Source organism: Sediminibacterium sp. FW305-C-49 (assembly GCF_058231085.1).
In genome coordinates this window covers 1,507,038-1,564,708 of record NZ_JBIQXS010000001.1, presented here as the reverse complement: position 1 = coordinate 1,564,708, position 57,671 = coordinate 1,507,038, and the positions used below count along the sequence as shown (strand labels likewise).

The following is a 57,671-nucleotide window of genomic DNA, read 5'->3' as shown; positions in this document are numbered from 1 at the left end:
CGTGATTATTTTTCTCTCAAAGCACTGCTCAAAAGAATACCTCTTACTGAAAGAAAAGGTATCATGACTGAACCCTATTTTCCCATTGACTTTGGCAGGATAGATTTTAACCGGCAAAACAGAATGTCTGCTAAATTTTTGAAGGAAAGGAAGATACAGGACAGTGTAAAAAATATCTGGGCCTTTTACAGCAGAATCGCTGCAGCGCAACCACCACCTACCAAAAAATCAATCGATTCCATCTTCACCGTTATTCAACAGGATGTACAAAAAATTACAGCCAGGGGTGGTAAAGTGCTATTTGTAAGAACACCCTCCAGTGGAACTTTTCTTCAGATAGAACAACAGGTATTTCCCAGAGAACAATTCTGGAACAGGATACTTCAAATGACTGGTGCACCAGGCATTCATTTCATGGACTATAAAGAGCAACAATTAATCTGTCCTGAAGATTCGCACCTGTCACCTGAAGATGCCATCATCTATACCAGGAACCTGGTGAAAGTGCTCGAAACAGAAAAAGGCTGGAGCTTCCCGTATAAAAACAGGAACAGCCCGCTCAACTAAATTATAACCCCTTAACAAAAACTGTATGGTTTTCAACTCATATACATTTATCGTATTCTTTCTGGTGATGATGGGTCTTTACAATCTGCCCGTTTCCTGGAAATCGAGAAAAGTTATTTTATTGCTGGGCAGTTATCTTTTTTATGCTGCCTGGAACCCGCCATTTATTTTATTACTCTGGTTATCAACCGTCGTTGATTTTTTTGTTGGACGCGCTTTATACACACAGGAAAATAAAGCCAAAAAGAAATTACTGCTGGTAGTAAGCCTGATCGGAAATCTGGGCATGCTTTGCTTCTTCAAGTATGGAGGATTTCTGTTGGATAATTTTGTACTGGCTGTAAATGCATTAGGCTTTGAGTATCATCCCGCCAAACCTAATATCATTCTTCCCGCAGGTATTTCTTTTTATACGTTTACCACACTTTGTTATACCATCGACATGTATAAGAAAGAAAGTAAACCCGTGAAATCGCTGTTGGATTTCTCTCTGTTTGTTACTTTTTTTCCGCACCTGGTTGCGGGACCCATTGTAAGACCACCGCAACTTGTTCCACAATTCGAATCTCCTAAAAAAGCAACGACTCTTCAGATTTACCAGGGACTCTTTCTGTTATCGCTGGGACTATTCATGAAAGTGGTACTGGCAGATGGCATGCTGGCATCACCGGCTGACAGGGTTTTCGGTGCACAGCAATCATTGCAGACCATTGATGCATGGCTCGGCGTTCTTGCATTTTCCGGACAGATATTTTTCGATTTTGCGGGATACTCTACTTGCGCCATTGGTGTAGCCGCCTGTATGGGTTTTAGCCTGCCCGAAAATTTTAAATACCCATATGCAGCTACCGGCTTTTCTGATTTCTGGCGAAGATGGCATATTACCCTATCGGCCTGGCTCAGAGACTATCTCTATATTCCGCTGGGAGGAAACAGAAAAGGCCCGGTACGTACTTATATCAACCTCATGATCACCATGTTACTGGGAGGACTGTGGCACGGCGCCAACTGGACGTTTGTAGTTTGGGGTGCCCTTCATGGTTTATACTTATGTATCGAGAAACTGATACAGGATATGGCGAAAAAAAGACATCCTGAAATGGTAGCTGCTCCCATAGTAAACAGCCAGACAATGATGCCGCTTGGGTTTGTAAAAGCCATGTTGGTATTTTTTCTCATCAATGTAACATGGGTGTTCTTCAGAGCACCGGATTTTACAGGAGCATGGCGCATGCTGGTATCCATGTTCTCTACCGTAAAAGACAGTATGGTTGTATTGTCTTCTCTTGATATGATTGCCGTAAGCAGCGTGATTATGCTTATGGTATTATTTCATTGGCGGATGCGAAATACAAGCGTTTTACAGGCTATTGCCAAAATGCCCGCCTGGTTACTGGGCATCATATGGTCGGGTATGCTGATCCTGTTGATATTGAGCCAGGAAAGCAGCGGATCATTTATTTATTTCCAGTTCTGAGCGGCCTAAATGATTGATTTACCATGCATCCCGATCCGGAAAATAAAACGGATCGGGATGCTGTTGTAAAAGGCATTGCAAATACCAATTATTCTTCCGAAATTTATAGAACAACAGGTCTTATCATCGCCAGGCTTTTTCCGATCGCATGAGGTATTACCGTTTTTACAACATTAAAACCTTTCGATATGGAAACCGGAACTTCCCCTTACCAGTACAGTATGGCCACACGTGGCATATTGGGTGGATTATTTGTGGGCATCGGCACCACAGTAATTAACCTTGCTTTTGATCTTGTATACCGAAAGATCACCGGATATGAATTTGCCGAATGGGTAAATATCAATTCCATTATTTATTTCACCATTCCTACATTAATTGCGGCAGGTATTGTATATGCCGCCATGGTGGAGTACCTCAAAAAAGGAGCGATACTCTATACCTTGCTTTGTTTATGTCTTATCACCATTGTAGCATTTATTCCCCTCGGTCCTAATATGATGCCCACAGGCGATCCTATGCCGGCCAGCGCCAGAGGACTCACCCTGGGCATCGAAATCATCACCGGCATTTCCGGATGTTTTGCACTCCCCTATTTTGCAAAGCATCCGGATGTCTGGGGATAGGAGGAGAGGAAATAAGAAATAAGGAATATGAAATAAGAAATCAGGAAGTAAAGGAGTATTCCACTTCCTGATTTCTTATTTCATATTCCTTATTTCTTATTCCTACAGTTCCACTCTTCGCATTTCTTCTGTAGCGGATTTCTGGCGGGTTGTTTTGCTGTTTTTGCCGAAGCGATAGGAGAAGGATAATGTGAACACACGGCTGTCTCGTCTTACAATAAAGTATTCTTCTGCATCTTTAAAATCAGTCAGCCCTTCCATCCAGTTTGTTTTAAAAATATCGCGGGCAGAAAAGCGCAGTGTGCCATTGTTTTTCATTACCGGCATCGATAAGCCGGCATTTAATTGACCAAATGGGTATAACAGTTCCTGTAAATCGTTACGTGATCGACCTGTATATGAACCCGAGATTTCACCAGTTATTTTTTTACTGATGCGAAACTGGTTGTTCATGTTCAGTGTAAGTTGTGAAACATTGGAGCGATAATTATTCCACACATAACCAATCAGTTTTTTATAGGTATAAATAGCTTCTGTATTCAACGACCACCATTTGGCGGGTTTAATGGTAAGCATGGTTGAAAAAGTATAGTTGTGCATACGCCCTACATTACCCTGTGTGTATACCAGCGTACCATCAGGATCGGTCAGGAACAACTGCGAGAAATAGTCTTTGATAAGTGAATAAGAGAACGTTGTATGCAGCAACTGTTTATACTGGTGCGATAATTCAAAGTTCCAGGTAAACTGTGGTCTGAAAAAAGGATTGCCTCTTTCGAGTGTGTATTTATTGATAATGTTTACAAATGGATTGAGTCGCTGAAAATTGGGACGGTCAATACGGCGGCTTACAGAGAATGAAAATGTATGTATTGAGTCTGTTTCCCAGGTAACAAAACCCGATGGAAAGAACCCATCATAATTTCTGCTGAACGAAGAATCCTTTACCACAATATTACCCAGTTGCTGTGCGTCGTAATGTGTGTATTCATAACGTAGGCCTGCCTGTAATGTGAGCCTCTTAAACTTTTGTTCATACATGCCAAATGCAGCATGTATTTTTTCACCATACACAAAATGGTTACTCTTCGCATAGTCTGGTCGCCATAAACCGTTGTTAATGCTCACTGCATAACCGGCATCATTGTCGGTATCGATCTTCGAAGTTTTAACACCTGCTTCCAGCTTCCCGTTTTTTCCCATATCCTGTGTATAATTACTGTTCACAGAAAATATTTTGATGAAGGAAGGAATATTACCCAATGTGCCAATGGTATAACCCTGTGCACCGGGCCGGTCGCTCTGGAAATATTGTTCGTTGTTTAAATCGTATCGTGCCGCATCGGCATCGATGGTCAGTTGTTGTGTTTTGGAAAGTTTATGTCGCGAGCCGATACTAATGGCACCGGTCGTAAACCTGTTCTCCGAATTAGAAGACGTATATATAGAAGAATCGATGGTTCTGGATGGCGATAACCAGTCAGCAGTAGCTGTATTACGGGCTTTACGGTTGATGAGTGAACCTGAGAAGGAGAATACAAAACTGAGTTTATCGGTTGCCGCAAATTCAGTTCCGTATTTAATGGTATTATTCAGGTTCGAGTTATTGAAAAAAGTAGGCTGTTCAAGAATGGCGACAGGTGATCTCGCTGCATCAAAATAAGTGCGCAGTGCATAGATGGGCATTCTTGTTTTGGCATAGTTGATACCATAGGAGAAATAATGACTCCATTTATTTTTTCTGTAGTTGAGTAAAAGAGAATTATTGGTACGCGGATGCATCCCCATTGCCGCAGCCATGGTAAGGTTACCATTAAACCCGATCTGTTTTATCTTCTTTGTTTTGATATTGATGATACCTGAATTACCGGCTGCATCGTATTTGGCAGACGGACTTGTGATCAATTCTATTTTTTCAACCTGCGAAGTATTCATGGAACTGAGCAGACTGATTAAATCGGCTCCCTGCAGGTAAGTAGGCTTATCATCAATCAATACCAGCACTCCCGATTTATTTCTTAAACTGATACCATTGTTACGGTCTATCATTACACCCGGCGATTTTTCCAGCAGTTCCACCACAGTAGTTCCGTTATTGGTGGGTGATGCATCCGGATTTACAATCAGCTTACCCTGTTCACGCTGAATAAAGGGTTTGGAAGACTGTACGGTAACCTGTGCGAGTTCTGTAACAACAGCTTTTAGTTTAACATCAAGGTAAGTATCTGCATTGTTCACCACTACATTTTTAATTCGTTGTGGTTCATACCCGGTAAAGGAAGTGGCAATTTCGTAGGTACCCGCTTTTACATTGCCAATAACAGCTTCCCCATTTTTCTTACTCACAGCCGTACCGTTTTTCTTATCTTTTTCAAACAGTTCCACCACAGCGCCTTCAATGGGCAACTGTTTTTCGTCGGATACTTTTACGATGATATTGTATTGCTGCGCCAGCAAAGAGGTGGAAGCCATTAGAAGACCAACCAGTAAAACGATCGTTTTTTTCCTTGTAACCTGCATGTAGATTTTCTCTTTTATTAAACGGTAAAGTAGTAAAACAAATATCCTTCAATAAAAAAGTTACAGGAGCAGAAGATAGATTACAGTACCTAATCCATGATATATGGTAGATGACAGGTTGACGGGGGCTTTTGAGTCTCTACGACTTGACGGTTTTTTACATTGTAATACGGAAAACGACTATTTAATAAGGAACATGAAATAAGAAATCAGGAAGTGGAATACTCCTTTACTTTCTTATTTCATGTTTCTTATTCCTTATTTCTTATTCCCACAGGTATTCAACCCCACCAGGGTGTACAGTGGACAAAAACCAATAACAGAAGTGGCCATAAACACACCTCCCAGCACCACTAAAACTGTTCCCCAGGTACCTGTTACTGTTCCGGTAAAATAAAGGGTGGCAAATACAAGTGCCAGTATCACCCTGATTACCCTGTCGGCATTTCCCATGTTTGTTTTCATATAGAAAGATTTAAATTATAGGTACAAGGTATGATTGCCCGGGCATTATTAATATGACTTTTGTCACGTGGTATTTTTTAACCACAGAGTTACTCGGAGTCAGACACGGAGTTACACAGAGGTATAACTACAAACCAATAGCCTAATTTATTTTAAACCCTCCGTGTAACTCTGTGGTAAAACATCACCTTTTCACCTTTCTGCTCAGCCAAACACCTATTTTTTGCACATAATTCAGCGCTTACTTTTATATTCGACCTTATTCATCACACCAATTATCTGCTTATTATGAAAAAACTCATGCTTGGCTGTGTTGCGCTTTGTATAGCAACAGGGCTCTTTGCTCAACGCCCCACTGGTGGAAACCCTGGCGGTGGAGCTCCTCCTACTACAGCTTCCTCTTCCGGTTCCAGTGATCCGAAATTAGCTTCCTTCAATATTCCATTCAATCCCGATGCCACCGTTGTAACGGAACATGAAGCTACCATTAAAGGGGTGCGTGTTCCCTATAAAGCCACAGTAGGCACCATGCCCGTTTGGGATAAGGATGGCAAAATTGAAGCCGGTGTATTTTTTACCTATTATGAACGCACCGATGTAAAAGACAAAACCACACGTCCACTGCTCATCTCTTTCAATGGTGGACCCGGTACGGCCGCTTTATGGATGCAGATTGGTTATACAGGACCACGTATACTCAATGTTGATGATGAAGGTTATCCAGTGCAGCCTTATGGCATGAAAGACAACCCGCATTCTATTTTAGATATTGCCGATGTAGTGTATGTAGACCCCGTTAACACCGGTTTCTCGCGCCCCATCAGCAAAGACATTCCCACCACCCGCTTCTTTGGTGTACGTGCCGATGTGCAGTACCTCGCAGAATGGATCAACACTTTTGTTACCCGTATGAACCGCTGGGCATCTCCCAAATACCTCATTGGTGAAAGCTATGGTACCACACGTGTGTCAGGTCTGGCACTCGAACTGCAGAACGCACACTGGATGTTCCTCAACGGTGTAATTCTTGTTTCACCCACCACACTGGGTATTGAAAGAAGTCCGAGAGAAGCCGCTGCACTGCGTTTACCATATTATGCAGCAACAGCCTGGTACCATAAGAAATTACCAGCCGATCTGCAGAAAAAAGACCTGACCGATATGTTACCCGAAGTGGAAGCATTTACCATGAATGAACTGGTACCTGCCATCAACAAAGGATGGTTGCTCGATGATGCCAAACGCAAAGAGATTGCTGCTAAGATGGCCCGTTACTCAGGCATCAGTGAAAAAGTGATCCTGCAGAATAACCTTGATGTGGCTACCAATTTATTCTGGAAAGAATTATTACGTGAACAGGGTTTCACAGTTGGACGTTTGGATTCACGTTACAAAGGCATCGATAAAAAAGATGCAGGTGAATCGCCCGATTATAATTCAGAGTTACTCTCATGGGAACATTCCTTCACTCCCGCCATCAATATGTATTTACGTGAAGAACTGAAATACAAAACCGATAACCGCTATTATGTATTCGGACCGGTAAACCCCTGGGATCGTACCAACGACAGAACAGGTGATAACCTGCGCACCGCTATGGCAGAAAATCCATTTCTGCATGTACTGGTACAGTCTGGTTATTACGATGGTGCCTGCGATTATTTCAATGCACAATACAATTTATGGCAGATGGACCCCAGTGGTCGCCTCAAAGACCGCATGAGCTGGGAAGGTTACCGCAGCGGACACATGATGTACCTGCGTAAAGAAGACCTGGAGAAAAGCAATGATAATTTGAGGAAGTTTATCAAGAAGAGCATTCCTAAGCCTGGTACACCGGCGAAATACTAGGAGGATTTTTTGATGTTAGATGTCAGATCGCAGATTTGATATCTGATATTATATATGAAGAGGAGTTATAGCTATGAATTATGGGCTATAGCTCCTCTTCTCTTTTCAATACTATCAATCAAGAGGCTTTCTTGTGGAGCATCTGCAGTACAATGCATCGCCAAACATCAACAAATGCTGTTGATGCTAAAAAAATTCTCGCTCAGACAACTATACTTAAAGAACTCCCGTATATAGGTTGTAAACCGAATCAATCACCATAACAACCTTGAAAATGAAAAAGATAATTGTATCTGGCTGTTTTGCTATTGCATTACTTGCCGTTTCCTGTAAAAAAGACAACCAGGCGCCTGCGCCTACCATGGTAAAAGAAATTACGGTAGCATTGTCTGCTGCCAATGAAAATCCACAGCCTGCAGGCAGAACAGAAACCGGTTCTGCATCGGTGAAAATTTTTAGTGATAATTCTGTCACTGTTGATGTAACTGTTAATAGTCTTGCATCAGGAGACAATATAACTGCAGGCCACTTTCACGTAGGTGATCCTGTAACCAATGGTGGTGTAGTGGTTGATCTTAATCCAACCATTACCGGAAGTACCATTAAATCAAAGCTCACCAATTTACGTACGAGTTTCCTGGATACACTGATGAATGGTACTGCTGATATTTACCTGAACTTTCACTCATCACAGGCACCATCAGGTATTATTCGCGGACAGGTTTTCAATGGCGTAACTTTTGCATCGAGTGTAACATTAACGGGTGCAAATGAAGTTCCTGCTGTAACCACTACTGCTACAGGTACTGCCTTACTCAGAATTACAGCTGACAATAAATTATACAGCAAAATCACTGTAACCAATGTAGAAGCTGGTGATGCATTAACGGCTGGTCATATTCACACAGGCGCTGCAGGTACCAATGGTGGTGTATTAATTGGTTTGTGTGCCAGTTCAGCAGATTTTGGTGTAACGAAAATATTTACACCTGCTACGGCTATTTTAACGGCTATTAAAACAGATGCATTGTATGTAAATGTGCATTCAACTAACAGACCCAATGGTATTGTAAGAGGACAAATCAGATAGCATTTATCTTATTCAATAAAAAAGTCCATCAGTAAAAATTGCTGATGGACTTTTTATTTGACAAGGAAACAAAAGATTTATTTTTTTCTTTCCATATACACCACACCCGGAAGCGGGTTCTCATAATACGCATTGATTACTTCAAAACCATACTGTTCATATAAACGGATGGCGGGTTGCAGGCGGTCGAGTGTATCGAGTCGCATACTGGTATAACCCAGGCTCTCAGAAGCTTCCAGTAAATGTTCAACCAGTGCACGGCCGATACCATATTTTCTGAATGCAGGTTTTACATAGAGTCTTTTCATTTCACACACCCCTTCTCCCGATAAAGGTTGTAATGCAATACAACCGGCTGGTTCATCATTCCAGTAAGCCAGAAAAATAACACCGGCAGGTGGACCATATTTTTTGAGCGGGTCTTTAACTTCTGCTTCAAAACTCTGGAAGCAAAGGTCTTCCTGCAGTTCTGCTGCATACTCCAAAAAAAGTTGCCGCACGGTTTCCAGTGCGGCAGACCCAGGTAGTATTTTCATGATGCGTAGCATGCGATACATTTTTTGATGTCAGATGGCAGATGTCTGATGTAGCATTGTGCCAAATCTGACATCTGCCATCTGACATCCTACATTCTACCTATCCCGGCACGCGTGAAATATATTTCTCCACTTCCTTAATCTGGTCAACCACCTGTTTAGTGGTGGGTTTGCAGGCTTTGGCTTTGCGGAAGAAATCTTTGGCGGCGCGGAACTCTCTTTTGTTCATGAAAATCTGGCACATGGTAAGATAGGCCACGGCTTCACTTTCTTTATCGGGAATACCGGCACGAATGGCGGCACGTATATAGCTTTCGCCCTGTTTCAGATCGCCCTTCTGCATGGCCATCATACCCAGTTGTAATTTATTGGCGCCTTCTGCTTCGGGCATGGGTGAGCCGAGGTCGGTACTTTTCTTCAGGTGTTTTTCGGCCGAGTCGAAATCCTGTTTCATCATGGCCAGGTTTCCCTTGATGGTATAATAGGTTGAACGTACCGGTTTATACAACAGACCGGGAAACCAGATACCATTGAGAATTCTTTCTACTTCTTCTATATTACCCGACTCCATGGGCTCCTGTATCAGGCGCAGCGGACCAATAAAAAAATGACTGAGTAAACCGATGAGTGCAATAAAATAAATGGGAAATGTGGGCCAGAAACCGGTACCCGTCATATTCAGTGCCACCCCACCCCCAATCAATACCAGGCTGAGCCAGAAACGGTATTTGATGATAATATTGTAAAATTTCATAGACGGCAAATATAGGAAGAGTGAATGGTGAATGGTGAATCGTGAATGAAGAAATTCCCCATTCACGATTCACCATTCACCATTGCCGATTCACTACTCCCTCGCATCATTCACCTCAATCCAATACCCATCCGGATCGCGGAACCAGATCTGGTGAACGCCGTCAACCCGGGTGGTGATGGCGCCGGTTTTGCCATTTACATCTTCGTATACGATGCCCCTCTGGGTGAGTTTGCCGATAAACTGATCGATACTGGAAACACTGAAACAGATATGGTTATTCTTATAATATTCTTTTTTCTCCGGTGCCCCTGCAATCACATGCAGGGCCATGGCCGGACCAATTTTAAACCAGGCATGTTTACCCAGTTTAAAAGGTTCGGGCAGGGTGTCGAGTCCCATCACATCCCGGTAGAAACTGGCCGACTGCTGTAAGTTGGTAACATAGAGGGCAATATGGTTGAGCTGAATCCGGGGTGTATTGTCTTGTGCCATGGTACAGAGGCTGATGCCCAGCAGGATGGTTGATAAAAGGGTTTTACGCATGTAGCTTTCTTGATTTACTAAAATAGTCCATTTCCTGCCTCCAAAAATCCCGAATCCCCTATTTTTGCCGTCCCGTGGGGGGAGCTGTTAGCTATTAGCCATTAGCTTTGAATACCCGGGAATATTGAACCCGAATTTTGGACATTGGATATTTCTCTGTTCCTCTGTTCATCATTCCCTCCGGTCCCGTAGTTCAATGGATAGAATATCCCAACAGTACTGTTGGGACTAAACTTTGATAACAAGTTCTTATACATAAACAGGTATATTAAATACCATAAAGAAACCTGGACATTGGATATTCGATATTCCTCTGTTCATCATTTCTCCCGGTCCCGTAGTTCAATGGATAGAATAGAAGTTTCCTAAACTTTAGATACAGGTTCGATTCCTGTCGGGACTACAAAGCCTGCTTCTTAATGAGGCGGGCTTTTTTATGTGATAAACTGGTGGAGTAAGTAAACGGTACCTGTTGGATGTGTAACGCCCAGAGTCCCTTCGTTCCTCAGGAGACATATGCAACAAAGTTCTTTTGATTAAATACACGCTGCGTAGAAAAAAAGCCTCTGGTTATATGCCATTTCTCTTTCGTTTTGCAACTTCAGAAAAGATGTAAAAACTTTTAGAATTTGTTTTAATGGCAATCTTTTCATACAGCCGAATTGCCTCGTCATAGTTTTTACCAATCTCATTTAGCCATGCTTTGAGATATAAATACATAGGGTTTACTTCATCTGTTTTTGTTATCCGTTCAATATCGGGCAAAGCAGCAGAATAATTCTTTAATTTAAAATTTAAATCAGCTCTGAGGAAATAAAAATTGTCATCTCTTTTCGATTCATCTTGTGTATTCAATTTTACTAATTCATATTTTAAAGAATCCATATTGAGATTTTTGTAGTCCTGATACCTCAATGAATCCATCATGTGAAAATATGGTTTACAATCTTTGACCATTTTAATAGTCATCTTTTCGATAAATTCTTTTCCGAATTTGTATCCCATTGCTTCACTTGTATCACCATATAAGCGCTTGCATTCATCAATAAATAACGCGCTGTCTTTTTCCATAGACTGCATTATACAATTGCCGAATACATCCTCACTTACTAAGAAGGCATTCTGACTATCTAGGCATTCACATACCTGTTTTGAGAAAATGGAGTCGAGTTTGGACTGTCCAGATGAACATAACGGAAGTAAAAAAGTACCAGGAAATATTGTTTCATAAAATGGTATATAACGGTTGGCGGCTTGGCGTTGTACCGCTTTTAATAATTTATCGTCTAGCAGCATAACGCCAAACCGCTGTTATGAGTAGTTTATTTTCTTCTCCGCAGGGTCTACTTTATTTGCACGTTCCCCGCAGATTCTGTGATAAACTTCTTTTGATTAACTACACGTTGTGTAAAAAAAAATGTGTCTGCTAGGGATGCCCTGCGCTATTGCAAACCCCATTTAGCGGCTATCATTCTTATCCCACGCTTCATATATTGTTTGTTTAAATAGTTCGTCAAGACTTGTTGTGTCTGGTTGTACGATTTGTCCTAAAGCTTTAACGTAGTCGTTATAAAACTCGATTTTTTGTTCAAGGAAGTTGTTAAGAATTTGAATTTTCGGTTCTTCCTTAAGTTCTTCGCCTGCCATTTTTCTTGTCAGTAAGTTTTGAATTTCTGTCTTAACACTTTGTTCTGTCACTTGGCTGTCAAGTAGTTTAAGAAATTCCATTGGAGCCATTGTGTTTGTCTGTCTAATCCAGTCGCAAGCAAGTATTGGTCGCAATACATAGAAGTACTTTTTAACTCTTACATTGTCATTTTGCAAATACGCTTTGTAATTACCTTCTGCCATATGAAGATAATGATGAATACAAGATTTAGGATTGAAAAACTCCGTTGCTAAGTCACGTAATTTGTCTGCAGTAGAAAATTGTTGTAAGTAAATGATAGGACTTCTTAACCACTCCAACATAGGTGGGTTTGACTTTCTAAAAAGTCGTAACGCTTTTTTTAACTCCCAACCAGCAAGGTCAATGTCGTTAGGCAAAATCTCTTCTTGATTGTCTTTCTTTTCGTCAATTTTTAAATACCAGTCAAGTCTATGAATGTAGATATATCTTACGTCCCAGTCACTGTCAGTCGAAGCAAAGCCCCAAGCACGACTACCACTTTCAACTGCATATAAAATTTTGATGTCGTGTTGAAGTTCAAGTCTTAATAGTTCCTTTTTTATTTTGTCAGTCATTGTTTATGGTGTGTCTTCTTAAGGTTGCCGATAACTAATAAATTTACAAAAAATTGCCCCGCTAATCTAATTACCTCCGTTTTTATAAATACTTAACAAGTAAAAAGATAAAATAATCCCTAAAGGCCGTTTTCATTTCGATAAGCCATAGATAACCATTTTCCTTCTTAAAAAGTGTTCTTTATTTATTCTCCGCACGATTTTCTTTTCTTGAACTTTCCTCGCAGATATCTCAAGCAGAGAACTTAGCACCATTCACGCATAAATAAGTTATTCATTCATTATTCCACTTAAAATTTCTTTTCCGAATTGCTAAACCTATAGCAAATGGTACACGCTGTGTAAAACAAAGCTATAGTTCCACCAGCTCCATAACATATAGTGCAATCAACAAAGTTTACCAGTACTATAACCCAGATATAAACCGGATATAAGCCGGTTATAAGCCCGATACAAGCCCGCCCTTTAAAGGAGGGGCTTATATATGTTTTTTATTTAATTAAAATATTTTTTATATATATTTATAGTACGAATCTCCCCCCAACCAGTCCTTAAGCAATCATTTTAGTAACCTATAAATGTTTTACTATGGCTGTACTTAAAAACCTTACGGAGTTTCAGGGAAGCATTGGTAATATGAGTGCCTACAAACGTTGCGACAGCGACAAAACTTTTCTTCGCACTAAAGGCGGGGCTTCTAAGGATAAGATTAAAAAACACAAAAACTTTCAACGTACCAGAGAGCTCAATACCGAATGGAGCGGATGTGCCAAAGCCGGTGCTTTGATACGTAACCTGCTGGTAATGCAACAACTGGTGGCCGATTTTAATACCTCTGCCGCCCTTGTTGCCATCGTTAAAAACATACAGGTACGCGACAGTGAACATGAACACGGAAAAAGGTCTGTGCTGTTTTCCCGTCATGCACATTTACTCGATGGGTTTCAGCTCAACCGTAAAAACACGTTTGAATCTGTTATCAGAGCAAATGTAGATGTACAGTTTATGCGGTCAGCTGCCAAAGCCATTATTCACCTGCCCGAACTGGTACCAGCGATCAGTTTTATTCAGCCGGTTAACCTACCCGCTTTTCGTATCTGCATCAGCATGGGCACCCTGCCCGATATGCACTGCTTTCCTTCCGGTTATGACGTTTCCGATAAGGGTTTTGATGAACATCATTTTCAACAGGGTAATAATTTTGAAACTCCCTGGTATTATACCGGCACCCATGTGCCTGCGCAAACCATTGAACTCGCTATGCAACATACAGCAGCTATTCAGCCGCATGATGCATTCATGGTGGCCATCTCCGTAAATTTCGGCACACCCATTACCAATGAATTAGTGAAAACGAATAAACATACGGGGGCGGGGAAAATATTGAAAGTACACCTGAACTGGGATAGGGAGGGATAAAAGGATGGGCTGGGATGAAGGATTTGATTTTCATTTTCCAACCCATACTTATTATTTTGCCACTAAGGTATTATGAAAGCCCCTCAGTTTCCATTGCCCACCTGTTTGTACCAGCACCATACTGATGGTTGAAACTGATGTACCCGCCAGCGGACCCACAGGTGCTTCGAGTGTTGCTTTCAGGTTTACCAGCAGGGTATGATCGTTGAGAGATACAGTTTGCAAGAGCTCATACACTATTTTACTGTCTTTGTAAATACTCTTCCATAAGCCGTTATGTGCCGCGGCTACATATTCACGTGTTGACTGGCTGTGTAAGGTACCCCTGATGTCTACAAACTCAATGGTATCGGCAAAGGGTTTTACAAATTCATTTCCGTCTGCATGGTTCCAGCCATTTTGCAGGCTGGTAATCATCGACTCAACTGCTTTTTTTGTTTCCATAAGATCTTTTTTTAGTGTTGTGAAAGGATTGGGCTGGCTGTAAGCTGTTACACTGAACAGGATGAGGGCCAGCATGGTTACTGTAATTGTTTTCATTGTTTATTTTTTTCTGCAGCAAAACTACCCGCACGTATTTCCATGTGTTGTGACTTAAATCAAAAAGCATACTACACACAAAATTTTATTTCATCGTATTTAATGATACCTGTCTTTTGCTGTAATACCCTGTAAAGAATCAAATCGCACATCACTCATCTGTATCAGGGGTTTGATGTTGGTATAATGCTGCATATCATTCTCCAGTGTTTCGCGGTGCGGAAGAAAAGCTGCGAAAAAATCGTCGGGTGTTTCATAATAAAAATGACAGATGGCCACATACAATGGTTTTACTTCTTCCGGTGCATGCGCTAATGCGGTTTCTACCTGCACGGCTTTAAGATAAGTACCCTGTAATTGCACCGACAAGGGTATATGCACTTCCAGGTAATAACTGTCGTTAAAATATTTGGCAGCATCGTTGCTGTAAAGTATACTTACTTTGATCATACGGTTTGTTTTACGGTTGTGTAAATATTATTGTACTACGGTACAGCCGTGTGTGGTATTGGTGAGTGCGGTTTGTAGCGCTTCCCCATCGAGCAGGGCCCAGTGCTCCACTATCTTTCCGTCTTTCATCCTGAAATGACGAAACCCTTTTACCTCGGCTTCTTTACCCGATGGTTCTACATTTCTCCACCTGCCTACCTGTTTTACCCTGAATAAAATATGCGCTGCCACCATATCATTCTCTGCCACGAGCGATTCTATAACAGTCTGGTGATCGAAAGAAGCCGATACCGCGCCAATCCATTGCACCAGCCCTTCTTTATTACCGGGTACCGTCGGAATAAAAGAATGATCCTGGTAATCGGCATGAATAAAACGGTCAAGCAATTCCAGTTTTCTTTCGTTCCATACCTGTCTGATAAATTCACTGACCAATGTTTTGTTTGCTTTAATTGTCATATGTGTACTATTTAATGGATGATGTTGATACAATGGCAAAACTATTCCAGCCCTCCCTCCTGCTTTTTGATTTAAGTCACAAAAAGAAAAGCTGGGTCGTTTCAATTTTGTCATCTTATTCAATTATTGCATCAAACACAATTATTTAAAACATGAAAGAGCAGCATTTTAGTAATCATCAACGTTTTCATCCCCTGTTCCATTTTTTTGTGGCGCCATTGTCGTTGTTATTATCTATCCTTTGTTTGTTGTTGTTAACCCAAACATTTACCTGGTCTGGTTTACTGCTGTGTATGGCATTTGTATGCCTGTACCTGACTTTATTCATCACCAGAACCTATGCAAAACAAAACCAGGACAGGATCATACGATCTGAAATAAGGTTGCGCTATTTTATGCTTACCGGTAAAGATTTCAGCACCATAGAAGAACAGCTTTCGCTGGCGCAGCTTGTGTCCTTAAGGTTTGCACATGATGAAGATTTTCTTCAGCTCACGGCAAGGACCGATCTGCCCGGTCTTTCCCCCGTCCAGATCAAAAAAAGTTTAAAAAGCTGGAAGGCCGATCACCTGAGGGTTTAAGAGCAGGTTATACGCATCAAGGGGCTATCATTCCGATAGCCCTTTTTGTTTATCTTTCCTGTACAAAACTTTTTCCTGAAAGAGCATTTCGATGATATCGCCATATTTGCAGCCTTCAGAGCGCATATACAAAGTATGACGCCTGTGGCCGATCATTTATGGTTACTCATGACCAATGCCATGCAGATCACTTCATCACGCAAAGGTGAATTATTACTGGAAGAAGGAGCCGTTTGCAGGCATATCTATTTTATTTACAAAGGCTCATTCCGTTTTCTGTACCTCAAAGAAAATGAAGAAGTAACTACCGGTTTGTTTACAGAAGGCATTTGTATGACCAACATGAAAAGCCTTACTACCCTGCAGCCTTCCACCGTTTTTATACAGACACTCGAAGACGCCATCGTGGTGAAAATGAATAAAGAAGCTTTAATAGCGCTTTATAAACAGGCACCTGAAATTGAAGGCATCGGAAGGGTTATACTGGAACATATGCTGGCCGACGATGCCGACTGGAAAGAAATCTATACCATTTACAGCCCGGAAGAACGTTACCATTTTCTGCTGAAAAAAGCACCACAAATCATACAGCAAATACCCTTACAATACATTGCCTCTTATTTAGGCATGAGAAGAGAAACACTCAGCAGAATCAGAAGCCGCTCGGCTAAATCAACTTTGTGATTTAAGTCAAAACCCATCCCATACCCCTCTGGTAGTTTTGTTTCATAAAATTATTTACCATGAAACAAACATTAACCAAAGAACAAGTGTACCAGTCTGCCGAACAAAGTTTTGGCATCGTTCCACCTATGATCAAAGAGATCGCCGAATACAGTGTACCCGTTGCGGCATTATATACCGAAGGGGTAATTACCATGGACGCTGCCGGTTTTACGGCCACTGAAATCAATGCCATTGAGTTACTCATCTCTTCACTGAATGCCTGCGAATCCTGTGTAAAAGGGCATTCCTATCTTTTAAAAAAAGCAGGTTTGCAGGAAGAAGATATCAGGGCTATTATAGAAAGAAAGGCTACTTCAGATGCTGCACTGAACAGACTACTCAAAGGAACAGAAGCCCTTTTTTATGCCAATCGTGAAGGATATGCCGGCTATGTACAGGCACTCGAACTAAACGGATTTTCAAAAAAGGAGATTTTCGAACTCATCGGACTGCTCTCACTCAAAACCATTTCAAATAATATCAATAACTACCAGCGCAGTTTAAAAATAATGCAGGCTGCTCTTGTATAAAATTATTACCGCTCAAGATCATGAATGCTTTACTAGCCTTAGGATTCAGATGAACAATACACTATAATAAACTTATATCAGACATCTGTGATACCGGCCGGGCTCCATTAGTAATCCCCATGCTATTTATTTTCCGCAAGGTCTCCATATGAAACAGGAAACCTTGCGGATTTTTTTTACAGCTTGTCTGGAAACAAATAATCATAACGTAGTGAACAGCACATTATATGTCTTCACCACTCCCTTATAATCACATTTCACCACTGCTTTTCCAGTTAAGGATTCGGGTTGGGTGATGGTGATTTTTACGGCGGGGTTGCTGGCACTGGCGCTTACTTTCGGAATACCTGTTGTACCTGCAGGCAATGTATAGCTGGTTTCATACTGATCGTAGGTAACCAGTCCATTGGTATTGTTGGAACGCACGGGTATTTCCGGCAGAGCTACTGCAATACCGTTTACGTTGATGCTTACAACAGGTGGAACGGGCCGTACAATCTTCTTCTTTACAGAACTGAAACCCAGTCCCTGCAAATCAAAAAGCAATTCGCCTTCTGCACCTTCTGCTACCAGGTATATCGCATGTTTTTTACCGAGTCCGTCTACCATAGCTGAAACATCGGCAGTGAACTGCGTGGCTTCCTGTCTGGCATTTGCAGGAACAACAATCTCACCGATCTTTTTTCCTTTCCATGCTTCCGTATCATAAGGACCATCTAACCATACCTGCACCTTAAACGACTTTGTTGTTTTGGGCGTAAGGAAAAGATTAAATGCGGTTTTGTTTCCCTTCTTCGTTCCTTCAAAAGCAGGTAAGCCTTTCTCCGTTTTGGCATGACCACCAAAACCAAAATATTTATAGCCGATGACATGTCCGTTTTTCACTTTGGTAATGGGCATATGGTTGTCCCATATATCCCATGAGTCCTGCTGTATACTGTTATCAGACAGATAGCAGGCATAACCGGCAGAATAATAACGATAGGGATCTAATCCATAAAAATGAAAGCCTTCAGAAGTTACTTCTGCGCCTTTGTATTCTTTACCCTGGCTGTCTTTTACCACATGTATTTTATCTTTCGCATACGGATCAAATGCGCGCATGTATACCATACCTCCTTCCGCTACTGGCTTTGCATCCCATGTAACAGTAATGGGTGCAACCATTGCCTGACGGGCAAAACCGAAACCACGTGGAGGTCTGTGATAGAATACATACCATTGACCATTGATTTCCTGTATACTGCCATGTGTGTTATGTCCGGCATTGGTTGTTTGAATAGCAGAACCATCTTTGTTTAATACCGGAGCGCGGGAATCTACCAGTACCCCGCCACTCTTCCATGGCCCCAATGGAGAATCGCCCACCACATAACGCAGGGTTGAGTTAGAACTACCTATACCATATTCCGGTCCGGAATAACCACTATAGATGGATACAAATTTATTACCCACTTTACGGATGGAAGAAGCTTCAAAAAAGTTGAAAGTACCCAGATCTTCACCCGGATAAATCTGCGGATACACGGTACCCTGCGGATCACGAAGCATTCCATACCTTGAACTGGCGGGTAAAAAACGATCGATGATTTTGGTGCCGGGTCTGAGTGAGTACATCGTGTTCTGGTCTAACTGCGCTGCGAGTGATCGCTGAAAGCCCCAGTAAGCATAAGCACGGAACCCAATTTCGAAATCAGGATCTTTGGGATCGGTTACATATTCAATATAGATGGCAGGATCGAATCCTAAAATACTGCCGGGTACGGTACGTTTACCATCTTCTGTAAGATTGATGGGTGTGAATGGTCCGTCAGGGCGATTCGATTTTGCCACCAATGGTTCGCGGTTGGGGCCACGGCTATGCGGATAGAGATAATATTCTTTCTTCCCGTTTTTCCTTTTTACTTCTACGAGATCGGGTGCATACATCACATCCCATTTGTCTTCAGACTGGTAGGTGAATACAGCACCTTCATCGCGCCAGCTAGATAAATCTTCTACCGGTGCCGACCATATACGAATATCTGGACCACAATAACTGGTAAACCGTAAATCGTGAGAGCCAATAATATAAGCGCGGTATTTACCGGGCTTATCAGGGTCTTCAAACACCCTGGGTTCGCCATCGGGTAAATGTTCCCATAAGGGCAGGTAGGGATTGCCCATGCCCCTGTGAACAAAGCGCTGGTTTACTTTACTGTTTGATGTTTCATTTTTCTGCGCCTGTATTCCGCTTTGGGCCAGCAGGAGCATCGCCATACATGACAAAATCAGCTTGCTGATTTTCATGACTGGTTTTTTTTCTTTCATGATGGTTCATTGTTTGTGGCGTTTAGTGAATGGAATAGTTGTGGTTGATGATAAAAATAAGGTTTATCGGCAAATAATTGTCATTATTACGTTTATCGTTTGACAATAAAGTATAGAGGGTAATTAATTGAAAAATGGCGTAGTATAATATTTCTGTTAGTAATGTGGGGTTCCAGTAGAAATTCACAGTCAACTTCTGAAATATCCTTCGTCGCAGATAATAACCTTTGGTTATTAATGCTTCTCAGGATGACGATTCATTGTAGGCTATTAGAGAGGGATTGATTGGCTTTGCCAATCAATCCCTCCGCTTTACTTGTCGTTTTCCCGTCATCCTGAGGAACATTCCGGTCGCAGATCGGAAATTGTGACGAAGGATATTTGAACCATCATTGCAGCCTTAACTGCACATACCTGATAACGGCCCTCTTTGCCGTGTACACCACATGTATATTGTCAGCATCATCTACAATGATAGCAGGGTAACTGTATTCGCCTTCCTGATGGTCCTCCAGTGTGTACACATCTTTCCAGTGAATACCATCGGTGGATGAAGCAATTTTCAATACACTTCTTCCCTCCCACCAGTTGGCACCAGCTTTCAGCGGATTGTACACCAGCAACTGTGTTCCGTTACGCATACTCACTGCGTCGATACCCGAATTAGGGTTGGGTAAATTGGTAGCTGTTGGTACACTCCAGTGTTCTCCTTCATCGGTTGACCAGCTCTGTACAATAACATGCTGCCTGCTGCGAAAAAGTGCCTGTATGCGTTTGTCTGTGTATTGCAGTAATGTGGGTTGAATGATACCAAAATCGGTTGGCGGTACTGCAAGAGTTTTCCAGTTCAACAAATCGGCTGTTGATTTCTCCATATGTGCCGTCCAGCTTTTTTCATCTTCGCTTTCGCGGCTGGAGGGATAGAGGATATCTCCATTTGATAATTGTAATGGCTTGTTTCTGATGGGGCCCAATAAACTATCTGGTAATTGTATAGCATCAGACCAATTACGGCCAACATCTGTTGAGATTTTATAAAATGCTTTCCACTGACGCGGATTGGGACCTGCTTTATAATGCAGGTAGAGTATCCCTTTTTTATCTGTAAAGAGAACGGGATTCCAGCAGGCATAGGTTTTCCCATTGAGGGTGCCTGTTGCTATTTTTTGGGGAGGCGTCCATCCATCTTTATTACGGATAGCAGCCCAGATAGCCACCGATGTATCACCTTCATAATTACCACCAAACCATGCTGTCATGAGTGTTCCATTATTCAGGGTACAAATGGTTGCTGCATGACAAGATTTGAAGGGAGCATTGGTAAAAATATCTTCTTCGGTTACCAGACGTAGTTCTTCCTGTGCATATAATAAAGCAGTATTGCTCAATAACAACAAGAGACAGATGAACTTCCTGAGAGGTAAACACATAGGATAAAAATAAGTATTTGCTTTGTGTTGTAAACAGCATTGATGAAAAGTGCATATACATCATGAGCCGGGTAGTGCCGGCTCATGATGTATAAAAAAGAATCAGGGGGTATTAGTATCAGTTGAATAATTCTGCTCTATCCTCTGGTTGTTTTGAAAGTAGCCTGTCTGCCATCGGAAATAAATGGTTATTCTCCAAATGAACATGCTTGTGCAAATTGGCTTCAAAATCTTTTAACATAGTAAGTGTTAAATGAAAAGTGGTGCAGGTGTTTTCGGGGGGGCTGTAATCAAGCGTGAGTACCCTGATCTGGTCCATCAGATCACCTGCTTCATGGTGCTCTGCCAGCATTTGTTCAATCACAGGTTTAAATGAAATCAGCGCCGCCTGTTTTTTTTCAAGTGCAATGATGGCAGGAAACAATATCTGCTCCTCTTTCTCCATATGCGACAACAGTTCAAACGACAATTCCCTGAACAGGTTTAATACCCTTACCATTTGCGGAAACCTGTCGCCATGTTTAGTATTGATTTTTTCGAGGTAACCTAAAATCTGTGGTGCTGTTTGTTTGATAAAGAAATGATGGTGAATCAGGATATATTGAATCAGTTGTTCTGCTTTCATATCCGCAAAAGGAATATTTTTCTGTTGTTCACCATTCACCACTTCTTCCAGTTCCTGTACTACAGTATTCAAATCCAGTCCTTTTTGTTCGCAGGCCGATGCAAGAGTTTGTTGTCCTTTGCAGCAAAAATCGAGGTGAAATTTTTCAAATAAAGCCGCTGTCTGGTAATGATCGCTTACTATAGAAGCGAGTGTTTGAGATGTATAATTCATATCAAAAGGTTTGATACAAATGTCCAGCATCGCTCATACACTAATTATGCGTCTACGCATAAACAGGTTTTCGATAGCCAAAAAAAATCATCGCAGCTCCGGCAACCAACCCCAGAGCAACAAGTACTAATAATTCCTGTATGCCTGGCACAGATATATAAGCCATGGCACAAACACCTTGCATCATCAGTATTATTTCATTCAGTAAAATACTGCTCACAAAAACAGTGATCCCTTTTCGCATCAATGGTAATGGATGCTGCTTTGTAAATACCAGTAATACAGTTAGTAAAAACAAACTGATGATGCCCAGTAATACCAGGTGCAGGTAACCAATGACAATGGGTCTGAAACCAAAAGCCAGATCGCTAAGCGATGGAATGGTTGAAAAAAGTTGCAACAATAGTTTTATCGCCAGTGCCAAAAACGCTAATAAACCTGTTCGTTGTGCCATCCGGGGCCATTCTCTTTTAAAATATTGTTTTTGCGCAACAATCATTTTCCACAAATAAAAACAACCAGCCACTTGGGCTATGGCAGCTATTGCAATAAATATATACACCCATAATGATAACGAAAGCCAAAGCACAGATAAACAATAAGCTGGTATACAGGATAATACAAAAAATCTGAAAATTCTTTGTTGGTATTTCAATGTTGGAAAATGCTGGCTCAGCATGGTAAACAATAACCCCATACAGGCAAAAAAGAACCAGCCATTATATTGAAAATGAAGAAAGAAATATACAGCTGCCAGGTACCATTGCTGGTTGATCCATTGATTGGCCATCATGACCGATAATCCAAATGCACCAAATGATGAGATTACCAGGAAAAATAATGCCGCTTTAAACCAGTTGGCCGCGGGCAGCAACTGCCGGTTGATATCCTTCCAAAACATCCACGCAAACCAATATGATACAAAAATAGAGGCTGTAGAGAAACTGATGGAAATCCATCCATACCCCTGAAACGGAAAACTCAGCAACATACCATAAGCTGTTACCAGATTGGCTTTCAGTATCGGCTTATATCGACGTAATGCTCCATCCTTTTCCTGTAAAGATGATATGAGGAATACCATGAGCAATTGTGTGATCCATCCGGAAAAAGCAAAATGAGAATGTGCATGTAATACATGTTTCTGATCTATCCATGATAAAGGAAACACAATTTTGTAACGCATCACAAAACCCAGTAATGCTACCAGCAAAAGATTAAAAATGGCGATCCGCACCCATTTGTGGTAAGCATTTTTCATGCGCCTGATTTTGGGTGCAAATTAACAGGGCAATAAAAGGTTTCTTATGATTCAGATCATATTAACAGTATACTTTGCCTTTGTCGATCATCAACTGTCCCTTTTTGTGCAGGTTACGGATGGTTCTTATGACAGTCTCTACCCGCATGCCCGTCATATCTGCTATTTGTTGTCGTGTGAGTTTGATACGGTTACAGTCGGGACAAATATTTTTCTTACGCTGTTTCATGTAGGCAAAAAGCTTCGATATACAGTTCTCTGGATCATGTTGTGCCAGTTCTTTAATTACATAAAATTTGAACCGAACACGTTCTATCATCAGTTTAGTAAAAGCAATATGCGCATCAGAGTTTTCTTTCAGCAATGAAAGAAATACTTCTTTTTGTAATCGTATCACTATACTGTCTTCGTTGGCTATAGCGCTTGCTGCATAAGGCTGACCATCGAACAGTGGCAGTTCACCAAATGATTCGCCTGGTTCAATCATTACCTGTAAAAATTCTCTCCCTTCATCGTTAATATTCACCCAGCGAACGCTTCCACTCACCAATTGGTGATAAAAAACGGCTGAACTGCCTTCCTGAAAAATGAAATCACCGGCATTTACTTTTTTATACACTGCGCCCCAGGCCAGCAGTGTATTGATATCTATAACCATAAACATTCATTTCAGTAAAACTATACAGCTAAAACAGTTCAGGGTATGATTTTGCACAGGGTGAAATATGATATATATCATGTTTCAATTTTAAGCAAGCTGTAAATGAACGAGTTACACTTTTCGGTTCAATGGCTTTACGGGCAATATGATTGAACGCATAAAAATTGGAACGATTCACAGGTAATCTTGTACTCAATTATTGACTTACTCCTTAAAACATCAACTATGAAAAAAATCATCTTCATGCTGGCCATTGCTTCCATTGTTGGAGCTTGCGGCGGCGGTAATTCGCACGCACCAGCAACAACTGCAGCAAGTACGGAAAGCAACTCTGCTGCCAGTGGAAATCCTTCTTATGATCCTAACAGAGGGGAAGGTAAATTCAAAGACGTACAGATAAATCCCAAACTCGATATGGCACTTGCTGGTGAAGGAGAGAAAGTGTACAATGTAAAATGTGGCAGTTGCCATAAACTCTCTGAGGAGAAACTGGTTGGGCCCGGATGGAAAGGTGTTACCTCCCGCAATCAGGCTGCCTGGATACTCAACTTCATTACCAATACCGATGCCATGCTGAATATAGATCCAAAAGCACAGGCGCAACTGGAAATATGTCTGGTTAGAATGCCGAACCAGAGTCTTACCGATAAAGAAGCGCTTTCACTCTATGAGTTCATGCGTAAGAATGATGGCGTTAAATAATAATTGATCTCTCACAAACTAAACTGATAATAATGACACAGTTTTCATGTAAACAATGGGCATTACTGATAGGTTGTTTAAGCCTCAGTATGTTCGCCTGTAAACCCAAAAATACAGGCAGTGCCGTGGGTGCAGATGCCGCTGCTAAAGCGTATGTTGCACCCGGACAATTTGACCAATTCTATAATTTTGTATCTGGTGGATTCAGCGGTCAGATGAGTGTTTATGGATTACCTTCCGGGCGTTTGCTCCGTGTAATTCCTGTTTTCTCTGTTGATCCGGAGAAAGGATGGGGTTACAGTGAAGAAACCAAAGCCATGCTAAATACCTCACATGGTATGGTACCATGGGATGACCTGCACCACACCGAACTCTCTCAAACCAATGGAGAAATTGATGGTCGCTGGGTATTCGGTAACGCTAATAATACACCAAGGGTAGCTCGTATTGATCTCACCACTTTCCGTACTGCGGAAATTATTGAGCTCCCCAACAGTGCAGGGAATCACAGCTCACCTTTCATCACCGAGAATACTGAATATGTAGTGGCCGGTACCCGCTTTAGCGTACCCCCCGATGATGCCAATGGTGATGTAGCCATCGATACTTATAAAGATAATTTCAAAGGCACCATCAGTTTTATCAGTGTAGATAAAACCGACGGTAAAATGGATATTGCCTTTCAGTTACAGTGTCCAGGTGTAAACTTCGATCTGAGTCATGCCGGGAAAGGAAAATCGAATGGCTGGTTCTTCTTCTCCTGTTATAACACAGAAAAAGCCAGTACCCTGCTTGAAGTAAATGCTTCACAGCGCGATAAAGATTTTATCATGGCTGTTAACTGGAAAAAAGCAGAAGAATACATTAAAGCAGGTAAAGGCAGAAAACAGTCTGTTAAATATGCCAGCAACCGCTACGACGAAAAAACTCATACCGCTACTTCACAGATAAAAACAGAAGTATTGGTATTGGATGTGAAAGACTTTAAAGACATCTGTTATTTTATACCCTGTCCAAAATCACCGCATGGCTGCGATGTAGATCCTACAGGTGAATACATTGTAGGTAGTGGTAAACTGGCTGCGCTGGTTCCCGTATTCAGTTTCGATAAAATACAGAAAGCCATTGCTGCCAAAGATTTTATCGGCGATTATGATGGTATTCCTGTTATCAAATACGAATCTGCTTTACATGGTGAGTTGCAAAAACCAGGTTTGGGACCATTACACACTGAATTCGATGGCAAGGGCAATGCCTATACTTCTTTCTTTGTTTCTTCTGAAGTAGTAAAATGGAATATCAAGGACCTGAAAGTATTGGATCGTGCCGCTACTTATTATTCTATTGGTCACCTCACCATTCCCGGTGGCGACAGCAAAAAACCCGATCCAAAATACCTGATTGCCTATAACAAAATTACTAAAGACAGGTACCTGCCTACCGGTCCGGAATTATCGCAGAGTGCTCAGCTATTTGATATCAGTGGTGATAAGATGCAGCTTATTCTAGACTTCCCTACCATTGGCGAACCTCACTATGCTCAGGCTGTTAGAGCCGATCTTATCAAAGATAAGTCATTGAAGATTTTTAAAATTGATGAGAACCAGCATCCATATGTCGCCAAGGGTGAAAGTGCTACCAAAGTGGTGAGAGAAGGCGGAAAAGTGCATGTGTATATGACCACCATTCGCTCTCACCTGGCTCCTGATAATATAGAAGGTATTCAACAGGGTGATGAAGTGTATTTCCACATCACCAATCTTGAGCAGGACTGGGATGTACCACATGGCTTTGCCATTAAAGGGGCCAATAACGCAGAGTTGCTGATTATGCCTGGTGAAACACAGACATTAAAATGGGTGGCCGACAGGGTTGGTATTTATCCTTTCTATTGTACCGATTTCTGTAGTGCCCTGCACCAGGAAATGTCTGGATACCTGCGTGTATCTCCAAAGGGATCAAGTGTCCCCTTACGTTTCAGCACTGGTAAGACTGCTCCGGTTACTAAGTGAGTTGTATGAGTTGGTTTTTTATAGTTGGGGGAGCAGGATTGCAGCCTGCTCCCTTTTTACTTCTCAGTAAAGCAATGATCCATGAACAATATGTTATTAAAGCCGGTTTCGAAGATCCTTCTAATCATGTGTGGACTTTCACTGATTGCCGTTCTGTTTCTTCCCTTATGGAGGATCGATCTTGTTGCCCCACAGTACCCCGAAGGTTTGCGGCTGTTGATTTATACCCATCAACTGGCTGGTGATGTTGACATCATCAATGGCCTTAACCATTATATAGGCATGAAGACACTTCATACAAAAGATTTTGTGGAGTTCAGTGTACTACCCTATCTGGTTGGGTTCTTCGCACTTGCATTTGTTGTGACGGCTTTACTGGGTCAGCGAAAATACCTGTACCTGCTCTTCCTTTTGTTCATTTGTTTTGGTATTTTATCGATGTACGATTTCTGGAGATGGGAATACAATTATGGTCACGATCTGCAACCTGATGCTGCTATTGTTGTGCCGGGCATGTCGTACCAGCCCCCATTAATCGGGTTCAAACAGCTACTTAACTTCGGTGCCTATTCATTTCCCGATATAGGTGGATGGATATTTATACTGGCAGGTCTTATCACTTTCGCCCTGGTGATTATTGAGTGGAGAAAAAAAACAAACCCTGTATTAAAAAGCATCATGCTAGTATGTTTTCTGTCGGGTATGGTATCCTGTAACAGTGGTCCGGAGCAAATTGTGATTGGTGCCGATCATTGTAGCGCCTGTAAAATGCGCGTTACCGATCCGCATTTCGGAGCAGAACTGGTTACAGCCAAAGGAAAGGTTTACAAATTCGATGATGTCATCTGCCTGAAAAATTACTTAGCACAGGAAAAAAATATTCCCGTAAAAAAACTGTACCTGACCCAGTTCAGTGGCAATAACCATTTGATTGAAGTAAACAGTGCCGTTATGGTAGAAAGTAAGCTGATCAGGGGACCGATGGGTGGTAATATTGCAGCTTTCCCTCACAAAGACAGCATTGACGCAGCATTAAAAAACAATGGCAGAATCATCAGTTGGAATGAATTTATCCGGCCATGAAAAAAATATTACTCAGCATACTTGTATTGCTGCTTTCTAAGCATGTGCTGTCCAACACCATTATAGTGGGCAGACAGTCTGCTGTGAAGACTATACAAACAGCATTGGAACTTGCAAAAGATGGCGATACAATAAAAGTAACAGAAGGCTTGTACCGGGAAAAGGGACTGCTGATAAGAAAAAGAGTGGTACTGCAAGGCATTCAGTATCCCGTGATTGATGGCGAACACAAATATGAAATTATTGCTGTTAAAGCTGACGCAGTAGTAATAGAAGGTTTTAAAGTTGTGAATTCAGGTGTATCAAGTATGGACGACTTTGCGGGTATCAAGATTTATAACAGCAGAAAAGTAATTATCCGAAACAATATTCTGCTGAACACTTTCTTTGGCATCTATGCACAGTTAGGATCGAACTGCATCATTGAAAATAATGTACTGTTGGGTACTGCTAAGAATGAGCAGCAAAGCGGTAACGGTATTCATTGCTGGAAAAGTGACAGTATGCAGATAAAGAATAACCGTATCAGCGGACACAGAGATGGAATTTATTTTGAGTTTGTAACCCATTCCACCATCACCCAGAACAAATCTGAAAAAAATCTGCGCTATGGTTTACACTTTATGTTTTCGAACCACGACAGTTATCTGCATAACCAGTTTCGCAATAATGGTTCAGGTGTTGCTGTTATGTTCTCACATCATGTAACCATGCTGAACAACCTGTTTACACAAAACTGGGGAGATGCTGCTTATGGCATACTACTAAAAGAAATCAGCGACAGCAGGATTGAAAAAAATCAGTTCCTTGAAAATACCGTTGCCATATTCCTTGAAGGAGCCAACAGGATTGATGTGCAGAAAAACAGTTTTAAAAGTAATGGCTGGGCTATGAAGATTCAGGCCAGTTGTATGGATATAACTGTTACTGGCAATAATTTCCAGTCGAACACATTCGATGTAGGCACCAATGGAAGTCTGATGCTCAATAAGTTCAGCCAAAATTATTGGGATAAATATGAAGGCTATGATCTCGACAAAAACAACAAAGGTGATATTCCCTACCGGCCCGTAAGTATGTATGCCGTTATTGTAGAGAGAAATCCCACCGCCATGATCCTGTTCCGCAGTTTTATGACCGCACTGTTTGATAAAACAGAGAAACTGATACCATCGTTAACACCGGAAAATTTGAAAGATGATTTTCCCCTAATGAAACCTTTGAAATTATGATCATCGCTACCAATGTATCCAAACAATTTGGCAAATTAAAAGTACTCGACAATCTTTCTGTTACCTGTAATAAAGGAGAATGTATTGCCCTGATTGGTCCAAATGGAAGTGGCAAAACTACTTTCATCAAAGCAATTCTGGGTATGGTCATCTGCGACAGCGGTTTCATTACATTCAATGGTCATAACATAAAAAACAACTGGCTTTACCGGAATGAAGTGGGCTATATGCCTCAGATTGGCAGGTATCCAGACAATATGAGCATTGGTCAGTTGTTAACCATGATGAAAGATATACGGGTAGACAAGAAAGCAGGTATTGATGAAGAACTGCTATATGCCTTTGGTTTAGACAAATTACTTGACAAAAGAATGCGCACGCTTTCGGGTGGAACCCGGCAAAAAGTAAGTGCCGTTCTCGCTTTTCTTTTTAACCCTCAGGTAATCATTCTTGATGAACCCACTGCCGGCCTTGATCCCGTTTCAGCAGAAGTACTGAAAGAAAAAATTATACGGGAAAAAGAAAAGGGTAAACTTATTCTAATTACATCACATATTCTCAGCGAATTGGATGATATGGTTACACAGATCATCTATATACAAGACGGAAAACTTTGTTTCCAGCAATCAGTGGGTGAGTTGCAGAAAACAACCGGACAGACCCGGTTAAGTAAAGTAATTGCCAGCATCATGACCCAAAACAAGTTAGTACCATGAGAAAGATTATTAAATACGTTATCATAGATATTTTGCGGAATAAAATCATGCTGGCCTATACATTGTTCCTGCTCTTGCTTTCCTTGATGTTATTTGGTCTGGAAGACAATACCACAAAAGGATTATTGGGTTTACTGAATGTATTACTCATCATCGTTCCTATGGTGAGCATCGTCTTTTCTACCATTTATATCTATAACAGTACCGAATTCATCGAACTCCTGGTAAGCCAACCGCTTAAACGCATCAGCATATGGTTTAGTCTGTTTACAGGCATTGCTTTTTCTCTTTCACTTGCTTTTATGATCGGCATAGGCATCCCGGTATTATTATTTGTACCCAGCAGTACTGGTTTGATGATGGTCATCATTGGTTTTCTGCTTTCGGTAATTTTTGTTGCTATTGCCATGCTGGCTTCGGTTAAAACACGCGACAAAGCAAGAGGCATAGGCGTTGCCATATTGCTATGGTTGTATTTTTCGCTGTTGTTTGATGGTATTGTACTCTTTCTTTTATTCCAGTTTGCAGATTATCCGATGGAGAAACCCATGATATTGATCAGTGCACTGAACCCTATTGATCTTGGCCGGATCATGATTCTTTTAAAAATGGATATCTCTGCATTAATGGGTTATACCGGTGCAGTATTTCAGCAGTTTTTTGGAACCGTATGGGGGCAGTTGATTTCTCTTTCTGTTTTACTGCTCTGGATATTTGTACCTGTCTGGCTTTCCATTCGCAGGTTTAACCATAAAGACCTTTAACCATGAAAAGACATATTGCATTACAACCACTTTCACGGGAACATCATGACGCTTTGCTGCTGGCCCAGTTACTTCGTAATGATGTACCGGATTATGCAGGATTACCTTCAGGCAACCGGGAGAAGGCTATTTACGCCACAAAAATTTTCCAGGAAACATTAGTGAGGCATTTTGAAAAAGAAGAAACCATTTTTAACCAGAGTAAAGGCCTCCTGCAGGATATAGATATCCTCATAGAGGAAATCATCGCAGAACATACAACACTAATCCGTTTATTCCATGAATTAGTACCAGCCACTGTTAGCAGCGAACAGTTGCACTCACTCGGTCAACTATTAAATACACATATCCGCAAAGAAGAAAGGGTTCTGTTCCCGTTATTAGAACAATATTGTCCTGCTCCATTATTGGAACAGTTCAGGTTGCTGCTTTAAATTCTTCTATATGAAAAAAGATATTGCTACAAGAGCCGACATAGAGAAAATGGTAATACTCTTTTATAAGAAAGTAGTTGCCGATCCTTTATTGGGGCCAATATTCGACGGACCTAAAAAGATCAACTGGGACAGGCATATTCCAACCATGTGCGATTTTTGGGAGAATGCTTTGTTTTTCAGTGGAAGTTATAGTGGCAACCCGGTAAACCTTCATCAACACCTTCACAAAATAATGCCATTAAATCAGTTGCATTTTCAGCAGTGGAATATGCTATTTATTGAAGTTGTAGATGAACTTTTCAGCGGAAAAAATGCTTTACTTGCCAAACAGAGGGCATTGAATATCTCCTTAATTATACAGGGAAATTTATTTTCCTGATAGGCAGAATCACTCACTGATCTCCACCACTTTCTTATTCCTCAACTGCTGCATGGCTTTGGGTACCATTTGTAATACTTCCTCTTTTAATGTCTGGATAAGTTTGGTTTTGATATGATCGCGGTGGGTAACCAGGCTCACTTCTCTGGCCGGACTCGGATCTTTTAAACGCTTCACAAGTTTCATTTGTGTCTTATTAAATTCCATCACCGCCAGTTCGGGGAGAATGGTGAGGCCATTGCTTTTATCTACCATTCTTTTTAATGTTTCAATATTACCGGTGGCATATTTGAAATGCAGATCGCCGCTTTTACGCAGTTCACATAAATTCAATACCTGCGAACGAAAGCAATGCCCTTCTTCGAGCAACCAGAGTTCATTGGGGTCTATATCATCGGCCAGCACATATTTTTTGTCGTACAAAGCATTCTTTCTCGACACATACACAAATAACTCTTCATAAAACAATACATCTTCCCTGATAGACGCGTCTTTTAAAGGAGTAACCACCAAACCACAATCAAGACGGTTGTTTTTTAATTCGTGTATCACTTCTTCTGTAATCGTTTCCCTGATCACCAGTTCCAGTTGAGGGTATTTTTCACGCACCTGCTTAAAGAGTGTCGGCAAAAGATAAGGTGCCAGTGTAGGAATGATGCCAATGCGCAATTCACCCGTCATCACATCTTTTTCATCGTGAATCAATTGTTTGATCATGCCCGATTCACGCAATACCACCCTTGCCTGTGCAATGATTCTTGCACCTATTTCGGTTGGTATCACAGGCTGTTTGGTACGATCGAAAATCTTCACACCCAACTCATCTTCCAGTTTCTGTAATTGCATACTCAGGGTAGGCTGGGTTACAAAACATTTTTCTGCTGCCAGTACAAAGTGGCGGTAAGTATCTACCGCTACCATATATTCTAATTGTGTTAGTGTCATAGATTAAATCTATATTATCATAAAGATAATCAATTTGAACTATCGGTTAATTAAGTGTAATCTTGTCGCTCGAACAACATCTGCTTTTATCCAATCAACTTTTAAAAAACATCAACATGGAAAATAATACCAATGGCGACATCAGTAAATGTCCCTTTCACAATGGCAGCCTGAAACAGGTTGCCGGCGGTGGTACACGCAACCGCGACTGGTGGCCCAACCAGTTAAACCTGAATGTACTGAGACAACATTCCAGTCTGTCTGACCCGATGGATCCTGATTTTGATTATGCAGCAGCATTTCAGTCACTGGATTATGACGCACTGAAAAAAGACCTGACTGCTTTGATGACCGACTCTCAGGACTGGTGGCCGGCAGATTATGGGCATTATGGTCCATTCTTTATTCGTATGGCCTGGCACAGTGCAGGTACTTACCGTACCTATGATGGTCGTGGCGGTGCAGGTGCAGGTATGCAACGTTTTGCACCATTGAACAGCTGGCCCGATAATACCAATCTCGATAAAGCCCGTTTATTATTATGGCCCATCAAACAGAAATATGGCAATAAAATTTCCTGGGCCGATCTAATGATCCTCGCGGGTAATGTGGCACTGGAATCGATGGGCTTCAAAACATTCGGTTTTGCCGGTGGTCGTGCCGATGTATGGGAACCCGATGAAGATGTATACTGGGGCAGTGAAAAAGAATGGGTAGCTCAACACAGAAATCCTGAAAGCCTCGAAGCAGCTCTCGGCGCCACAGAAATGGGATTGATTTATGTAAACCCTGAAGGACCTAATAAAAATCCTGATCCGATTCTCGCCGCAAAAGCCATCCGCGAAACTTTTGGTCGCATGGCGATGAATGATGAAGAAACCGTTGCATTGATTGCAGGTGGACATAGTTTTGGTAAAACACATGGTGCTGCAGATCCGGGTAAATATGTGGGCAAAGAACCCGCTGCTGCCGGTATTGAAGAACAGGGCATGGGCTGGACAAATAGTTACGGATCTGGTAAAGGTGCCGATACCATTACCAGCGGACTGGAAGGTGCATGGACCACTACCCCTACTCAATGGAGCAATAACTTTTTTGAAAACCTGTTTGGGTATGAGTGGGAGCTCACCAAGAGCCCTGCAGGTGCTCACCAGTGGCAACCCAAAAATGGCGCAGGTGCTGGACTGGTTCCGGATGCACACGATGGCAGCAAACGTCATGCTCCATTTATGCTGACCACAGACTTGTCTTTACGTTTTGATCCGGCTTATGAAAAAATATCCAGACGTTTTCTCGAACATCCTGATCAGTTTGCAGATGCATTTGCACGTGCCTGGTTTAAACTTACACACCGCGATATGGGACCACGTGCCCGTTACCTTGGTAAAGAAGTGCCCAAAGAAGAACTGATCTGGCAGGATCCTATTCCGGCTGTTACACATGAACTGATTGATGCATCAGATATAGCAACATTAAAAAACAAGATACTGTCTGCCGGCTTATCTGTATCGGAACTGGTTTCTACTGCATGGGCTTCTGCATCTACTTTCCGTGGATCAGATAAACGTGGTGGTGCCAATGGGGCACGTATTCGTCTGGCTCCGCAGAAATTCTGGGAAGTAAACAATCCATCACAATTGTCAAAAGTGCTGGATGCTTTGGAAAGTATCCAAAAAGCATTCAATGCCAGCGCAGGTAAGAAGCAGGTATCATTGGCCGACCTGATTGTACTGGGTGGATGTACCGCTATTGAAAAAGCTGCTAAAGATGCAGGACATAATATCACTGTTCCTTTCACACCCGGTCGTACCGATGCTTCGCAGGAGCAGACAGATGTTGAATCATTTGCTGTACTTGAACCCAATGCCGATGGTTTCCGCAATTACCTGAAACCAAAACAAATGGCCACTGCAGAAGCATTGTTAATTGACAAAGCGCAACTGCTCACATTAACTGCACCGGAGATGACAGCATTGGTTGGTGGTATGCGTGTGTTGAATACTAATTACAACCAGTCTAAACACGGTATTCTTACTGATAAGCCTGGTGTGCTTACCAACGACTTCTTTGTAAACCTGCTCGATTTTAGTACTACCTGGTCTGCCACTGCAGACAGTCATCAGCAGGAATTTGAAGGCCGCAATCGTAAGAATGGCGAAGTTAGATGGACCGCTACACGTGCTGATCTGGTTTTTGGTTCTAATTCAGAACTCCGCGCCATTGCCGAAGTATATGCCTGTGCAGATGGTAAAGAGAAGTTCGTTAAAGACTTTGTGGCAGCATGGAATAAAGTGATGAACCTCGATCGTTTTTAAACTGATCTGATCTTATAACGGATACAAAAAAGAGTGACACTGTTTATGTGTCACTCTTTTTTTGTGCTGAATGTCTGCCTTATTCTGCTGTAGTCTTTATAATAAAGCCGCCATATGGCTGCATGAGAATATTATATACACCTGTTATATCAACCTGTTCCTGAATAAGATCTTTTGCTGTTGAATCATCACTAATAAGTAGCCCTTTTTTATATCTTGTTCCAAGAAATGAAAGGTTGAGCTGGAAACTGCTTTCTTTATTTTCGCCATTAATGCCTGTAATATACCAGTGCTTACCTGCCCGCCTCGCCAATATTACATACTTACCCGGGTAACCATCAATAAATTTCACATCATCCCAACTGTCGGGTAGGTTGCGCATATATTCCTGCACAAAATCTTTTTGTTTTATCATCCCGCTATCCGATTCGCCATAGTGCTGAATACCTGATAAAAACAACACTGATAATGACAGCTCAAAAGCTTTGGTGGTTTTTCTTTTGATACCCGGAATACCCGATAAATTCACGGGTGTAAAATCCATGGGATCAAAAAGGTTTCTGGTAAAAGGTATGGTGGTACAATGAACAGGTTGCATGTTCGCATCCTGCTGGTTGAATGTAATGAATTCCTGTCCTTTAATGGCTTCCATGGTTACCAGATTGGGATAGGTACGAGACCAGCCCCGCGGATAAGTGGAACCGTGAAAATTTACCGCGATGCCATATGCTGCAGCATCTTTCAGAATATCGATATAGTATTTCATGGCTGACTGTCCATCGCCGGGAAAGAAATCTACTTTGATACCCGCAATACCCATTTCTTTCAGCTTTGCGAATTCTGCTGTTCGGGACACATGTGTAAGCAATTTATTTCGTGGCGTATAAAAGTTCACCGTGTTCCAGTCGCCTGCTGAGTTATACCAAAGTATCAGCTTTACATTTTTTGTTGCCGCGTATTTGGCCAATGTATCCATGCGTTCGTAGCCAATACGCCGGTCCCAGTTCACATCAATTAAACAATATTGCCATTTCATGGATGCCGCAAAATCAATATATCGTTTCTGTACGGCATAATTGATGGATCCATCTTTATACATGATCCAACTCCAGGAAGCCTTACCTGGTTTGAGCCAGGCAGATACATCGTATTTAGCGGGTAGGGCAAGATCAGTTCCGAGTGTTGATTCTGCCAGTACACTTAACTGATCAGACAATGTAATAACACGCCATGGTGTGTACCAGGGTAATGTTGACTGTGGATATACAGCATCGGTTCCAATGCCTTCTGTGTCTTGTGGGAAAGCAATGCTATAGTTACCATCAGGCGAATACTGATCCAGTCTTGATGCGCAATAATTGGTATCAACTGCTGCTTCTGTAATATTGATCCAATAGGATCCCGATCTGAATAATGCAGGCAATACCCATCCTGCTTTTTCGGGTGCAGCAGTACCAACAGCTATGCCGTTCTGGTATTGTTCTTCATAAGAAGGCTGGGTTTTGTTCCATCCCGATTTCGAGTTCATATTCGGTTGCAGGAAAGCAATGCTGTTTGGCTTGAAATGAAAAGCCGTTAATTCTTTGGTGATGCGATATTGTCTATCCCTGTCTTTTTTATCATCGAATACATACCGGAAAGCAAGGCCATTGTTCGATACCCTGAAAACGACTTCCATTGATTTTGCTGATGCCGATGAAAAAGAAAATTTTTGCTGTTGAGCCCGGTAGTTTACCTGTTTTTTCTTGCCATGCAGAAGGCTGTATGTTTCTGCGATGGTGGTAACCGGAGACACTGATACCATTTTTAATGCAGTAGTAAAATCAGCATCTGTTCTTTGAATACCCAAGCGTGAATCTTTTATGACTAATGAGTCTTTATGGTACACGTCATAAAATAACTCGCCCTTTGTATTCAGGAATACAGATACTTTCAATTTGCGGTCTGGACTATACAATTGCGTGTTTTTTTGCGCATGCACTTCCGAATAGACACTGAGTAAGAGTAATACAATCAGGTAGTTTTTCATATTTCATCGGTGTTTAAAATTGAAAAAGCCACCTGAAGGTGACTTTTTCTTTCTTGCTAAAATCAACGCCTGCTAAAGAAACTATCTTTTGGCGGCAAAACCAATACGATTGGTAATTACCCAGGTGCCTGATACCGATGTTACGCCATCTGTCGGAAACAATCGGAATGCAAACTCGGGGTTAATATTCTGGTTAAGTGTGTTTGCTGCTGCAGGTATTCTGTAAGAACTCAGGTAGGCATTATTTAACAGGTACAATGGGAAAGTGGGTACTTTCTCAGGATACTGATAAATGAATGCGGTGTCATTGATGACTTCCGGAAAATAAGGTGCATACTGTTTAAATACAAACCTGGGTGCTGCAACAGTTCCTACCCTTGGTAATACCTGACCTTGTTTTGGATTAAATGCCACTCCATTCTGATCAAGAAAGCGGATGATGATCTGGTTAGGGCCTGCACGTCTTTCCAGTGTGGTGCTGAAATTTGACTGTGTAGTAAATACAGATTCCTGATTGACTGCAGAACTATTCGCAAACTGTCTGATGAGTTGAGAAGGTACAGCGGGGGTAATTTGCACTTTCGCTACACTATTGATCTGTTTCGATCCACGGATATTACTCACTTCAATATCAAAATCATACAAACCTGTATCAACCATAGCGCTGGCTGGGGTTAATTCCAGTCGACCACCAATAGAGTTGATGTTAAAAGGTTTATACATTGCTGTACCGAGTTTTGCAGCCAGCAATTGTGGGGTTGAGTCCTGTGGTGTTACTTCTCCTTTATAAATAGGAATTTCATACTCTTTGGTCAATGCGTCTGTTACCTGTCCTGCACGGGTACGAACCTGCAGTAGTTTTACATATAAAGGATTGGTGGACCCATCTGCCTGTATCGGTACAGATGTTGTTATCCTTCCTTTAATACCAACAAATGGATTAGACAAATAATAAAATTTATTTCCCAAAAAACCTTCTGATGGTTTTTTAGAGCATGCATAACCTACAACCATAATGGTTAGTAGTGCACAAATAGATTTATAAACAGGTTTCATAGTCTTTTTTTTTGAGGGATCAGAATCTTACAAATGTGTGTGTGTTAGCCAGCACGTGCATGGTAGTGGTTCCGTTCGATGTTTTTATGCCTGTTGTCTGGCACTGCACTGTGATGTCGTTTTGGTTTGCCGGTGGTGTTACTCCCGGTTGATCTAAGGCTCCTCTTACTTTTACATAAAAAAGCAGATAAGTGGGTGCCTGCGTTCTTTCCAGGTAGGCTGCACCGGTTTGCAGTTGCTTCAATACACCCATTGTTGTATTACCTGCACTGGTATAAGTAGCAGGAATGAGTTCGGGGGCAGTTTTTAATTCAATGGTTTCATTTAGAATATATTGTCTTACTGAATCTTCATTGATATCTCTTACGAGGCTGTCGAGTGTATACACTGCCAGTGGATTTACCTGTTGCCTTTGTTGTAGTTTGAGGTTAATCATATTCAGAATAGAATAATCGGTAAAGGCAAAAAAGGTTTTGGCGTTGTTTACCTGAGCCGTCATTCCAAGTCTTTCAATGAGTACAACAGCCGTATCAAACAATTGAAAAGAGTTGGCCTTCATATAATCCACGTTATTCAGTGGTGTGATAGCCTGGTGCAGGCTTCCACCAGTGAGGTAATCCTTTTTACAGGAACCAAACACGCAGATCACGATGAATGCAGCAATAATTGATTTATAAGACATCATAAATTGTTTTGTGTTCATGGCTTACATTTTATCCGCCCAGAATGGCGTTTGGGTCAGTAATGGGTTCAGCGAAATCAGGATAGGATCAATGGGCCAGTAATATTTACCCAGATTGAAATCGGTTATTGTCATGCGTGATATGGTGCCTGTTCCATTGAATCGGATAATGCCTGTTTTACGAGCCAGGCGAACAAGGTCGTAAAAACGATGGCCTTCAATAAAGAGTTCACGTCCTCTTTCCTGGATGACTTCTTCAAACATATTGGCATCTGTTGCTGAAGTGGCACCAAGTCCGGCCAGTGCCCGGATTTCATTTACGATGGTTCTTGCGCCTGATGGATTATTCAATGCGGCCAATGCTTCTGCTTTGAGCAGCTTGATATCAGCCAGCCTGAATACCAAAATATTGTTTTGACTGAGTGGCGATGTATTATTCGGGCCGGTATAAACAATATTGGCATATTTGGTACAGATAGGATCTGTTGTACCCCAGAAATCAAAGCCATTTCTCCTTCTTAAATCAATACTATCTGCATTATTGGGAAACAAAACATTTAAGGTACCTGCATCGAGCGTAAACAAAGAGTTACCCAGTTGCGTAAGCAGGTATGGTGATTTCAACGTTCGTGCAGCAATACTGTTGTTAATATCGCCATAAGCAGTTGTAATTAATGAACCTTCATTGGTAGCATTCTGAGATATTTCAAAAATGCCTTCAGGAGAATTTCCTTTAAACATTGCTGTATACGATGCTCTGGTAGCACGACTTACATGTGAATACCCACCACTGATAATAACAGAATCAGCCGCAGGTACCACTTTGTCGTATTCCCCTCTCCATGCATAGATATGTGCCAGCAGCGCATAACAGGTTCCTTTGTTGGCACGAATAGGACGGTTAACGGTAGGGGCTGCTACATAAGGCAATAGCTTAATGGCTTCCTGCAGGTCTTTAATACACTGGTTGAGCACATCAACCTGTTTTGCCCTTGGCAGGTTGGGTGCAGCTGCTGCATCTTCTGCTGTTTCAATTACCAGTGGAACATCACCCCATATTCTCGACATGTAGAAATAAGTAAAAGCACGCAGGAAATAGTTTTCGCCAATAAGTGTATTCTTGGCTCCCTGTTTGTCTACCGAAGTAAAATTAGCAAGTGGAATGGGTTCTATGTATTTAATACACCTGTTCATCTGGTCAACGGCACGATAAAAATTATCCCAGCGACGCAGTTTAATCAGCGCACGAAATGTTTGAGAGGGTGCCACAAAAGTTTGCCATTGAATTTGTGTAATGGCTGGATAATCTTCCCCATTGGTTCTTGCTACAAACTGATCGGTTTGGGTATCACCGTAATAATAATGTCCCATTCCCATTTCATTCAGGGCCACGCGTAATGTGCCATATGAGCCAGCTACTGCACTGACAGCTTCTGTTTCATTTTTCCAGAAGTTGGCATCAGTGGGTGCATTGATAGGAACTCGTTCTGAGAATTTTTTACTGCACGACACTGTTATCATCGTCAGTGTAACCAGCGCAAGTAAGTATTTATGATATGAATGTTTGAATTTCATGATTTCGTTTTTTGAGATTAAAACTGAATATCCAGACCCAGTGTAAACTTCTTAGGCACAGGATAACCGTTTGCCGTTGTGAACCCGTCAATACCAATTGATTCCGGATCGGGCAGGTTTGCACCATAGAATACTTTCAGGTTATCTGCAACACCATATAAACGGATCATGCGGATACCCAGCTTTTTCAAGCGTTCGCTTACCGGGAAGCTATAAGAAAGGTTCACAGTTTTAATGCGGAAGAAACTTGCATCTTCTACGAACATGGATGAACGAATAGTCCATGGGTCGTTCGTACTAAACAGGCTGCCGAGTGTTGCAACATCACCTGGTCTTCTCCAGAGATTCAAGCCATTAAACTCTGCAGCAGGACCTGACCTCGTTCCAAAAAAGTTAGGTGGGTTATTACTTGCAGATGCCAGTTTATCTGAGAGATAACCATTCCATACACTTCTGCCTAGAATAAATGTTGACAGTATCTGTACAGAAAATCCTTTATAGGTTAAGGTATTGATGAAACCACCATAAATTTTGGTATTGGGATCACCTTGTACGATCATATCATTATCATCCACATTATAGTCGCCATTGATATCCTGTTTGGCATTATCACCACCGATGAATTGTGCACCACTATAAATTCTTGTGCGCAAACCAGTCAAAGGATCTACAGGCACATCAGCAGTAGTTGGATACACCCCATTGATTCTGAATACCTGGAAGCCATACAATGGTTTTCCAATGGTTAGTTTTCTCGACAAGAACACCGGACCATACGTAAAGTCACGATTACCATCCGGCAGTTTTGTAACGTAGTTATCATTGAATGCTACGTTTAAACTGGTTTGCCATTTCAATGGACTACGGTCGGAAAGGTTATTGGTATTTAAAGAAATTTCGATACCGCGGTTGGCTATATCCACAAAATTATTGGTGGCAGTAGTATAACCAGTTGTTACGGGTACAGGAATATTGAAGATCAGATCCTTGCTTTCCTTGTGATAAAGATCAACACTCAGGCTGATACGATCTCTAAGGAAATTCATATCGATACCGAGGTTGGTTTGTGGTGCTTTTTCCCATGTAATATTGGTAGCTGGTGCCGCGCCCGCATAGTTAGGCGTTACTGCAGTAACCCCGCCATAAGTAATAATATTACCTGCTGCACCAAAACCTAAAGAAGATGTTGGATAGCTCATATTGGTACTTAACTGGCGATACTGTGCATAATATCCGCCAGGGTCGCGACCTGTAACACCGTAGCTAAACCGTACTTTTGCAAATGAAATAACCTTACTAAACTTTTTGAAGAAAGGTTCGTCAGATATATTCCATCTTGCAGAAAAGGCAGGGAAGGTACCCCAGCGGCTGGTAGGTGCATAACGTGATGATGCATCTCTCCTGAAGCTTACATCAACACCATATTTGCCCTTATAGTTATAACTGGCCCTGGTAAAATAAGAAACACGTGAGCGATCTTCATAGTTGGTTGAAACGTTCAGGTTCGGACCTGTAGGTACACCTGCAATAATTCGGATGGCATCAAAAGGAATACCATTGGCATTGGCCGATGTACTTTTTACCACCTGTTCCTCCGCACCCTGTCCAATCAACACACTCACACTATGATCCTGGCTACTGCCAAAAGATTTGCTCCAGGTAGCATAGTTCTCAATTTCATAGCGACTCGAATTACTTTCTGTAAGGAAGGCATCTGAACGGTTATTGGTAACTACTGATCTGTCGCGCAGGTAATCTCTCCTTACAAAACCCAGGTTATAAGAAAGAGAACTGATAAACGTTACATTCTCGAAAGGTCTCCATGTAAGTCGCAGGTTACCATTAACACTTGTTGTTTTTGCATCGTCTCTCACCTTATCATTTTTCCCAGCATAGTTATTACGAGTAACATCATCTATTTGCCAGAATGAAGACGGAAAGGTTTGTATATTATAAGGCGTTACGTTACCTGTACCATCACCACGCTGTTCTTTTACAAAACCCATATAGGTATCGGAAGTAATTTCAACTGTTTTGGCTGGTTTCATGCTCACAAATAATCTTGGTGCAAGCCTTTTAATACTAAATCCGGGTTGCAGACCATTTTCCAGATAGCTATTCAGCGATAAACGATATTGCATGCCTTGTGAAGAACCAGCAACACTGAAATCAACGTTACGCAACAAAGCATCCTGGAAAAAAAGGTCCTGGAAATCTGTAGCATTATTAAAAGCAGGGTTCAGACTGTCTGTCAGGAATTGCGACATTACACCCTGTTGCTGGTAAGTAGCCTGTTCACGTAAGATATCCATCTTAAGTCTTCTTTCCTCCGCACCAATAATGACCGGTTTCATGCTGGGTTTAGTAGTTAGACCCACATATGATGAAAGTCTGAATTGTGGTTTACCGCCTTTAGGACGCACTGTTTTTACAATGATTACGCCATTGGCAGCTCTTGCTCCATAAATGGCTGCTGCAGACGCATCTCTTAATACATCAATTGATTCAATATCATTCGGGTTGATGGCTGCAAGCGGGTTACTGTTGCCATAAGCAGTACGCAAATCACTTACATCAAATACCACACCATCAATAACATATAAAGGAGCTGAAACACCTGTTGCTGTACCCGCTCCATTTGATCCTGCCACACTACTATTACCTCTGATATTTACAATACCGCTCGAACCAGGCTCAGCAGATACGGATAATACATTCAACCCTGCTACACGGCCCTGCAGCATGGCATCGAATGTAGGATAAGGTGTGTTTTCAATGTCTTTCCCTTTTACACTCGCTATGGCCGCAGAGGTGGTTCTGCGTGTTGAGTTCTGGTATCCGATGATGACCACATCATCAATTCCTTTTATGTCTTCATCCAGTGATACTTCCACATTTGTTTTACCAGCCAGTTTTATTTCCTGTGTGGTAAAACCCAATGAAGAAATAACAAGGGTAGCGTTACCATTTTTAACGTTGAGGGAAAATGTTCCGTTCTCAAGAGACTCAGTACCATTGGTACCCCCCTTTTCAACAACAGCAACACCAGCAAGTGCTGTATTTGTTTTCTTATTCAGGATTTTACCGGTGATTTTTACCTGTGCCTGTGCAGCTATACAGGTAAAAAACAACAGCATCAGCATGAATAAGTGCTTCCGGATAATGAATCGTGTAGCTTTACTCATAATGTAGGGTTGATAATGAAATGTTAGTTGGTTATTAAAAGATCAGTGTAAACATCATATTATATGGACTGTATTTACAGCCTTACCATTATCCATCTTGTAAAAGGAATTCAACGCTTCGATTGAAGACAAAAGAGTAGCATGCACTGTACAAGGGTACAATGCCGACAAGGCAACGTAGCATATGAATCGATTTCTTGGTTTACTAAAAAACGCTCTAATTCAGTTGGTAAGCTATAAATGTATTTTTGACATTTATTATTTTTTACCAATGGTTAAATGTACTCATCGATTAAAAAGATCTGTTTGCGGATTTTATCTCGATGTAGAAATAAATTAACATCTTGTTATTACTTGTTTAAGTTTTTATTGTGTAAGAAGATGTATTAACTGAACAGTTCACATATATCCGTTGAGTGAATCCCGTTTTTCAGACATACTGATTCAGCGGATTTGCATTGTATTTTTGCAAAAAAAACAAATGGAACTGGGAATTGGTATGTTTGGCGATTTGCACGTAACGGAGCAGGGAATAACTATTCCAACCGGACAGCGATTAAGGGAAATGATGGAAGAAATTAAGTTGATGGATGAACTGGGGCTTGATTTTTTTGGTATTGGTGAACATCACCGCAATGAATATGCTGTATCGACCCCGGAGATTATACTCGCTGCAGCAGCACCTATAACCAAAAACATCAGGCTGGGAAGTGCTGTTTCGGTGTTAAGCTCTGCTGATCCTGTTCGACTATACCAGCAATATGCCAGCATCGATTTGCTGTCGGGCGGCAGGGCCGAACTGGTAGTAGGAAGAGGCAGCTTTACAGAATCATTCCCATTATTTGGCTTTAATCTGTCTGACTACGATATTTTATTTGAAGAAAAACTCGACCTGTTATTTCAGATCAACCAGCACCAGAAGGTAAGCTGGAAAGGCGGGTTCAGGTCGCCACTGGTAAATCAGGAAGTGCTTCCCCGTGCTTTCCATAAACTGCTTGATATGTGGATTGCGGTTGGTGGCACGCCCGAATCTGTTCTGAGAGCCGGCAGGTATGGACTCCCGGTTATTTTTGCCATCATTGGCGGCAGCCCGGGACAATTCAAACCACTATTCGATTATTACAGGAAAGTATATGAGCATTTCAAACACCCGGTTGACCAACTAAAAACAGGTGTGCATATGCATGCTTTTTTTGGTGATAACAGCAACACAGTTGCTGATCAGTATTTTCCCCGTTATGCAGCACAGATGAACCGTATTGGAAAAGAACGCGGCTGGTCGCCTTATACAAGAGATCAGTTTGAGTTTGGAAGAGGTGAAGAAGGAGCTTTGATTATTGGAGAAGCCAATGAAGCCATTGACAAAATTTTACAGTTGCACGAAACATTAGGTTTTACCCGTTTTGCAGCACATATGGACGTTGGAGGACCTTCCCATAAAGATTTGCTGAAATCCATTGAAATTTTTGGCACAAGTATCGCCCCGGCTATCAGGAAGGCGCTGAACTGATTATATTTATGGTAAATGGTATCCCATGTCTTTAAAGTTTGACAGCATTATATTATTTGTGGCCGATGTTGATTTGATGAAAGATTTCTATCAGCAGGTATTGGGATTTAGTATCCTCGAAGAAATTCCTTCAGAATGGGTTCTCTTTTCAGCCGGGACTGCAAAAATTGGCTTACACAAAACAGGGAATAATTATACGGTTGTAGCAGACAAAGGTTCAACAGAAAGCAATACCAAAGTTGTTTTCGAAACGGGTGAAGACATTTACCAATTACATGCAGTATTGCTAAAGAAGGGAGTAGTAGTTAAAGACATTACCAGTTTTACCAATTACCCTTACCTGCTGTTTATGGGCCAGGACCCGGAAGGAAATGTTTTTCAGGTTATTCAAAGAAAAAACAGTTAACCATCACACATCTTCTTCTTTGAAAGAAAGCAACAAACCAGGTAATGATGCTTTTACTTTCCGGAATTGTACCCCGGCTCTTCCTAACATCAGCTTTGATGCTTTTGATGCATCGGTTCCATCATATTTATCGGATAAATAAACAACTTCTGAAATACCTGCCTGTATAATTGCTTTGGTGCATTCGTTGCAAGGAAACAATGCGGTGTATATTTTACAACCTTTCAGGTCCATGCCAATATTATTGAGAATGGCGTTAAGTTCTGCATGACAGACATAGGGGTATTTGGTTTCCAGAAAATCGCCCTGTTTGCTCCAGGGAAACTCATCATCATCGCAGCCAATGGGTAATCCATTATAACCTGCTCCTACAATTTTATTCTTTTCATTTACAATACAGGCGCCTACCTGTGTATTGGGGTCTTTGCTGCGTTTGGCCGACAATAATGCAACACCCATAAAGTATTCATCCCATGATATATAATCTTGCCTTTTTTTCATACGGGGAGGATTAACGCTTGCCTTCAAAAAAGCCCTGTTCTTTTAAAATGGCTTTCAGGATATTCATCCGTGCCTCTATCATTTTTGCATCGTTGGGCCCTTCGGTGTTTAATACAAAAAAATATGGGTGTTTATTTTCTTCAATCCAGCCAACCATCCAGCCAATCAGGTTTCCATTCTCCTTAAATCCAAGACCGGTTTTATATGCCAGTTGATAGTTGGCATTGTTTTCCCTGATCATCATTTTCTTTACGATCTCCTGCGTTCTTTTCTGGAAAGGCAATTGCGCGAAATACAATCTTTTAACCAACCCCATCTGTTCATCGGCGCTAACTTTTAAAGTATTGTTGATCCAGAATGAATCAATAGCAGTACCTATTTGCTTATTCCCATACTGAAGGCTATCGATCCATCTTTGCATGGTGTCTTTACCAATTCGGCGTGCCACTTCCTGGTAATAGGGTAATGCTGAAGCAGCAAAAGCTTCTTCCATAGTCAGATCGCGGTTCCAGTCGTGTGCTGTATCTCCACCCGGAAATACATTCACTTTACCGTTCCACTTGATTATCATTTTTTCATTGGGTACCCTACCCGTCTCAATACCAATCAGCGAGTTCACAATTTTAAATGTAGAAGCTGGCAGATATGAGGAGTCTTTAAAGCGTGACAGGTTATAGATGGTAAATTGTCCTGTTCCGTTGTCAAAAAGACCAAACGTACCTGTTACTTTATTTTCATCGAAATACTTTTTGAAGCTGTCTTCCACTGTTACATTGTTTGGCGAACAGGCAATTAATAAAACACTGAGTACACAACCGAGTGAAAAAATATTTTTTACTGATGACATAGTTTTATTTTAATGACCTTATAATAGCTATTCTACTTATCCTTTCAAAACCCCCAGTTCCTTACCCACTTTTGTAAATGCAGCGATGGCTTTATCTAAATGGTGTTGTTGATGTGCGGCACTCAACTGTACACGGATACGTGCAAGCCCCTTCGCTACAACCGGATAGAAGAATCCAATTACATACACTCCTTCTTCGAGTAATTTGGCGGCAAAGTTTTGAGCCACTACTGCTTCATATAACATGATAGGTACAATCGGATGATCGCCCGGCTTGATATCGAATCCGGCTTCGGTCATTTTTGTGCGGAAATATTTTGTATTGTGTTCCAACTGATCTCTTAACTGTGTGGTTTCGGTAAGCATATCCAGCACTGCAATAGATGCCCCTACAATAGAAGGTGCCACTGTATTAGAGAAAAGATAGGGACGGCTGCGCTGTCGCAACATTTCAATGATTTCTTTTTTGCCCGATGTAAAACCACCACTTGCACCTCCCAGTGCTTTACCCAGTGTGCCGGTAATAATATCTATTCTACCCATGACGCCACGGTACTCATGTGTACCACGTCCGGTTTTACCAAGAAAGCCCGATGAATGGCATTCATCAATCATAACAATGGCATCGTATTGATCGGCCAGGTCGCAGATTTTATCGAGCTGAGCAATGGTACCATCCATACTGAATGATCCATCGGTAACAATGATCCTGCTGCGGCAGCCAGCGCTTTCTTTCAATTTGGCTTCCAGGTCATCCATATTATTGTGCTCATAACGAAAACGCTGCGCCTTACACAGGCGAACACCATCAATAATGGATGCATGGTTCAAGGCATCACTGATAATGGCATCCTGTTCATTAAACAAGGGCTCAAATACGCCCCCATTGGCATCAAAAGCAGCGGCATATAAAATGGTATCTTCTGTACCCAGAAAGTCTGCAATCTTTTTTTCGAGTTCTTTATGAATATCCTGTGTACCACAAATAAAACGAACACTGCTCATACCATACCCATGTGTATCGATGGCTCTATGTGCAGCTTCTATCACTTTTGGATGAGAAGAAAGACCGAGGTAATTGTTGGCGCAAAAATTCAGTACCGATTTCCCATTTACTACAATTTCAGGACCCTGTTCACTGGTAATGACGCGCTCTTTTTTAAAAAGACCCGCTGCTTCTATCTCCTGCAGTTCTGCCCCGATCCGGGCAACAAATTTATCATTCATGGCTTGGCGATTATGGAGAGCAAAGATAGCAGAATGTAGAACAGCAGAACAGAGGAATGTCCAATTTTAAAGTAATGCACTTTAAGTATTGAAAATTGGACATTCCTCTGTTCTGCTGCTCATTATTTCTCAGACCACAAACCGATACCCTACCCCTTTTATGGTGATAATTTCCAGGCTGGGGTCTTCTTTCAGGTAGCCACGGATTTTGGTGATATAGACATCGAGGTTTCGACTGTTAAAAAAAGAGTCGTTTCCCCAGATATGGTTGAGTAGTTCACGACGATCTATGACTGCATTGCGGTTTTGATAGAGGTATTTGATGAGTTCTGCTTCCCGGTATGACAGTTTTCGTTCTCCTGAGCCAATGCTCAATACCTGTTTGTTGAGCTGAAAATGGTATTTGCCCATTACAATACTGTCGCCCATATCGGCAGGCATATCTTCTTTTCGCACCCTTAATGCATTTTCGATACGAACAATCAGTTCTTCCATGCTAAAGGGTTTGCGGATATAGTCGTTACCGCCAATTTTAAAACCCTGTACCACATCTTCGGTTTGGGTTTTCGCTGTCAGGAAAATAACGGGTACATCATCATTGAGTTTGCGGATGTCTTCTGCCAATTCAAACCCGCTTCTGTTGGGTAGCATCACATCAAGTATACAGATATCGGGTTGTTCATCTTCAAATGAACGGATGACATCGGCACCATCGGATTCCATGATTACTTCAAAGCCTCTTGTCTCAAGCGTTTCTTTCACAATCTTGCCAAGAAATAATTCATCTTCTACATATAACACTTTGATGGGCATGGCTACTAAGCTTTTATTGGTCTCTTACTGGAAGTTCTACGATAAATGTACTGCCTTTCTCCGGTTCACTCTCCACCCGGATGATTCCTTTATGGCTTTTTACCACTTCTGCCACATAGCTTAACCCAAGTCCATATCCTTTTATATTGTGTTTGTTACCGGTGGGGACGCGGAAGAACTTATCGAAAATTTTTGTCTGGTGCTGGGGGGCTATACCAATACCATTGTCTGTAATTCGCAGCATGATTTTCTCTGTATCGGGCATGGTCATTACAATCTGTATATCTGGCCTGTTGCCACCATATTTTAGTGCATTATCCAGGAGATTATAAATAACACTTGTCATGTGTAATTTATCTGCCTCTATCATATAACTGTTATCAGATGCAGTAAAATTAATGGTTGCCCTGTGCTTATCGAACTGTAACTTCATGATCCGAAGGTTTTCTTCGATAAGCTCTTTCAGGTCGAATGGTTCTTTGTTAAGTTCAATCTGCTGTTTCTCGAACATAGATAGTTTCAGCACTTTATCGACCAGTAAACTCAATCGTTGTAACTCTGCGGCCGAAATATCAAGGTATTCCTTGGTTCTTTCAGGGCTTTGTATGGCATTGAAATTTCTCAGTGCTTCGATGGCTACACCAACCGTTGCTATTGGTGTTTTTAATTCATGTGTGATATTGCTGATAAAATCATTCTTTATTTCAGCGAGTCTTTGTTGAGCGAGGAGGTTACGGTACAGAATGATAAATGATCCTGCCACCAGCAAAAGCAATAGTATGGAGCCCCCTATCTGCATCTGCATTTTTCCCAGCACATACATCCCTGTTCCTTCAAATTTTGCCTGGTATGCGTAAGGTGTATTGTATCCTACAAATACTTTATCCGTGATAACCAGGTCGGAACTATCTCTTTTAAAATTCCATTTTCCGGGTACACTGTCTTTAAATGATTCAAAAAGAATGGCAAACTGTAATTTTTTATTGGTCTTCCCCAGTTCGGCTCTGTATGCTGAGTCTACTTCTTTAACCGGTATAGAATCATTTATCGTTTTATTATTCGACAGAAAACGGATGATGGGAGAAGCTGATCCTCCCGAACGTGGAATATTTTGAGCAAACAACACTTTATCTGCAGGCTGAACAGTCAGTTTTTTCAGACTATCCGTTCTTCGCATCCTGTCTTGCAATGATTTGGCGGCCCTGAGCATGGGATGCTCTCTTATCCGAACCATTTCTCTTTTGAGACTATCTTTCGTGAATGCCGGAAAGCCACTGTCTTTTGTGTTAATGGTGATGGTAAAGCCAGATGACCGTGCATTCACCCTATCACCGATTTCTTCTTTATAATTTGAGTCCAGACTGAATACAAATCTGGTGGCTGAATCCATCTGTCCCTTCGCCTGTTTCATGATCATTTCAATCAATGCAGGATTAGGGGCTCCTTTAAAACTAAAACCAGATTTAAATACAGAAACAGACTGAATAGAGTCTGCCGGAATATTTTGTAATGCTACCGGACTGTTAATGGTTCTGTAAACAACATTCGCTGTTTTGCTTTTTTTGTCTGTATCCGGTTTCGAACGATGTGCAATGGTTGTTGTACCCCCCGTTTTCGGAGTTGGCAATATGATCGTTTGCGTAATGAGTGAAGTGTCTTTTTCAAAACGGGACAATTGCAGTTTATTCATGGTTTCGCGGAAGCTTACATCCACTTCTTTTTTTAACCCTGCGTGCTCGTCTTTATACAGCTTATGCAGCCAGTAGCCTTCGAATGCTGCCAGCAGCAGCACTGTAGCTGTCATGAACAAGAGTGAAAGCTGTAATTTTTTCATGTTGTATGATCTCAATACAAAGGTAAAGGCTTCACAATGCTATGAAGGTTTTTCATTAACCTAAATTAACCTTTGAGCAAGAATGCTTAACAAAGGCTGCCATTAGCTTTGAGTTTGTTATTCAGGCCAGGGGCCATTACAAGTTATTAATATAAATTATACTACATGAAGAAAGCATTTTTACTGGTTTCCATTGTCTTTAGTTTGGGTTCAATTAAGGCACAGATTAAACAGGGTACCATTGTTTATGAACGTAAAATCAATTCACATCGTACTATTGCGAATGAGCAAATGAAGGCCATGATACCTGAATTTCGCATCAGCAAGCATATTCTGATGTTTAGTGATAGCATCTCTTTATATAAAGTAATTCCCGAAAACGAGGCGCCGGATCCATTTGCCGGCGGTGGTGGTGGAATGAGGGTAATGAATTTCTCTATCGGCGGTTCTGATGGAGGAGAACTATTTAAAAATTTCACACAGTCAAAATCGATTTTGAGTTCCGAACTCGCCGGTAAAAATTATCTTATTGTTGACTCTATTGTTCAGCAGCCCTGGAAATTAACCAATGAAACCAAACAGATACTTGGCTATACCTGTTTAAAAGCAACCCGTAAAATTACCGTACAAGTGGCTGCACCCAGAATGATGGTATTTAGTGGAGGAAGTGCGAGCCCTACAAGAGATACCACTTCCGCTCGCCCCCAACCACGTGAAATTGAATTGGTAGCCTGGTATGCCCAGGATATCATCAGTCCCGTTGGACCTGATAGCTATGGTCAGTTACCCGGTGTAATTCTGCAACTGGACAGCGACAATGGAGCAACTGTTTTTACTGCACTGGAAATTAAAAAAGAAGTAGATCAGAAGTTACTGAAAGAACCTAAGAAAGGAAAAACTGTTACAGCTGCTGAATTTAATAAAATGCGTATGGATATGATGCAGCAACAGATACAAGGTGGTGGTGGAAATTTCCGCATTGGTGGATAATCCATCCAATTCTCTCCAAATTAACATCTGGAGCTGGGTTATTTAGTTTAATCACATCACTATATTGATAAATAAAGAGGCTGTGTCGAAAAAGATACAGCCTCTTTATTTATTGTATCTGTAACCACCACGGTGAAAGACCAGATGGATGAATCAGATCAAGCTTTTGCCCAATCATAGGTGTAAATACCTGCGGATCGTTTTCTTTAACGGACTTCAACAGTTCAGTTACAGGCTCGTCCCATGCATGATTGGCGAGTGTAAACTTAGACCAGTGTACCGGCAACAGCTGTTTTGCTTTTAATGCGCGTGCCGCCGGCATGATCTGGTTAGGTAGCATATGAATATAGCGCCAGTTATTATCATACTGCCCGCACTCAAGTATTGCCAGATCAAAGGGACCATGCGCTTCCCCTATTCGTGCAAAATGGTCATCGTAACCACTATCACCACCCAGGTATAATTTCATGGATGGCATTTGCAATGCAAATGATACCCATAAACTCTGGTTACGTTTAAAACCCCTGCCTGAAAAATGTCGAGCAGGCAATGCTGTTACTTCAATATCGGCTGATAATACTGCTTTTTCATGCCAGTCCAGTTCAACGATTTGCTCCTCACGGTATCCCCATCTTTCAAAATGAGCACCTGTACCTAAACCTGTGATGAGTTTTCCTACTTTGTTTTTTAAAGAACGTATTGTTGTGTAATCCAGATGATCCCAATGATCGTGTGAGATAAACAGGTAATCAATATCGGGCAGGTCTTCCACTTTGTAAATATCTGTGCCCGGAAATGCTTTGGTGGTAAAGGATAGAGGCGATGCAGCACCACTCAATACAGGGTCTACCAATATCTTTTTCCCGTCTATTTGAATAAAATAAGATGAATGTCCCATCCAAACCAATACCTGTTCCTCCGATGCCAATGCTTTAAGAGAAGTTGTTTGAGAAGGAATTGGAGTCGATGGTTTGGGTCTTTCTTTTTTGCGGAAGAAAAATTCCATCAATACACTATAATAGCTGGCATCTTCTGCCAGATCAGGTGTAGGATGCAGGTTCTGGAAACGCCCCTCCCGGTAATTGGGTGATTTCTCTATCCGCTCTTTTCTTTTTCCGCCGGGAAGACTACCAAAAGGTTTAGTTCTTACAAAAACATAAATAATCAGTACAAAAAATATTACTATACCGCCAATAAGGATCATGTGTAATGAATTTCTACCCTTAAGACGAATCAGCGGATGATATATTGCATAAAAATCCCCTTCTGGAAAGAAGGGGATGACTGATAAATATGAGAAAAGAGAATACTGTGCTTAGAAAGTTCTGGTGATGATGCGTGCTCCTCCTCCGGTAGCTGCTTTATTCAACCTGTAGGTAAAGGTCAACAGGAAATAACGCTGTAACACATTATAACGGGTATCTTCTATATAGTTCTGGTTGGCCGACCTGTTGATACCGACGTTTTTATTCAACAAGTCAAACACATTCAGCTTCAGTTCACCTCTTTTATTTTTCATAAAAGCTTTGGCGAGTGATGCATTCCAGTAAGGTATTTTGGTATTAAAACCATCTGCGCGTCCTGAATTCACTGTATAATTGAAGCTGTTGTTCATGACTAACCCCAATGGCAGGTAATTATTCATTTCAATATTATATGTCTGCTGCAGATAATTGGTATTCAGCATGGGTTGCAATGAATAAGTGGCTTTGCTGATATTTAATCTTGCTGTTGCGTTGATATCCATTAACCCGTCCTGGGCAAAACTATAAGTAAGTGATGGTCCCACACCCAGGTTTGCTATATTATTTCTTGCTCCATTCAGGAAAGCGATATTGCGCATGTAGTTGGTACTGATTCCGATATCAACCCTTGATTTTATTTTCTTAATGGGGAAACCGGCATTTACACTACCAAAAATAAAATACTGTCCATCTGCATTTACCGGCATTGATAAACGGGAACCATTGGGCTGTATCGCATCTGAGTTAACGATGGCATTGTTGGTTTTGGTGGCTGAGATAAATGCAAACAAGTTCTTTTGTGTGTATATATTGGTTGAAAAGAAGCTAAGGTTCAGCGACTGCATATAACTACGTTTCAGGTTAGGGTTACCAGTCGACGTATTCAAGGGGTCACTTACATCAGCTATAGGCTGTAATTGTGCTGTTGATGGTTGTGTGGTAGATGTATTCAGGTTCAGTGACAGTGTTTTACTTGATGTTAACCTGTACTGAATATTGGCACTGGGTAACAGGTCTGAAAAGCGCTGTTCAATGATGTTTCCATTGCTGTTATTGGTACTTCTCAATGTTGCTGCCTGGAATGATGATCCTACAGTTAATACCACTTTATTCATATTCGATCTGAAGTTCAATGTACCACCACCATAATTATAACTACTGGTAAAATCGTTACTCAGGATGGTATTATACTGATCGTATTTACCAGACCCACTGTTATAATCGAAGGTTTTGCGATCGCTTTGTCCGCTATTGGTATTATAGAAAGATGATATCTCCAGCAATGACCTGCGACCTATTGGCTCAGTATAAGTAATCGTTCCTCCGAAATTCCGGGTAATGGCATTGCGGGTATTCTTCTGATTGGTAATAGAATCTCTCAATGGCACACCTGCTGCATAAAAAGTATTGCGTGTTAAGAGATCGCCGGTTTGTTTACTGTCGTTATAATTCAATGTAAAGTTTCCTGATATGGTTCTTCCCTTTTTCTTTAAACGCTGACGGTATAATGCTGTTGCAGAAAGATTCAGGGCTTCGGATCTGGTTTTGCTGTCGCTGAAACCATCGTTTATTTTCTGACCATTTTTATTGGTTGAACTATAACTACTATATGTATTAGTGCTATTCTGTTGAGCTGAAACCTGAGGAGTAACTTTCAGTGAAATCAAACTGTCGAATTTATGATCAATACTTCCGTTCCATCTCTGTTGCTGTACTTTCCTCGCCGCATTACTGTTACTGATATAATCAAATGAATTACCAGGTAACAGGTTCTGACGGCTGGTGGTACGGTTGGTGAGCAGATCGATATCGCTGAACATACCACTGGTATTGACATTCGATTTTTTATTCCAGAGGTCATTATAGTTCACTCCACCCGCATAAGTGTTAGCCACACCTTGCTGATTCTGTCCAAGCCCTGTAACAGGTAATCCGTTATCTCCGCCAGGACCACCAATACTAATACTTACACCCCCGCCCCCATTGCGCATACCTCTTGCCAGATCACCCGAAAAATTCATGATATCATTCAGACTAAAACCCTGTTTATTGACATTGTTCGCCATACCCAGAAGCGACAGTTGCTGATCGCCATTAAAACGATTAACATTGGTCTGTGCGTCATAGCGACCATCATCGCCACCTACTCCTCCTGCAATTCTTCCAAAAGTGGATTTATTTCTGTCTTTTTTGAGTTTAAGGTTGATGGCTTTTTCAGAATTACCATCGTCTATTCCTGTAAACTCTGCGCGATCACTTTTTTTATCGAATACCTGAACTTTGTCTACCGCATCTGCATCGAGGTTTTTTGTGGCTATTTTAGGGTCGCCGGTAAAAAACTCTTTCCCATTCACCAATACACGGTTCACACGCTGACCATTTACCCTGATGGTTCCATCGTTGTCTACGGTTACGCCCGGTAATCTCTTTAAAAGATCTTCGACCACAGCATTGGGTTGTGTTTTAAAATTTTCAGTATTGAATTCCACCGTATCACCATTAATGGTCACCGGCGCACGACGTGCAGTAACAGTTACATCGCCACTCTTTAATACATCGGTAAGTATCAACTGACCAAGATTGAGTTCCTGACCCGCTTGTATATCAATAGATTTCCATACCGGAACATAACCAACATAAGAAGCAGAAATTAAATAACTGCCTTTTTCAAGTGACTTGATATTGAATTTACCTGTTGAGTCGGCCCTTGTAAAAGTAACCAGGGTAGAATCTTTTGTATTGACAATAGAAACGGTTGCATATGCCAGTCCGCGTTGGGTAGCTGTATCAAATACATGTCCCTTTACGGTTCCTGTATTTTGTGCCTGTGAAAAGGCGGGAAGCAGAACAATGATCAGCAGTGTAGCGATGTATTTCAACATTACTTTTGGTTTTAATGCATCAAAAGTAGTGTTGCTGTTTTCCAAAAGCGGTTAATGAACTTTGGGGAAAGGTTAATGAAGGTTAATAGAATAAAAAAACCTCTGTCTGTTCACAGAGGGCTAAGTAATAAGATGATAACGATTATTTTTCGATTGAAATCAGTTCTACTTCAAAAATAAGCGTAGACCCCGGGCCAATTTTAGGACCCGCTGAAGCATCACCATACGCTAGTTCAGCCGGAACATAGAGTTTCCATTTGCTACCTACTGTCATTAACTGTAATGCTTCCTGCCAGCCGCGGATAACACCACCTACTGAAAAAACAATGGGTTCGCCGCGTTCTACTGAACTATCGAAAACGGTTCCGTCAATCAAGGTACCATGGTAATGACATTTTACCTGGTCAGATGCTACAGGTTTGACACCATCGGGATTATTTTTGATCACTTCATATTGTAAACCGCTTGGAAGGGTTATAACACCTGGTCGTTTTGCATTGGCATCGAGAAATACTTTTGCCTGTTTTTTGGTTTGCTCGGCCGCCACTTTTGCCATGGCTATTTTTTCCTGATTGGCTTCTGCTACAAAATCTTCGATACAGCCATTCAGAGAAGCTTCCGGTATGATGATTTTCTTTTTGCCCAGCTGATCCGCCAGTGCTCTTTGCAGAATAGCCACATTTAATTTGCCCAATCCCTGGCTTTCCAGGTTTTGTGCTATTCTCACACCCAATGCATAACTGGCTGAGTCTTTACCATTTTTCAGTGGATTAGGCATTGCTTTTACAGCGCCCGGGGCTCCTGCTTTAGGGGTTGTTGGTTTTGTTGTTTTTGTCTGACCATAACCGGTACCCGCAATAAGCAACCCGATTGTACAAGAAAAAATAATTCGCATCATTTATGGTTTAAGAGCATCAAAACAACAATATTTTAGGGACTACACCAAGAAAGAAAGGTTGTATGCAGCAACTTTAATGTTCCAGCAACATTTGAATCGCTTTTTCCGCTTTTTCAAAATGGAAACCTACAATGGCTTGCTTCATCATGGTATGAATCTGTTCATTACACAGGTTCCCGATACTGCCTTCGTGTGTATGTTGTACCTGACCAGCATCTGCCTTAAATGCCCCCTCTTCTATCTGCATACCTACCTGTTTATAGGCATCCCGGAACGGAACACCCTGCAACACCAGCTTATTTACTTCTTCAACACTGAAGGCGTAGAGGTATCTGGCATCTTGCATAATACCTGTTTTTATTTCGATAGATGATAACATTAACTGCGCCATCTGTAAACAATTTCTGAGGGTCGTTAACGCAGGAAATAAATGCTCCTTTAATAATTGCAGGTCGCGATGATAACCCGATGGTAAATTGGTCGTCATCATCATGATCTCATTCGGTAAGGCTTTGATACGGTTACCATGTGAGCGGATTAGTTCAAATACATCGGGATTTTTTTTATGGGGCATGATGCTTGAACCCGTTGTTAATTCAGGAGGAAAACTCACAAAATCAAAATTCTGGTTCAGGTATAAACACATGTCCATACTCATACGGCTCAATGTGTCGGCAATATTGACCATGGCCATAGCGGTTACTCTTTCTGCTTTGCCACGGCCCATTTGTGCGTATACCACATTATAATTCAGTTCATCGAAACCTAATAGCCGGGTAGTTAATGTTCGGTTGATGGGAAAAGAGGAACCATAGCCTGCTGCAGACCCCAGCGGATTTTTATTGACTATTTTATAGGCCGCCTGCAATGAAATCATATCATCTACCAGACTCTCTGCATAAGCACCGAACCATAACCCAAAAGAAGATGGCATAGCAAGCTGCAAGTGTGTGTAGCCAGGTAAAAGATGATCCTTATATTTTTCACTTTGCTGCTGTAATAAGTTAAACAGGTTTTCTGTTTCTTTAGCCAATAAGTTGATTTCATTTCGCAGAAAAAGTTTGATATCTACCAATACCTGGTCGTTCCTGCTTCTGGCACTGTGAATTTTTTTACCCGCCTCCCCTATTTTTTCCGTGAGCATGAATTCTATCTGTGAATGGATGTCTTCCACTCCTTCGTGAATGGTGAATGGTGAATCGTGAATGCCGGAATAAATGTTTCTAAGTTCTTTGTTTACCAATACAGCTTCTTCTTTTGTTAACAGACCCACTTCTGCCAGCATGGTTACATGGGCAATGGAGCCTAATACATCAAAGGGGGCCAGGAGCAGGTCCATTTCACGATCCTTTCCTACCGTAAATGTTTCTACATCACCTGATACGGTGGTATTCTTTTGCCAGAGTTTCATGCGTTAATGTTTATTGATTTTGGTCACATGGAATGGCCATTTCATGTCGATTGCTTTAGTATGAGCTGATCCAATATCGCGATATAGAGTTCTATTCCTTCTTTGATCTCGTTCA

At 41.5% G+C, this 57,671-nt stretch carries 52 protein-coding genes and 1 tRNA gene (2 of these 53 cut by a window edge); 22 read left to right on the top strand and 31 right to left on the bottom strand.

Features of this window, described 5'->3' with window-relative positions:
• From ACH3Z1_RS06620 to ACH3Z1_RS06610, 3 genes are all read left to right on the top strand, one after another.
• Nucleotides 1-567: the 3' portion of a hypothetical protein gene (locus ACH3Z1_RS06620; RefSeq protein ID WP_490821082.1), read on the top strand. The gene continues 489 nt to the left of window position 1, outside the view; 567 of the gene's 1,056 nt are visible here — the last part of the coding sequence; its start codon lies beyond the left edge, outside the window; the stop codon is at nucleotides 565-567.
• A 25-nt stretch (nucleotides 568-592) separates the two neighbouring features.
• Nucleotides 593-2,044 carry an MBOAT family O-acyltransferase gene (locus tag ACH3Z1_RS06615; protein ID WP_490821081.1) on the top strand — a complete coding sequence of 484 codons (1,452 nt, stop codon included), beginning with the start codon at nucleotides 593-595 and terminating at the stop codon, nucleotides 2,042-2,044.
• A 188-nt stretch (nucleotides 2,045-2,232) separates the two neighbouring features.
• Nucleotides 2,233-2,670, top strand: a complete 438-nt coding sequence (locus ACH3Z1_RS06610) for a hypothetical protein (RefSeq protein ID WP_490821080.1) — start codon at nucleotides 2,233-2,235, stop codon at nucleotides 2,668-2,670.
• A gap of 102 nt (nucleotides 2,671-2,772) precedes the next feature.
• Here ACH3Z1_RS06610 and ACH3Z1_RS06605 read toward each other — a convergent pair whose 3' ends face one another.
• Complete coding sequence (locus tag ACH3Z1_RS06605) at nucleotides 2,773-5,190, bottom strand: TonB-dependent receptor (protein WP_490821079.1); 2,418 nt, start codon at nucleotides 5,188-5,190, stop codon at nucleotides 2,773-2,775.
• Between the two features lie 258 nt (nucleotides 5,191-5,448).
• Nucleotides 5,449-5,655 carry a YgaP family membrane protein gene (locus ACH3Z1_RS06600; protein ID WP_490821078.1) on the bottom strand — a complete coding sequence of 69 codons (207 nt, stop codon included), beginning with the start codon at nucleotides 5,653-5,655 and terminating at the stop codon, nucleotides 5,449-5,451.
• Nucleotides 5,656-5,943: 288 nt separating this feature from the next.
• Here ACH3Z1_RS06600 and ACH3Z1_RS06595 point away from each other — a divergent pair, with 288 nt between their 5' ends.
• Both ACH3Z1_RS06595 and ACH3Z1_RS06590 read left to right on the top strand, forming a co-directional pair.
• A complete protein-coding gene (locus ACH3Z1_RS06595; RefSeq protein WP_490821077.1) occupies nucleotides 5,944-7,506 on the top strand; it encodes a S10 family peptidase in 1,563 nt (520 codons plus the stop codon).
• 274 nt (nucleotides 7,507-7,780) lie between these two features.
• Nucleotides 7,781-8,596, top strand: coding sequence for a CHRD domain-containing protein (locus ACH3Z1_RS06590; RefSeq protein ID WP_490821076.1), 816 nt, complete (start codon nucleotides 7,781-7,783; stop codon nucleotides 8,594-8,596).
• 77 nt (nucleotides 8,597-8,673) lie between these two features.
• On the opposite strand, the gene ACH3Z1_RS06585 is transcribed toward ACH3Z1_RS06590, so the two are convergent.
• From ACH3Z1_RS06585 to ACH3Z1_RS06575, 3 genes are all read right to left on the bottom strand, one after another.
• Complete coding sequence (locus ACH3Z1_RS06585; RefSeq protein WP_490821075.1) at nucleotides 8,674-9,144, bottom strand: GNAT family N-acetyltransferase; 471 nt, start codon at nucleotides 9,142-9,144, stop codon at nucleotides 8,674-8,676.
• Nucleotides 9,145-9,232: 88 nt separating this feature from the next.
• A complete protein-coding gene (locus tag ACH3Z1_RS06580) occupies nucleotides 9,233-9,886 on the bottom strand; it encodes a tetratricopeptide repeat protein (protein ID WP_490821074.1) in 654 nt (217 codons plus the stop codon).
• Nucleotides 9,887-9,979: 93 nt separating this feature from the next.
• Nucleotides 9,980-10,432, bottom strand: a complete 453-nt coding sequence (locus ACH3Z1_RS06575; RefSeq protein WP_490821073.1) for a VOC family protein — start codon at nucleotides 10,430-10,432, stop codon at nucleotides 9,980-9,982.
• Between the two features lie 331 nt (nucleotides 10,433-10,763).
• Here ACH3Z1_RS06575 and ACH3Z1_RS06570 point away from each other — a divergent pair.
• A tRNA-Arg gene (locus ACH3Z1_RS06570) sits at nucleotides 10,764-10,835 on the top strand.
• A 167-nt stretch (nucleotides 10,836-11,002) separates the two neighbouring features.
• On the opposite strand, the gene ACH3Z1_RS06565 is transcribed toward ACH3Z1_RS06570, so the two are convergent.
• Together ACH3Z1_RS06565 and ACH3Z1_RS06560 are read right to left on the bottom strand one after the other, a co-directional pair.
• Nucleotides 11,003-11,728 carry a tetratricopeptide repeat protein gene (locus tag ACH3Z1_RS06565; RefSeq protein WP_490821072.1) on the bottom strand — a complete coding sequence of 242 codons (726 nt, stop codon included), beginning with the start codon at nucleotides 11,726-11,728 and terminating at the stop codon, nucleotides 11,003-11,005.
• A gap of 162 nt (nucleotides 11,729-11,890) precedes the next feature.
• Nucleotides 11,891-12,676 carry a nucleotidyltransferase domain-containing protein gene (locus ACH3Z1_RS06560; RefSeq protein WP_490821071.1) on the bottom strand — a complete coding sequence of 262 codons (786 nt, stop codon included), beginning with the start codon at nucleotides 12,674-12,676 and terminating at the stop codon, nucleotides 11,891-11,893.
• A 588-nt stretch (nucleotides 12,677-13,264) separates the two neighbouring features.
• Between ACH3Z1_RS06560 and ACH3Z1_RS06555 the strand changes: the two genes are divergently transcribed.
• Nucleotides 13,265-14,095, top strand: a complete 831-nt coding sequence (locus ACH3Z1_RS06555) for a hypothetical protein (protein WP_490821070.1) — start codon at nucleotides 13,265-13,267, stop codon at nucleotides 14,093-14,095.
• 51 nt (nucleotides 14,096-14,146) lie between these two features.
• Here ACH3Z1_RS06555 and ACH3Z1_RS06550 read toward each other — a convergent pair whose 3' ends face one another.
• The 3 genes from ACH3Z1_RS06550 to ACH3Z1_RS06540 form a co-directional block, all read right to left on the bottom strand.
• Nucleotides 14,147-14,635 (bottom strand): SgcJ/EcaC family oxidoreductase, encoded by a 489-nt coding sequence (locus tag ACH3Z1_RS06550; RefSeq protein WP_490821069.1) that lies wholly within the window; start codon nucleotides 14,633-14,635, stop codon nucleotides 14,147-14,149.
• A 99-nt stretch (nucleotides 14,636-14,734) separates the two neighbouring features.
• A complete protein-coding gene (locus ACH3Z1_RS06545) occupies nucleotides 14,735-15,085 on the bottom strand; it encodes an EthD family reductase (protein WP_490821068.1) in 351 nt (116 codons plus the stop codon).
• Nucleotides 15,086-15,112: 27 nt separating this feature from the next.
• Nucleotides 15,113-15,544: an ester cyclase gene (locus ACH3Z1_RS06540; RefSeq protein ID WP_490821067.1), complete on the bottom strand. Its 432-nt coding sequence runs from the start codon at nucleotides 15,542-15,544 to the stop codon at nucleotides 15,113-15,115.
• Nucleotides 15,545-15,696: 152 nt separating this feature from the next.
• Between ACH3Z1_RS06540 and ACH3Z1_RS06535 the strand changes: the two genes are divergently transcribed.
• From ACH3Z1_RS06535 to ACH3Z1_RS06525, 3 genes are read left to right on the top strand one after another with little or no spacing between them, the layout of a single operon-like run.
• Nucleotides 15,697-16,125 (top strand): DUF6526 family protein, encoded by a 429-nt coding sequence (locus tag ACH3Z1_RS06535; RefSeq protein WP_490821066.1) that lies wholly within the window; start codon nucleotides 15,697-15,699, stop codon nucleotides 16,123-16,125.
• Nucleotides 16,126-16,170: 45 nt separating this feature from the next.
• A complete protein-coding gene (locus ACH3Z1_RS06530; protein WP_490821065.1) occupies nucleotides 16,171-16,809 on the top strand; it encodes a Crp/Fnr family transcriptional regulator in 639 nt (212 codons plus the stop codon).
• 59 nt (nucleotides 16,810-16,868) lie between these two features.
• Nucleotides 16,869-17,381: a carboxymuconolactone decarboxylase family protein gene (locus tag ACH3Z1_RS06525; RefSeq protein WP_490821064.1), complete on the top strand. Its 513-nt coding sequence runs from the start codon at nucleotides 16,869-16,871 to the stop codon at nucleotides 17,379-17,381.
• Nucleotides 17,382-17,582: 201 nt separating this feature from the next.
• Here the strand turns inward: ACH3Z1_RS06525 and ACH3Z1_RS06520 are convergent, their stop codons facing one another.
• The 5 genes from ACH3Z1_RS06520 to ACH3Z1_RS06500 all read right to left on the bottom strand — a co-directional run bounded on the left by ACH3Z1_RS06520 (nucleotide 17,583) and on the right by ACH3Z1_RS06500 (nucleotide 23,878).
• Entirely contained in the window at nucleotides 17,583-19,691 is a 2,109-nt protein-coding gene (locus ACH3Z1_RS06520) for a hypothetical protein (protein WP_490821063.1), read from the bottom strand.
• 389 nt (nucleotides 19,692-20,080) lie between these two features.
• Complete coding sequence (locus tag ACH3Z1_RS06515) at nucleotides 20,081-21,121, bottom strand: sialidase family protein (RefSeq protein WP_490821062.1); 1,041 nt, start codon at nucleotides 21,119-21,121, stop codon at nucleotides 20,081-20,083.
• Between the two features lie 118 nt (nucleotides 21,122-21,239).
• Nucleotides 21,240-21,959, bottom strand: a complete 720-nt coding sequence (gene ric, locus ACH3Z1_RS06510; RefSeq protein WP_490821061.1) for an iron-sulfur cluster repair di-iron protein — start codon at nucleotides 21,957-21,959, stop codon at nucleotides 21,240-21,242.
• 52 nt (nucleotides 21,960-22,011) lie between these two features.
• A complete protein-coding gene (locus ACH3Z1_RS06505) occupies nucleotides 22,012-23,220 on the bottom strand; it encodes a hypothetical protein (RefSeq protein ID WP_490821060.1) in 1,209 nt (402 codons plus the stop codon).
• Between the two features lie 61 nt (nucleotides 23,221-23,281).
• Nucleotides 23,282-23,878 (bottom strand): Crp/Fnr family transcriptional regulator, encoded by a 597-nt coding sequence (locus tag ACH3Z1_RS06500; RefSeq protein ID WP_490821059.1) that lies wholly within the window; start codon nucleotides 23,876-23,878, stop codon nucleotides 23,282-23,284.
• A gap of 228 nt (nucleotides 23,879-24,106) precedes the next feature.
• Between ACH3Z1_RS06500 and ACH3Z1_RS06495 the strand changes: the two genes are divergently transcribed.
• From ACH3Z1_RS06495 to ACH3Z1_RS06460, 8 genes are all read left to right on the top strand, one after another.
• Nucleotides 24,107-24,583, top strand: a complete 477-nt coding sequence (locus tag ACH3Z1_RS06495) for a c-type cytochrome (RefSeq protein WP_490821058.1) — start codon at nucleotides 24,107-24,109, stop codon at nucleotides 24,581-24,583.
• A 32-nt stretch (nucleotides 24,584-24,615) separates the two neighbouring features.
• Entirely contained in the window at nucleotides 24,616-26,595 is a 1,980-nt protein-coding gene (gene nosZ, locus ACH3Z1_RS06490) for a Sec-dependent nitrous-oxide reductase (protein WP_490821057.1), read from the top strand.
• Nucleotides 26,596-26,676: 81 nt separating this feature from the next.
• Nucleotides 26,677-27,678, top strand: a complete 1,002-nt coding sequence (locus tag ACH3Z1_RS06485; protein WP_490821056.1) for a nitrous oxide reductase accessory protein NosL — start codon at nucleotides 26,677-26,679, stop codon at nucleotides 27,676-27,678.
• Entirely contained in the window at nucleotides 27,675-28,910 is a 1,236-nt protein-coding gene (locus ACH3Z1_RS06480; protein WP_490821055.1) for a nitrous oxide reductase family maturation protein NosD, read from the top strand. Before ACH3Z1_RS06485 ends, ACH3Z1_RS06480 begins: the two co-directional genes overlap by 4 nt.
• Nucleotides 28,907-29,626, top strand: a complete 720-nt coding sequence (locus tag ACH3Z1_RS06475; protein WP_490821054.1) for an ABC transporter ATP-binding protein — start codon at nucleotides 28,907-28,909, stop codon at nucleotides 29,624-29,626. Before ACH3Z1_RS06480 ends, ACH3Z1_RS06475 begins: the two co-directional genes overlap by 4 nt.
• Nucleotides 29,623-30,390: an ABC-2 transporter permease gene (locus tag ACH3Z1_RS06470; protein ID WP_490821053.1), complete on the top strand. Its 768-nt coding sequence runs from the start codon at nucleotides 29,623-29,625 to the stop codon at nucleotides 30,388-30,390. Before ACH3Z1_RS06475 ends, ACH3Z1_RS06470 begins: the two co-directional genes overlap by 4 nt.
• 2 nt (nucleotides 30,391-30,392) lie before the next feature.
• A complete protein-coding gene (locus tag ACH3Z1_RS06465; protein ID WP_490821051.1) occupies nucleotides 30,393-30,824 on the top strand; it encodes a hemerythrin domain-containing protein in 432 nt (143 codons plus the stop codon).
• 10 nt (nucleotides 30,825-30,834) lie between these two features.
• The gene (locus ACH3Z1_RS06460; RefSeq protein WP_490821050.1) at nucleotides 30,835-31,206 is read left to right on the top strand and encodes a group III truncated hemoglobin; all 372 of its coding nucleotides are present in this window, start codon (nucleotides 30,835-30,837) and stop codon (nucleotides 31,204-31,206) included.
• A 9-nt stretch (nucleotides 31,207-31,215) separates the two neighbouring features.
• Here the strand turns inward: ACH3Z1_RS06460 and ACH3Z1_RS06455 are convergent, their stop codons facing one another.
• Nucleotides 31,216-32,151 carry a hydrogen peroxide-inducible genes activator gene (locus tag ACH3Z1_RS06455; RefSeq protein WP_490821049.1) on the bottom strand — a complete coding sequence of 312 codons (936 nt, stop codon included), beginning with the start codon at nucleotides 32,149-32,151 and terminating at the stop codon, nucleotides 31,216-31,218.
• A gap of 116 nt (nucleotides 32,152-32,267) precedes the next feature.
• Between ACH3Z1_RS06455 and katG the strand changes: the two genes are divergently transcribed.
• Nucleotides 32,268-34,466, top strand: a complete 2,199-nt coding sequence (gene katG, locus ACH3Z1_RS06450) for a catalase/peroxidase HPI (protein ID WP_490821048.1) — start codon at nucleotides 32,268-32,270, stop codon at nucleotides 34,464-34,466.
• A 79-nt stretch (nucleotides 34,467-34,545) separates the two neighbouring features.
• Here the strand turns inward: katG and ACH3Z1_RS06445 are convergent, their stop codons facing one another.
• From ACH3Z1_RS06445 to ACH3Z1_RS06425, 5 genes are all read right to left on the bottom strand, one after another.
• Nucleotides 34,546-36,495: a glycoside hydrolase family 97 protein gene (locus ACH3Z1_RS06445; protein ID WP_490821047.1), complete on the bottom strand. Its 1,950-nt coding sequence runs from the start codon at nucleotides 36,493-36,495 to the stop codon at nucleotides 34,546-34,548.
• An 81-nt stretch (nucleotides 36,496-36,576) separates the two neighbouring features.
• Nucleotides 36,577-37,551 carry a hypothetical protein gene (locus tag ACH3Z1_RS06440; RefSeq protein WP_490821046.1) on the bottom strand — a complete coding sequence of 325 codons (975 nt, stop codon included), beginning with the start codon at nucleotides 37,549-37,551 and terminating at the stop codon, nucleotides 36,577-36,579.
• A 19-nt stretch (nucleotides 37,552-37,570) separates the two neighbouring features.
• Entirely contained in the window at nucleotides 37,571-38,254 is a 684-nt protein-coding gene (locus tag ACH3Z1_RS06435) for a hypothetical protein (protein WP_490821045.1), read from the bottom strand.
• Between the two features lie 3 nt (nucleotides 38,255-38,257).
• Nucleotides 38,258-39,808 carry a RagB/SusD family nutrient uptake outer membrane protein gene (locus ACH3Z1_RS06430; protein WP_490821044.1) on the bottom strand — a complete coding sequence of 517 codons (1,551 nt, stop codon included), beginning with the start codon at nucleotides 39,806-39,808 and terminating at the stop codon, nucleotides 38,258-38,260.
• Nucleotides 39,809-39,825: 17 nt separating this feature from the next.
• The gene (locus ACH3Z1_RS06425) at nucleotides 39,826-42,993 is read right to left on the bottom strand and encodes a SusC/RagA family TonB-linked outer membrane protein (protein WP_490821043.1); all 3,168 of its coding nucleotides are present in this window, start codon (nucleotides 42,991-42,993) and stop codon (nucleotides 39,826-39,828) included.
• Nucleotides 42,994-43,474: 481 nt separating this feature from the next.
• On the opposite strand from ACH3Z1_RS06425, the gene ACH3Z1_RS06420 reads away from it, so the two are divergent.
• Both ACH3Z1_RS06420 and ACH3Z1_RS06415 read left to right on the top strand, forming a co-directional pair.
• Nucleotides 43,475-44,503 carry an LLM class flavin-dependent oxidoreductase gene (locus ACH3Z1_RS06420; RefSeq protein ID WP_490821042.1) on the top strand — a complete coding sequence of 343 codons (1,029 nt, stop codon included), beginning with the start codon at nucleotides 43,475-43,477 and terminating at the stop codon, nucleotides 44,501-44,503.
• A gap of 25 nt (nucleotides 44,504-44,528) precedes the next feature.
• Nucleotides 44,529-44,909, top strand: coding sequence for a VOC family protein (locus ACH3Z1_RS06415; protein WP_490821041.1), 381 nt, complete (start codon nucleotides 44,529-44,531; stop codon nucleotides 44,907-44,909).
• Nucleotides 44,910-44,912: 3 nt separating this feature from the next.
• On the opposite strand, the gene ACH3Z1_RS06410 is transcribed toward ACH3Z1_RS06415, so the two are convergent.
• The 5 genes from ACH3Z1_RS06410 to ACH3Z1_RS06390 form a co-directional block, all read right to left on the bottom strand.
• On the bottom strand, nucleotides 44,913-45,410 hold the full coding sequence (locus tag ACH3Z1_RS06410) for a deoxycytidylate deaminase (RefSeq protein ID WP_490821040.1): 498 nt from the start codon (nucleotides 45,408-45,410) through the stop codon (nucleotides 44,913-44,915).
• A gap of 10 nt (nucleotides 45,411-45,420) precedes the next feature.
• Nucleotides 45,421-46,257, bottom strand: coding sequence for a penicillin-binding transpeptidase domain-containing protein (locus ACH3Z1_RS06405; RefSeq protein ID WP_490821039.1), 837 nt, complete (start codon nucleotides 46,255-46,257; stop codon nucleotides 45,421-45,423).
• Nucleotides 46,258-46,293: 36 nt separating this feature from the next.
• Nucleotides 46,294-47,484: a glycine C-acetyltransferase gene (gene kbl, locus ACH3Z1_RS06400; protein ID WP_490821038.1), complete on the bottom strand. Its 1,191-nt coding sequence runs from the start codon at nucleotides 47,482-47,484 to the stop codon at nucleotides 46,294-46,296.
• Between the two features lie 129 nt (nucleotides 47,485-47,613).
• On the bottom strand, nucleotides 47,614-48,297 hold the full coding sequence (locus ACH3Z1_RS06395) for a response regulator transcription factor (RefSeq protein ID WP_490821037.1): 684 nt from the start codon (nucleotides 48,295-48,297) through the stop codon (nucleotides 47,614-47,616).
• 13 nt (nucleotides 48,298-48,310) lie between these two features.
• Nucleotides 48,311-50,131 (bottom strand): sensor histidine kinase, encoded by a 1,821-nt coding sequence (locus tag ACH3Z1_RS06390; protein WP_490821036.1) that lies wholly within the window; start codon nucleotides 50,129-50,131, stop codon nucleotides 48,311-48,313.
• Nucleotides 50,132-50,296: 165 nt separating this feature from the next.
• On the opposite strand from ACH3Z1_RS06390, the gene ACH3Z1_RS06385 reads away from it, so the two are divergent.
• The gene (locus tag ACH3Z1_RS06385; protein WP_490821035.1) at nucleotides 50,297-51,121 is read left to right on the top strand and encodes a GLPGLI family protein; all 825 of its coding nucleotides are present in this window, start codon (nucleotides 50,297-50,299) and stop codon (nucleotides 51,119-51,121) included.
• A 109-nt stretch (nucleotides 51,122-51,230) separates the two neighbouring features.
• Here the strand turns inward: ACH3Z1_RS06385 and ACH3Z1_RS06380 are convergent, their stop codons facing one another.
• From ACH3Z1_RS06380 to ACH3Z1_RS06360, 5 genes are all read right to left on the bottom strand, one after another.
• Nucleotides 51,231-52,325, bottom strand: coding sequence for an MBL fold metallo-hydrolase (locus tag ACH3Z1_RS06380; RefSeq protein ID WP_490821034.1), 1,095 nt, complete (start codon nucleotides 52,323-52,325; stop codon nucleotides 51,231-51,233).
• A gap of 111 nt (nucleotides 52,326-52,436) precedes the next feature.
• Nucleotides 52,437-55,247: an outer membrane beta-barrel protein gene (locus tag ACH3Z1_RS06375; RefSeq protein ID WP_490821033.1), complete on the bottom strand. Its 2,811-nt coding sequence runs from the start codon at nucleotides 55,245-55,247 to the stop codon at nucleotides 52,437-52,439.
• 142 nt (nucleotides 55,248-55,389) lie between these two features.
• Nucleotides 55,390-56,142, bottom strand: a complete 753-nt coding sequence (gene bamJ / locus ACH3Z1_RS06370) for a BamJ family beta-barrel-assembly machinery protein (RefSeq protein WP_490821032.1) — start codon at nucleotides 56,140-56,142, stop codon at nucleotides 55,390-55,392.
• Between the two features lie 76 nt (nucleotides 56,143-56,218).
• The gene (argH, locus tag ACH3Z1_RS06365; protein WP_490821031.1) at nucleotides 56,219-57,556 is read right to left on the bottom strand and encodes an argininosuccinate lyase; all 1,338 of its coding nucleotides are present in this window, start codon (nucleotides 57,554-57,556) and stop codon (nucleotides 56,219-56,221) included.
• Nucleotides 57,557-57,597: 41 nt separating this feature from the next.
• Nucleotides 57,598-57,671, bottom strand: the 3' end of a protein-coding gene (locus tag ACH3Z1_RS06360) for a M20 family metallo-hydrolase (RefSeq protein WP_490821030.1). Its footprint extends 1,012 nt past the window's final position; the window shows 74 of its 1,086 coding nt (coding positions 1,013-1,086); its start codon lies beyond the right edge, outside the window — the gene reads right to left on this strand; the stop codon is at nucleotides 57,598-57,600.

Bases quoted from the DNA above. Each gene is read 5' to 3' on its own strand.
- ACH3Z1_RS06415 (WP_490821041.1), top strand. From the start codon at position 44,529: ATGTCTTTAAAGTTTGACAGCATTATATTATTTGTGGCCGATGTTGAT.
- ACH3Z1_RS06500 (WP_490821059.1), bottom strand. From the start codon at position 23,878: ATGGTTATAGATATCAATACACTGCTGGCCTGGGGCGCAGTGTATAAA.
- ACH3Z1_RS06525 (WP_490821064.1), top strand. From the start codon at position 16,869: ATGAAACAAACATTAACCAAAGAACAAGTGTACCAGTCTGCCGAACAA.
- ACH3Z1_RS06480 (WP_490821055.1), top strand. From the start codon at position 27,675: ATGAAAAAAATATTACTCAGCATACTTGTATTGCTGCTTTCTAAGCAT.
- ACH3Z1_RS06580 (WP_490821074.1), bottom strand. From the start codon at position 9,886: ATGAAATTTTACAATATTATCATCAAATACCGTTTCTGGCTCAGCCTG.
- ACH3Z1_RS06460 (WP_490821050.1), top strand. From the start codon at position 30,835: ATGAAAAAAGATATTGCTACAAGAGCCGACATAGAGAAAATGGTAATA.
- ACH3Z1_RS06440 (WP_490821046.1), bottom strand. From the start codon at position 37,551: ATGAAACCTGTTTATAAATCTATTTGTGCACTACTAACCATTATGGTT.
- ACH3Z1_RS06610 (WP_490821080.1), top strand. From the start codon at position 2,233: ATGGAAACCGGAACTTCCCCTTACCAGTACAGTATGGCCACACGTGGC.
- ACH3Z1_RS06475 (WP_490821054.1), top strand. From the start codon at position 28,907: ATGATCATCGCTACCAATGTATCCAAACAATTTGGCAAATTAAAAGTA.
- ACH3Z1_RS06505 (WP_490821060.1), bottom strand. From the start codon at position 23,220: ATGAAAAATGCTTACCACAAATGGGTGCGGATCGCCATTTTTAATCTT.
- ACH3Z1_RS06470 (WP_490821053.1), top strand. From the start codon at position 29,623: ATGAGAAAGATTATTAAATACGTTATCATAGATATTTTGCGGAATAAA.
- ACH3Z1_RS06520 (WP_490821063.1), bottom strand. From the start codon at position 19,691: ATGAAAGAAAAAAAACCAGTCATGAAAATCAGCAAGCTGATTTTGTCA.
- argH (WP_490821031.1), bottom strand. From the start codon at position 57,556: ATGAAACTCTGGCAAAAGAATACCACCGTATCAGGTGATGTAGAAACA.
- ACH3Z1_RS06615 (WP_490821081.1), top strand. From the start codon at position 593: ATGGTTTTCAACTCATATACATTTATCGTATTCTTTCTGGTGATGATG.
- ACH3Z1_RS06590 (WP_490821076.1), top strand. From the start codon at position 7,781: ATGAAAAAGATAATTGTATCTGGCTGTTTTGCTATTGCATTACTTGCC.
- ACH3Z1_RS06495 (WP_490821058.1), top strand. From the start codon at position 24,107: ATGAAAAAAATCATCTTCATGCTGGCCATTGCTTCCATTGTTGGAGCT.
- ACH3Z1_RS06560 (WP_490821071.1), bottom strand. From the start codon at position 12,676: ATGACTGACAAAATAAAAAAGGAACTATTAAGACTTGAACTTCAACAC.
- ACH3Z1_RS06515 (WP_490821062.1), bottom strand. From the start codon at position 21,121: ATGTGTTTACCTCTCAGGAAGTTCATCTGTCTCTTGTTGTTATTGAGC.
- ACH3Z1_RS06600 (WP_490821078.1), bottom strand. From the start codon at position 5,655: ATGAAAACAAACATGGGAAATGCCGACAGGGTAATCAGGGTGATACTG.
- ACH3Z1_RS06545 (WP_490821068.1), bottom strand. From the start codon at position 15,085: ATGATCAAAGTAAGTATACTTTACAGCAACGATGCTGCCAAATATTTT.
- ACH3Z1_RS06385 (WP_490821035.1), top strand. From the start codon at position 50,297: ATGAAGAAAGCATTTTTACTGGTTTCCATTGTCTTTAGTTTGGGTTCA.
- kbl (WP_490821038.1), bottom strand. From the start codon at position 47,484: ATGAATGATAAATTTGTTGCCCGGATCGGGGCAGAACTGCAGGAGATA.
- ACH3Z1_RS06410 (WP_490821040.1), bottom strand. From the start codon at position 45,410: ATGAAAAAAAGGCAAGATTATATATCATGGGATGAATACTTTATGGGT.
- katG (WP_490821048.1), top strand. From the start codon at position 32,268: ATGGAAAATAATACCAATGGCGACATCAGTAAATGTCCCTTTCACAAT.
- ACH3Z1_RS06535 (WP_490821066.1), top strand. From the start codon at position 15,697: ATGAAAGAGCAGCATTTTAGTAATCATCAACGTTTTCATCCCCTGTTC.
- ACH3Z1_RS06565 (WP_490821072.1), bottom strand. From the start codon at position 11,728: ATGCTGCTAGACGATAAATTATTAAAAGCGGTACAACGCCAAGCCGCC.
- ACH3Z1_RS06430 (WP_490821044.1), bottom strand. From the start codon at position 39,808: ATGAAATTCAAACATTCATATCATAAATACTTACTTGCGCTGGTTACA.
- ACH3Z1_RS06395 (WP_490821037.1), bottom strand. From the start codon at position 48,297: ATGCCCATCAAAGTGTTATATGTAGAAGATGAATTATTTCTTGGCAAG.
- ACH3Z1_RS06435 (WP_490821045.1), bottom strand. From the start codon at position 38,254: ATGAACACAAAACAATTTATGATGTCTTATAAATCAATTATTGCTGCA.
- ric (WP_490821061.1), bottom strand. From the start codon at position 21,959: ATGAATTATACATCTCAAACACTCGCTTCTATAGTAAGCGATCATTAC.
- ACH3Z1_RS06390 (WP_490821036.1), bottom strand. From the start codon at position 50,131: ATGAAAAAATTACAGCTTTCACTCTTGTTCATGACAGCTACAGTGCTG.
- ACH3Z1_RS06575 (WP_490821073.1), bottom strand. From the start codon at position 10,432: ATGCGTAAAACCCTTTTATCAACCATCCTGCTGGGCATCAGCCTCTGT.
- ACH3Z1_RS06605 (WP_490821079.1), bottom strand. From the start codon at position 5,190: ATGCAGGTTACAAGGAAAAAAACGATCGTTTTACTGGTTGGTCTTCTA.
- ACH3Z1_RS06420 (WP_490821042.1), top strand. From the start codon at position 43,475: ATGGAACTGGGAATTGGTATGTTTGGCGATTTGCACGTAACGGAGCAG.
- ACH3Z1_RS06555 (WP_490821070.1), top strand. From the start codon at position 13,265: ATGGCTGTACTTAAAAACCTTACGGAGTTTCAGGGAAGCATTGGTAAT.
- ACH3Z1_RS06585 (WP_490821075.1), bottom strand. From the start codon at position 9,144: ATGCTACGCATCATGAAAATACTACCTGGGTCTGCCGCACTGGAAACC.
- ACH3Z1_RS06465 (WP_490821051.1), top strand. From the start codon at position 30,393: ATGAAAAGACATATTGCATTACAACCACTTTCACGGGAACATCATGAC.
- ACH3Z1_RS06595 (WP_490821077.1), top strand. From the start codon at position 5,944: ATGAAAAAACTCATGCTTGGCTGTGTTGCGCTTTGTATAGCAACAGGG.
- ACH3Z1_RS06550 (WP_490821069.1), bottom strand. From the start codon at position 14,635: ATGAAAACAATTACAGTAACCATGCTGGCCCTCATCCTGTTCAGTGTA.
- ACH3Z1_RS06380 (WP_490821034.1), bottom strand. From the start codon at position 52,325: ATGATCCTTATTGGCGGTATAGTAATATTTTTTGTACTGATTATTTAT.
- ACH3Z1_RS06485 (WP_490821056.1), top strand. From the start codon at position 26,677: ATGAACAATATGTTATTAAAGCCGGTTTCGAAGATCCTTCTAATCATG.
- bamJ (WP_490821032.1), bottom strand. From the start codon at position 56,142: ATGCGAATTATTTTTTCTTGTACAATCGGGTTGCTTATTGCGGGTACC.
- ACH3Z1_RS06445 (WP_490821047.1), bottom strand. From the start codon at position 36,495: ATGAAAAACTACCTGATTGTATTACTCTTACTCAGTGTCTATTCGGAA.
- nosZ (WP_490821057.1), top strand. From the start codon at position 24,616: ATGACACAGTTTTCATGTAAACAATGGGCATTACTGATAGGTTGTTTA.
- ACH3Z1_RS06405 (WP_490821039.1), bottom strand. From the start codon at position 46,257: ATGTCATCAGTAAAAAATATTTTTTCACTCGGTTGTGTACTCAGTGTT.
- ACH3Z1_RS06540 (WP_490821067.1), bottom strand. From the start codon at position 15,544: ATGACAATTAAAGCAAACAAAACATTGGTCAGTGAATTTATCAGACAG.
- ACH3Z1_RS06455 (WP_490821049.1), bottom strand. From the start codon at position 32,151: ATGACACTAACACAATTAGAATATATGGTAGCGGTAGATACTTACCGC.
- ACH3Z1_RS06425 (WP_490821043.1), bottom strand. From the start codon at position 42,993: ATGAGTAAAGCTACACGATTCATTATCCGGAAGCACTTATTCATGCTG.
- ACH3Z1_RS06375 (WP_490821033.1), bottom strand. From the start codon at position 55,247: ATGTTGAAATACATCGCTACACTGCTGATCATTGTTCTGCTTCCCGCC.